The organism is Candidatus Binataceae bacterium, assembly GCA_035294265.1.
Lineage (GTDB): Bacteria > Desulfobacterota > Binatia > Binatales > Binataceae > DATGLK01.
Genome location: DATGLK010000008.1, coordinates 1 through 45,283, shown reverse-complemented (window position 1 = coordinate 45,283; position 45,283 = coordinate 1). Strand labels below are relative to the sequence as shown.

44 protein-coding genes are annotated in these 45,283 nt (G+C 62.1%); 29 read left to right on the top strand and 15 right to left on the bottom strand.

Annotated elements, in window-relative coordinates:
• The 5 genes from VKV28_01025 to VKV28_01005 form a co-directional block, all read left to right on the top strand.
• On the top strand, positions 1–2,308 hold a 2,308-nt coding region (locus VKV28_01025; protein HLH75362.1), incomplete at its 5' end, for an excinuclease ABC subunit UvrA.
• Positions 2,309–2,422: 114 nt separating this feature from the next.
• A complete protein-coding gene (locus VKV28_01020; protein ID HLH75361.1) occupies positions 2,423–2,983 on the top strand; it encodes a hypothetical protein in 561 nt (186 codons plus the stop codon).
• A gap of 27 nt (positions 2,984–3,010) precedes the next feature.
• Entirely contained in the window at positions 3,011–3,943 is a 933-nt protein-coding gene (locus VKV28_01015) for an RluA family pseudouridine synthase (GenBank protein HLH75360.1), read from the top strand.
• 313 nt (positions 3,944–4,256) lie between these two features.
• Complete coding sequence (locus VKV28_01010; protein ID HLH75359.1) at positions 4,257–5,657, top strand: TolC family protein; 1,401 nt, start codon at positions 4,257–4,259, stop codon at positions 5,655–5,657.
• A 2-nt stretch (positions 5,658–5,659) separates the two neighbouring features.
• Entirely contained in the window at positions 5,660–6,217 is a 558-nt protein-coding gene (locus VKV28_01005) for a TolC family protein (protein ID HLH75358.1), read from the top strand.
• Between the two features lie 168 nt (positions 6,218–6,385).
• Here VKV28_01005 and VKV28_01000 read toward each other — a convergent pair whose 3' ends face one another.
• Entirely contained in the window at positions 6,386–6,913 is a 528-nt protein-coding gene (locus tag VKV28_01000; GenBank protein ID HLH75357.1) for a MaoC/PaaZ C-terminal domain-containing protein, read from the bottom strand.
• Positions 6,914–6,939: 26 nt separating this feature from the next.
• Entirely contained in the window at positions 6,940–8,295 is a 1,356-nt protein-coding gene (gene pcaB, locus VKV28_00995) for a 3-carboxy-cis,cis-muconate cycloisomerase (protein HLH75356.1), read from the bottom strand.
• Positions 8,296–8,872: 577 nt separating this feature from the next.
• On the opposite strand from pcaB, the gene VKV28_00990 reads away from it, so the two are divergent.
• A complete protein-coding gene (locus VKV28_00990) occupies positions 8,873–9,418 on the top strand; it encodes a carboxymuconolactone decarboxylase family protein (protein ID HLH75355.1) in 546 nt (181 codons plus the stop codon).
• On the opposite strand, the gene VKV28_00985 is transcribed toward VKV28_00990, so the two are convergent.
• The 3 genes from VKV28_00985 to VKV28_00975 form a co-directional block, all read right to left on the bottom strand.
• Positions 9,415–10,473: an LLM class flavin-dependent oxidoreductase gene (locus tag VKV28_00985; protein ID HLH75354.1), complete on the bottom strand. Its 1,059-nt coding sequence runs from the start codon at positions 10,471–10,473 to the stop codon at positions 9,415–9,417. The two genes, VKV28_00990 and VKV28_00985, sit on opposite strands and share 4 nt — an antisense overlap.
• Before the next feature lie 179 nt (positions 10,474–10,652).
• A complete protein-coding gene (locus VKV28_00980; GenBank protein HLH75353.1) occupies positions 10,653–12,788 on the bottom strand; it encodes a xanthine dehydrogenase family protein molybdopterin-binding subunit in 2,136 nt (711 codons plus the stop codon).
• Positions 12,789–12,791: 3 nt separating this feature from the next.
• Entirely contained in the window at positions 12,792–13,253 is a 462-nt protein-coding gene (locus VKV28_00975; protein HLH75352.1) for a (2Fe-2S)-binding protein, read from the bottom strand.
• Between the two features lie 194 nt (positions 13,254–13,447).
• Here VKV28_00975 and VKV28_00970 point away from each other — a divergent pair, with 194 nt between their 5' ends.
• Positions 13,448–14,425, top strand: coding sequence for a quinone oxidoreductase (locus tag VKV28_00970; GenBank protein ID HLH75351.1), 978 nt, complete (start codon positions 13,448–13,450; stop codon positions 14,423–14,425).
• Positions 14,426–14,500: 75 nt separating this feature from the next.
• Positions 14,501–15,670 (top strand): M23 family metallopeptidase, encoded by a 1,170-nt coding sequence (locus tag VKV28_00965; GenBank protein ID HLH75350.1) that lies wholly within the window; start codon positions 14,501–14,503, stop codon positions 15,668–15,670.
• Positions 15,671–15,676: 6 nt separating this feature from the next.
• Here the strand turns inward: VKV28_00965 and VKV28_00960 are convergent, their stop codons facing one another.
• Positions 15,677–16,888: a glycosyltransferase family 4 protein gene (locus VKV28_00960; protein ID HLH75349.1), complete on the bottom strand. Its 1,212-nt coding sequence runs from the start codon at positions 16,886–16,888 to the stop codon at positions 15,677–15,679.
• Positions 16,889–16,986: 98 nt separating this feature from the next.
• On the opposite strand from VKV28_00960, the gene VKV28_00955 reads away from it, so the two are divergent.
• The 3 genes from VKV28_00955 to VKV28_00945 all read left to right on the top strand — a co-directional run bounded on the left by VKV28_00955 (position 16,987) and on the right by VKV28_00945 (position 19,657).
• A complete protein-coding gene (locus VKV28_00955; GenBank protein HLH75348.1) occupies positions 16,987–17,679 on the top strand; it encodes a glutathione S-transferase N-terminal domain-containing protein in 693 nt (230 codons plus the stop codon).
• A 281-nt stretch (positions 17,680–17,960) separates the two neighbouring features.
• Positions 17,961–18,491, top strand: a complete 531-nt coding sequence (locus VKV28_00950; GenBank protein ID HLH75347.1) for a cupin domain-containing protein — start codon at positions 17,961–17,963, stop codon at positions 18,489–18,491.
• 8 nt (positions 18,492–18,499) lie between these two features.
• Positions 18,500–19,657, top strand: a complete 1,158-nt coding sequence (locus tag VKV28_00945) for a M24 family metallopeptidase (GenBank protein ID HLH75346.1) — start codon at positions 18,500–18,502, stop codon at positions 19,655–19,657.
• A gap of 107 nt (positions 19,658–19,764) precedes the next feature.
• Here VKV28_00945 and VKV28_00940 read toward each other — a convergent pair whose 3' ends face one another.
• The 3 genes from VKV28_00940 to VKV28_00930 all read right to left on the bottom strand — a co-directional run bounded on the left by VKV28_00940 (position 19,765) and on the right by VKV28_00930 (position 21,764).
• Positions 19,765–19,968, bottom strand: a complete 204-nt coding sequence (locus VKV28_00940) for a CDGSH iron-sulfur domain-containing protein (protein ID HLH75345.1) — start codon at positions 19,966–19,968, stop codon at positions 19,765–19,767.
• A gap of 89 nt (positions 19,969–20,057) precedes the next feature.
• Positions 20,058–20,990, bottom strand: a complete 933-nt coding sequence (locus VKV28_00935; protein ID HLH75344.1) for a DMT family transporter — start codon at positions 20,988–20,990, stop codon at positions 20,058–20,060.
• Complete coding sequence (locus VKV28_00930) at positions 20,991–21,764, bottom strand: undecaprenyl-diphosphate phosphatase (GenBank protein HLH75343.1); 774 nt, start codon at positions 21,762–21,764, stop codon at positions 20,991–20,993.
• Positions 21,765–21,925: 161 nt separating this feature from the next.
• Between VKV28_00930 and VKV28_00925 the strand changes: the two genes are divergently transcribed.
• On the top strand, positions 21,926–22,219 hold the full coding sequence (locus tag VKV28_00925; GenBank protein HLH75342.1) for a hypothetical protein: 294 nt from the start codon (positions 21,926–21,928) through the stop codon (positions 22,217–22,219).
• Between the two features lie 88 nt (positions 22,220–22,307).
• Here VKV28_00925 and VKV28_00920 read toward each other — a convergent pair whose 3' ends face one another.
• Positions 22,308–22,934: a hypothetical protein gene (locus VKV28_00920; GenBank protein HLH75341.1), complete on the bottom strand. Its 627-nt coding sequence runs from the start codon at positions 22,932–22,934 to the stop codon at positions 22,308–22,310.
• Positions 22,935–23,145: 211 nt separating this feature from the next.
• Between VKV28_00920 and VKV28_00915 the strand changes: the two genes are divergently transcribed.
• Genes VKV28_00915 through VKV28_00905 form a run of 3 tightly spaced genes read left to right on the top strand, consistent with a single transcriptional unit; the run spans position 23,146 to position 27,600 of the window.
• Complete coding sequence (locus VKV28_00915; GenBank protein HLH75340.1) at positions 23,146–24,501, top strand: hypothetical protein; 1,356 nt, start codon at positions 23,146–23,148, stop codon at positions 24,499–24,501.
• A 5-nt stretch (positions 24,502–24,506) separates the two neighbouring features.
• Positions 24,507–25,757 (top strand): serine hydroxymethyltransferase, encoded by a 1,251-nt coding sequence (gene glyA / locus VKV28_00910; GenBank protein HLH75339.1) that lies wholly within the window; start codon positions 24,507–24,509, stop codon positions 25,755–25,757.
• Between the two features lie 37 nt (positions 25,758–25,794).
• Complete coding sequence (locus VKV28_00905; GenBank protein ID HLH75338.1) at positions 25,795–27,600, top strand: glycosyltransferase family 39 protein; 1,806 nt, start codon at positions 25,795–25,797, stop codon at positions 27,598–27,600.
• A 162-nt stretch (positions 27,601–27,762) separates the two neighbouring features.
• Here VKV28_00905 and VKV28_00900 read toward each other — a convergent pair whose 3' ends face one another.
• Positions 27,763–28,605, bottom strand: a complete 843-nt coding sequence (locus VKV28_00900; GenBank protein ID HLH75337.1) for a fumarylacetoacetate hydrolase family protein — start codon at positions 28,603–28,605, stop codon at positions 27,763–27,765.
• A gap of 158 nt (positions 28,606–28,763) precedes the next feature.
• Here VKV28_00900 and VKV28_00895 point away from each other — a divergent pair, with 158 nt between their 5' ends.
• The 4 genes from VKV28_00895 to grdA are packed head-to-tail and all read left to right on the top strand — an operon-like array spanning position 28,764 to position 33,236.
• Entirely contained in the window at positions 28,764–30,062 is a 1,299-nt protein-coding gene (locus tag VKV28_00895) for a glycine/betaine/sarcosine/D-proline family reductase selenoprotein B (GenBank protein ID HLH75336.1), read from the top strand.
• On the top strand, positions 30,052–31,323 hold the full coding sequence (locus VKV28_00890; GenBank protein HLH75335.1) for a glycine/sarcosine/betaine reductase component B subunit: 1,272 nt from the start codon (positions 30,052–30,054) through the stop codon (positions 31,321–31,323). Before VKV28_00895 ends, VKV28_00890 begins: the two co-directional genes overlap by 11 nt.
• A gap of 18 nt (positions 31,324–31,341) precedes the next feature.
• Positions 31,342–32,781, top strand: a complete 1,440-nt coding sequence (gene grdC, locus VKV28_00885; GenBank protein ID HLH75334.1) for a glycine/sarcosine/betaine reductase complex component C subunit beta — start codon at positions 31,342–31,344, stop codon at positions 32,779–32,781.
• Positions 32,781–33,236, top strand: a complete 456-nt coding sequence (gene grdA, locus VKV28_00880; protein ID HLH75333.1) for a glycine/sarcosine/betaine reductase complex selenoprotein A — start codon at positions 32,781–32,783, stop codon at positions 33,234–33,236. The genes grdC and grdA overlap by 1 nt, the downstream gene beginning before the upstream one ends.
• Positions 33,237–33,364: 128 nt before the next feature.
• Here grdA and VKV28_00875 read toward each other — a convergent pair whose 3' ends face one another.
• Together VKV28_00875 and VKV28_00870 are read right to left on the bottom strand one after the other, a co-directional pair.
• Positions 33,365–33,796, bottom strand: coding sequence for a nuclear transport factor 2 family protein (locus tag VKV28_00875; GenBank protein ID HLH75332.1), 432 nt, complete (start codon positions 33,794–33,796; stop codon positions 33,365–33,367).
• 19 nt (positions 33,797–33,815) lie between these two features.
• Complete coding sequence (locus tag VKV28_00870) at positions 33,816–35,033, bottom strand: CoA transferase (GenBank protein HLH75331.1); 1,218 nt, start codon at positions 35,031–35,033, stop codon at positions 33,816–33,818.
• A 58-nt stretch (positions 35,034–35,091) separates the two neighbouring features.
• Here VKV28_00870 and VKV28_00865 point away from each other — a divergent pair, with 58 nt between their 5' ends.
• From VKV28_00865 to mscL, 7 genes are all read left to right on the top strand, one after another.
• Positions 35,092–35,859: a ComF family protein gene (locus VKV28_00865; protein HLH75330.1), complete on the top strand. Its 768-nt coding sequence runs from the start codon at positions 35,092–35,094 to the stop codon at positions 35,857–35,859.
• A complete protein-coding gene (locus tag VKV28_00860) occupies positions 35,856–36,425 on the top strand; it encodes a class I SAM-dependent methyltransferase (GenBank protein HLH75329.1) in 570 nt (189 codons plus the stop codon). Before VKV28_00865 ends, VKV28_00860 begins: the two co-directional genes overlap by 4 nt.
• Positions 36,422–37,456: a phosphoribosylformylglycinamidine cyclo-ligase gene (gene purM, locus VKV28_00855; protein ID HLH75328.1), complete on the top strand. Its 1,035-nt coding sequence runs from the start codon at positions 36,422–36,424 to the stop codon at positions 37,454–37,456. The genes VKV28_00860 and purM overlap by 4 nt, the downstream gene beginning before the upstream one ends.
• A 25-nt stretch (positions 37,457–37,481) precedes the next feature.
• The gene (purN, locus tag VKV28_00850; GenBank protein HLH75327.1) at positions 37,482–38,153 is read left to right on the top strand and encodes a phosphoribosylglycinamide formyltransferase; all 672 of its coding nucleotides are present in this window, start codon (positions 37,482–37,484) and stop codon (positions 38,151–38,153) included.
• A 256-nt stretch (positions 38,154–38,409) separates the two neighbouring features.
• A complete protein-coding gene (gene grxC, locus VKV28_00845) occupies positions 38,410–38,673 on the top strand; it encodes a glutaredoxin 3 (protein HLH75326.1) in 264 nt (87 codons plus the stop codon).
• Between the two features lie 34 nt (positions 38,674–38,707).
• Positions 38,708–38,977 carry a hypothetical protein gene (locus VKV28_00840; GenBank protein ID HLH75325.1) on the top strand — a complete coding sequence of 90 codons (270 nt, stop codon included), beginning with the start codon at positions 38,708–38,710 and terminating at the stop codon, positions 38,975–38,977.
• Between the two features lie 80 nt (positions 38,978–39,057).
• The gene (mscL, locus tag VKV28_00835) at positions 39,058–39,453 is read left to right on the top strand and encodes a large conductance mechanosensitive channel protein MscL (protein HLH75324.1); all 396 of its coding nucleotides are present in this window, start codon (positions 39,058–39,060) and stop codon (positions 39,451–39,453) included.
• 2 nt (positions 39,454–39,455) lie between these two features.
• On the opposite strand, the gene VKV28_00830 is transcribed toward mscL, so the two are convergent.
• Positions 39,456–40,121 carry a DUF1614 domain-containing protein gene (locus VKV28_00830; protein ID HLH75323.1) on the bottom strand — a complete coding sequence of 222 codons (666 nt, stop codon included), beginning with the start codon at positions 40,119–40,121 and terminating at the stop codon, positions 39,456–39,458.
• Positions 40,122–40,124: 3 nt separating this feature from the next.
• Positions 40,125–41,618 (bottom strand): glycerol kinase GlpK, encoded by a 1,494-nt coding sequence (glpK, locus tag VKV28_00825; GenBank protein ID HLH75322.1) that lies wholly within the window; start codon positions 41,616–41,618, stop codon positions 40,125–40,127.
• Between the two features lie 162 nt (positions 41,619–41,780).
• Here glpK and VKV28_00820 point away from each other — a divergent pair, with 162 nt between their 5' ends.
• From VKV28_00820 to VKV28_00810, 3 genes are read left to right on the top strand one after another with little or no spacing between them, the layout of a single operon-like run.
• Positions 41,781–43,145, top strand: coding sequence for a glutamate-cysteine ligase family protein (locus VKV28_00820; GenBank protein HLH75321.1), 1,365 nt, complete (start codon positions 41,781–41,783; stop codon positions 43,143–43,145).
• Positions 43,146–44,009, top strand: coding sequence for a type II secretion system protein GspC (gene gspC, locus VKV28_00815; protein HLH75320.1), 864 nt, complete (start codon positions 43,146–43,148; stop codon positions 44,007–44,009). It abuts the gene before it with no gap.
• Between the two features lie 11 nt (positions 44,010–44,020).
• Positions 44,021–45,052, top strand: a complete 1,032-nt coding sequence (locus VKV28_00810) for a GNAT family N-acetyltransferase (protein ID HLH75319.1) — start codon at positions 44,021–44,023, stop codon at positions 45,050–45,052.
• The last annotated feature ends 231 nt before the right edge of the window (positions 45,053–45,283 follow it).

Sequence of the window (45,283 nt, the reverse complement as noted above, 5' to 3'; positions counted from 1 at the left end):
GCGAGTGCGCGAGGCAATCGAGAAGGCACTCTATCTGGGCGAGCATCGAGCCAGCGCAGTGCGGATGAAACGAAGCGCGGAGGGGATGCAGGTGGAGGCGCGCACGGACTTCGATACCCGCTTCAATTGCTCAAGCTGCATGCGCCGCTTTCCCGAGCCCTCGCCGGCGATGCTCTCGCCCAACAGCCCGATCGGCGCTTGTCCGGCCTGTGAAGGCTTCGGGCGCACGATGGAGCTGGATCTGGATAAGGTGATTCCCAATCACAATCTCTCCTTACGCCAGGATCTGGTGGCGCCTTGGCGCACCCCGGCCTATCGCGAGATGCACGCTTGGATGGTGGAATGCGCGCGGCGCCGACACATCCGGCTGAACGCGCCCTACAGCGAATTTACCGCCGAGGAGCGCAATTGGTTACTGGAGGGGGAAGGCGGAGCACCAGACCAAGGGCCCGAAAAGAGCGCTCGCCCGTCACGCGCCCATCGCCATCGCCGGCCGCACGACCACCACCAACACCATCATCATGAATGGCATTCAGAGCACGATCGATGGCCGGGGATTCGTGGTTTCTTCCGCTGGCTCGAGCGGCGCCGCTATAAGACCCACGTTCGTGTCTTGTTGGCCAAGTATCGCCGTTTTGTAACCTGCGCCACCTGTGGCGGCGCCAAGCTCAAGCCCGAGGCCTTCAACCTGCGGCTTGGAGGTAAGAACATCGCTGAGGTCAGCCGGCTGCCCATCGGTGAGTTAGCGGCTTGGCTGGAGGGCTTGCAATTGACCGAGAGCGAGCGCGCTCGCGCCGCCAGCATCGTGCGTGAGTTGCGCAGCCGCGTCGGCTACCTGGTCGCGGTCGGGCTGAATTACCTAACTCTGGAGCGCGCGGCGCGCACGCTTTCGGGCGGCGAAGCTCAGCGCATCCACTTGGCGAGTGCCCTGGGCAGCCTGTTGACCGGAACCTTGTACGTGCTTGACGAACCCACGGTGGGGTTGCACGCACGCGATACACGCCGTCTGCTGCAGGTGCTGCGCCAGTTGCGCGATCTCGGCAATACGGTGGTGGTGGTCGAGCACGATCCCATCATTATCGCGGGCGCCGACCGGCTAGTCGAACTAGGGCCCGCAGGAGGGCGCGAAGGGGGTCATCTCGTCGCCAATCGTGTGCCGCCGCGGCGCGCCGCCAGCGCCAAGCTGGCGCGCGCGGCGCTGATGCGGGCGATCGCGCGCGAACGCCACCCAGCCGCCGATGATCCCGTCCTGCGCATCGTGGGCGCCCGCGAGCATAATCTGCGCGATCTCGACGTCACCATTCCCTTGCGCCGCCTGGTCTGTATCACTGGGGTTTCGGGCTCGGGCAAATCGACCCTGGTGGAAGAGGTCCTGTACAACAATTATTTGCAGCGCATGGGACAGCCCGTGGCCGGCGACGTCGGCGCTTGTCGCGCTCTGCAAGGGCTGCAGCACCTCGATCGCATCGTTCATTTGGGGCAGGAAGCTCTGCTGCGATCGTCGCGCTCCAATCCCGCGACCTACCTTGGGATTTACGACCATTTACGCAAGCTGCTGGCCGCGACCACCGAGGCTCGCCGACTGGGTATCCAAGCCCGCGACTTTTCTTTCAATGTGGTCGGCGGACGCTGCGAGCGATGCCAGGGCATGGGCACGGTTACCCTAGAGATGCATTTTATGGCCGACCTGGAGGTGACATGCGAGGCCTGCGAGGGGCGTCGCTTTCAATCCCACGTCCTAGGAATAAATTATCATGGGCTCAACATCAACCAGATTCTGGCCCTCACCGTGGATGAAGCGCGAGCATTTTTCGCTGGCCGGACCCCCATCGTAAGCCCGCTGGATACCGTGAGTGCAGTGGGACTGGGCTATTTGCAGCTCGGCCAGGCCACCTCCACCCTGTCGGGCGGCGAGGCGCAACGCTTGCGCCTCGCCTCTTTCCTGAACCAGGGCATTAATCCCCGCCAGGAGCGTAAGTCTCTATTTATTTTGGACGAGCCGACCACGGGTCTGAGCAGTAGCGACGTGCGCACCCTCCTGCGCGTCCTGATCCGCCTGGTGGACGAGGGCTACAGCCTGCTGGTTATCGAGCATAACCTGGAACTGATTGCGCACGCCGATCACGTGATCGACCTCGGCCCCGAGGGTGGTGCCGACGGTGGCCGGCTCGTCGCCGAGGGCACGCCGCTTGAAGTCGCCGCTTGCGAAGATTCTCATACCGGCCGTGAGCTGCGCCGGCTTTTCGGTTTGCCGCTCAACGCCCGTTCACCGTCACGCGCCACCGTACGCCAGGTCGCGGGCCTTTAAACTCGCTTGCCCTTTTGCCAGCCAGCACTTGAGTGCCCCACGCTCGATTCTCCCTGCGAGCTGAATTCACTTAAAGGGCGCGGCCAGTTAAACTGAGGATTTAGGTGGTCAACCATGGCCTCGATACCATCCAGCCGTTTAAAGCCCTTCTTCCTGGAACTGGTGGGACGCAGTTTCTCTCAGCTTCAGGTCGGCGACCGCGAGGTCGCCAATTACGTCTCCACGGTGCTGGCCGATTTCAGCCGGCGCGACAACTGGCTGCGTCTACGCGATGCGCAAGGCAGGCAGCTGGATAGCGCGGTCGAGATGTGGCTGCAGACCGTGGAGAGTGGCGAGCGCGACGCGCACCAGGAACGGGAGCTGCGCAAATACATCGGCGACTATAGCCTGTTCATGGCCGGAGTGTTCCGTGCCTTCGTGCAGCGTCAGGGCCGCTTGGATTCCTATTTGGCCCAGGGCAGCCGCTCCTATCACGCCGTCTATGAACTGGACGCCGCCGATTTGCGTCCCGGCTTTACGCTTTTCGAGGAACTCAGCCGCGGCTTCGAGCGCTACGCCGGCGCGCTGGATTACATGCAAAAATGCTTTTTTGCCCATCCCGCGGGAACCAACCCCTTTGCCGGCGTGCTGCGCCAAATCGAACGCTTGATCGGTCCCGGTCGACCGGACAATTGATCGACCGGGGAGCCGCGAGCACCGCTGTTGGACGACCATTTGCCACTGCGTCTGGACCTATATCTGGTCCGCTATGGTATTGCGTCATCGCGCCGCCAAGCCCGCGACCTTATCGCGCGCGGGCTGGTGCAGGTCAACGGCCGCTGTTTGCGCAAAGCCGCCCCCGTACAGCCCGGTGATCGCGTTGAAGCGGCGCCGTCTGCTCCCCCCACTATCACTCCCAACCCTGCCCTGTCGCTGGAAGTTCTCTATCAAGGTGCGGCCCTGTTGGTGATTAACAAACCCGCTTTGATGCCGTGCCATCCGCTGGATAGCCGCGAGTGCCAAACCGTGATGAATGGCGTGGTGGCGCGTTTCCCGGAAACCGCACTGGGGGCGCTCAAACCACTGGAGGGGCTACTGGTCCATCGGCTGGACAACGGCACCTCGGGCGCGCTGATGGTGGCACGCAGCCGCGCCAGCCTGGAGCTGGCGCGCAACGCGCTGCATCGAGGCGAGATTGATCGCCGGTACCTGGCATTGGTCGAGGGCAGCTTGGATGGCTCGATCGAATTAGACGCCGCCGTCGGCCACCATCGCCATAGTCGCGCTCGTATGGTGGCGCTTAAGGCTTCGCGCGGTGCGGGCGGACGCCCGGCCGTTACTCGGATCGTTGCGCTTCGTCAACTGGGCGACTACACGCTGGTCGAGGCTCGCCCCACCACTGGCAATCGTCACCAGATTCGGGTCCACCTAGCCGCGGCCGGTTGGCCGATCGCCGGCGATGTCCAATACGGCGCGCGCGCCGTGCCGACGCTAGCCGCCGGCCGCTTTTTTCTCCATTTGCACCAACTAGCCTTTCCCGCGGCTATCAGCGAAGGACCGAACGCGTCAGGAGGGAGCCGGCGGTACATCGTGGCGCCGCTGCCCAGCGATCTGGTCTTCACTTCTGCCTTAGCCTCCGGCAATCCTTTAGCCTAATTTTTTAGTCTGGACGCCAAGGGCTTGAACCAATTTCAATGCCCGCGCTTGCGTGAGAGCGGCAAGCGGTTTAAAAAAGGCTTCGCCGTGTAAGAAGACGAGGGTTGCCACCTGGGGCGTGCACCGAAGGCGACGAGATGCCTCGCCTCATCGGACTGTGGCTCAGACGGCGAGGAACGAATTGGGGACGTGGCAGCGGTCGGACTGCCTCCAAGTCAGTAAGGTGGATCTCCTCGATACCGTCGGCGGCGGTTTTGCATAACGAATTGTCTAAAGAGGTTCAGGCCGGCTCATGAATCACCAAAGCTGTAAGATGAACAAAGCGATCGCCCAGCGCCGGCCGCAGCTTTTCAGCGGTGGCAACCACCGTCGCGGCTTGGCTGCGCGCCTAGGGCTGCTGGCTGGGGGCTCGATACTTGCCGCGTTCACCTTAGCTTATCCCGCTGCGGCGCAATACCTGCCCGGCACTCCCGGCCACCTCAATTACACCACCAATCCGCTGGAACCCGGCCCAGTCAGTCAGTCGGTGCAAATCCAGGCACCGCCGATGGAGCCGCAGAATCCCCCCAACGTGATGGTGACGCCCGATCTACAAAGCGAGCTACAACACACGCCCTGGCCTCAAAACATCATGAGCCATCAATGGACCCTCAGCGGCGCGCTGCCGGGTGAGAGCGTCTTCAGCCATCGCTACCTTCAGACCACTGATCCCAATACCCGCAAGCTCACGCTCAAGGAAGCGATTTATCTGGCCCTGCGCAACAACCCCAGCGTCATCTCGGCCAGCATGGACCCAGTGCTGTCGCTGCAGGCGGTTCGTCAGAGCTGGGCCGTGTTCGACCCCAATCTGACCAGTCAGGCCGATACCAATAAAAACGTCGTTCCAGTAACCAACCCCTTCACTGCCGGCGGTCTGCCCAGCTTGGAGACCAAGAACTACGACTGGGACTTCGGCATCAGCAAGGTCTCGGCGCTGACCAACGGAACCATGGGGATCACATTTGACAACAACTACAACAACACCAATTCGCTGCTAACCTCGATCAACAATTATTACACCCCACTGTTGGAAATGTCGGTCAATCAACCGCTCCTGCGCAACTTCGGCAACCAGTTCGCTACTATCAACGTGCGCATAGCTCAAACCAATCAGCGCCAAGCGCAATACACCTACGAGCAACAGCTCAATGACTTCGTGCTGCGGGTGGGCACAGACTATTGGAATCTGGCGCGCGCCGAGATGAATTTGGAAGTCGCCAAGCAGGCGCTAGCGGTGGACGAGGATCTGGTGCGCCAAAACGCGATCAGCGTCAACGTTGGGGTAATGGCGCCGCTGCAACTCAAGGAAGCCCAGTCTCAAGCCGCCACCGATCAGGCCACCGTTTACACCGCTCAAGGCGCGCTGGAAACCGCGCGCGCCGTCTTGCGTCAGGACGTAATGTACAATCCCACGCAGTCCTTCATGCCCGCGCAGTTGGAGGTTGCCGACCGGCCCCATCCCGATGAGATTCCTACTAACGAGGAACGCTCCCTGGAGCTGGCGATGATGTGGCGGCCCGAGCTGGCTGCCCTACGCCAGGAGATCGAAAGCCTGCTGCTTCAGGTCAAGTACGCCGAGAATCAAACTCTTCCTCAGTTCAACGTCGGCGCCGAGTTTGGGATTACAGCCAGCGGCGGCGACGTGATCTGCGGCCCCTCGGTGTCGCCGGTTTGAATGTGGTGGGTGGAGTTCCTTGCATCCAGGCTGGCGGCAGCAAAGGTGTCGCCCTGCCTTATAAAGGTGGCTACGACACCGCGCTTAACCGTCTGTTCCGCTTTACCTGGTATAATTATGCGGTGACCTTCGCCTTCGAGCGCCCGCTGAGCAACGACGCTGCCAAGGCCGCGCTGGCTCAGGCCAAGACCACCTACGAGCAAGGGCGGATGAACTACCGCAACGAAGTTTCGCAAATAGTCGTCGACGTGCAGCAGTCGCTGGCGGGACAAACCGCCAATTACAAGGCGGCGCAAGCCGCCCACGTCGCCACCGCGACCGCGGCCGCCGCCCTTCACGACGAGCGCGAAACCTTCCGGGTCGGGATGGCCACCACCCACGACCTGCTGCAATACATTGAAAGCCTGGTCGCGGCCGAAGGCGCCGAAGTGCAAGCTCAGGTCAATTTCGAGATCTCCAAGCTCCAGGTACAACACGCTCAAGGCACTTTATTGCGCATGTTCAATATCAATTTCTTAGCCAATAATCCTGACATCAGACCCTGGTACGCGCAGTTCTAGCCCTAATGCCGGCATCATGTGCCGCTTTTCATAGGCCCTTATGACGCCGGCGCATTGTTTTGTCTTGGATGGCTCGACTCCAGGGTCCCCTTTAAATCTTCGTGTATGGTGGCCAACGTTGAGCGCTGGCCACGCCTGAGGTGGTTTGCCCGTTAAGTTGCGGGGGGCTCAGTAGTTGGCCGCTTCCTCGGGTGAATGGCCACGTTTGTAGACCAACACCGTGCGCTCGAATTCCATCACTTGCGTGCCGTCCTGGTTGAGGCCGCGGGTATGTACGGTGACGATCCCCTGCGTGGGCCGGCTTTTCGATTCGCGTTTGGCCACCACCGTGGACTCCGCGTACAGCGTGTCGCCGGCGAATACCGGCGCCGTGTTCCGCACCTTGTCCCAGCCCAGGTTGGCCACCACCTTAGCGCTGACGCTGTGCACGCTCATCCCGGTTAGCACCGAAAGCGTCACCGTGCTGTCCACCAACAGCTTCTTCCATTCGGTTTTCGCCGCGTATGCAGCATCGAAGTGCAGTTGCTGGGAGTTCATCGTAAGAAGACAACCCCAGATATTGTCGGTTTCGGTGATGGTACGGCCGGGGCGATGTTCGAACACATCGCCGACCTCGAAATCTTCGTAATACAAACCGTAGGTCTCGCGATAGCGCTTGTCGCCGACTTGCTTGTACATGGAAGGCACGGTTTTCATTGCTGCGCTCCTTGCCCCACTGGGCGTTAACCGCGCGCCTCGTAGGCCGCCAGCACGCGATCGACCATCTCGCCGGCTTGGCCTAGGTAATTCATCGGTTCCGTCAGCGCGGCTAGCGCCTCGGGGCTAAGCCGGCTGCTGATTTCGGAATTCTCGCCAAGCAGCTCCCGCAGCGGACGGTTCTGTTCCAGCGCCAGGCGGCAAAGATCATACACCAAGTCGTGGGCGCGCTCGCGTCCCAGATGGGGCGCCAGGCCCATCATCACGGCCTCCGAAACGATCAGCCCATTGGTCAGCTCTAGGTTGGCCCGCATCCGCGCCACATCGACCTGCAGCCCTTCGACGATGGTGCGGGCATGGGTCAGCGCACCGGCGCTCAAGGCGAAAATCTCGGGTAGCGCGATCCATTCGATTTCCCACGGCCCGGTCGCTCGCTCGTGGTCTTCCACCATCGCTTCGAGCATCGCGGCGACTTGCTGACGCACCATCGCGGTGCACGCGACAATATAGTTGCAGGAAATCGGGTTGCGCTTCTGCGGCATCGTGCTGCTCGATCCGCGCCCCTGGGTGAAGGGTTCAAACACTTCGCCCACTTCGGTCTGCATCAAGAGCTTGATGTCGGTGGCCAGTTTGCCCAAGGTTCCGGTCAACAGCCCCAGAGCGCAGGCGACTTCCGCCAACCGGTCGCGGGTGGTGTGCCAAGCAATCTCCGGCTGCCCCAATCCCAACTCCTCCATCAGCGCCGCTTGCACCCGCAAACCGTCGTGGCCCAGCGAAGCCAGGGTCCCGGCGGCGCCGCCGAATTCACCCACTAATGCGCGCGGCCGCAGCTCGGCGAGTTGCTGGCGATGGCGCATGATGGCGGCCAGCAGGGTCGCCGCCTTGAAACCAAAGGTGATCGGCACCGCTTGCTGCAAATTGCTGCGCCCCGCCATAGGCGTGTCCCGATAGCGCCGCGCCAGCCCCGCCAGCGCTCGCGCGATCGCCGCCAGCTCCTCCTCGATCAGCCCCAGTGCCTCACGCACTTGCAGCACCGTGGCGGTATCGGTGATGTCCTGGGTGGTTGCGCCCCAATGGGAATATTCGCCCAGCCCCTCGGCGCAGCGCGCCACCAGTTGCTTGACCACCGGTAGGACGGGATAGCCGATGCGTTCGGTGTCACGCTTGAGCAGCGCAAAATCGTAAAGCTCCGCCCGCCCCTGGCGCGCGATTTCCTGCGCCGCCCGCGATGGGATAATTCCCAGCTTGGCCTGCACCTTGGCCAGCGCCACCTCGATATCCAGATATTTCTGAATCCGGTTTCGGTCCGAAAATACATGGCGCATGGCCGGGGTACTGAAAATGTCACGAAAGATTTCAGAATCAACGGCGCTTGTGGCCATCGGCACGATTCCTCCCGTTGGCCGCAAGCTTAGCTCCCACCTACCGCCAAGTTAAGCCTGAATTTCCATTTTCTCAGTGAAATAGCAATTTGCTAAAATGTTGCAAAAGCCTTGAAGGTGGAGAAAAAGGTCGAGTTCCACTTTGGGAAACACTTCGCGCTTTGGCTTCATCCTTCCAAACTTCCAGCCGGGCAGTAGTGCGCTTCTCCAACAAGCGCGGGACAGCCGAATTGCTGAATTATGCAATCGTAAAGCGGTTGGGATTGACCAGGAAATAGGGTGAAGGCCGATTTGTCGCGCCGTGCTGCGGCGTGAAGATGCTGAACCAAACCAACGGTTTGCGGCTGGCAGGTTCAGAACACAAGAAACTGATCCAGGTTAAGCCGCTCTGAACGGATCGGACGGTAAAGGGCAGTGTTCCTTTCGAGCTGGCACCTATGTTCGTTCCCTTGCTTAGCAACCAGCGGCTGGAGCCGCGGTCCAATAAGCGCCGCGATGCAGGGCCCACTTGCACTTACCTCGCCGCTTGGCAATAAGCTGAAGCGTCTAGTAGGTCAGCTAGGGAGGTAATCTACCGATGAGTCGGCTACCCGAACTCCAGCCGCACGCCCTGAGCCCAGAGCAAACGCGCATTTACGAGGCCATCGGCGCTACCCGACGCGGGCGAGTTAGCGGCCCGTTTGGTATCTGGTTGCGAATTCCCCAACTGGCCGGGGCGGCTAGCCAACTTGGCAATCTGCTGCGCGGCAACGGTCAGCTCGAACGGCGCCTGGTCGAGCTAATCGTGCTGATCGTCGCACGGAGATGGTCGGCCAATTACGCCTGGAGCGTTCATCAGGAATACGCTCTGGAGGCCGGCCTTGAACCCGAAGTGGTGGAAGCTATCCGCACCCATCGCCTGCCGACTCTGCGCCAGGAGGACGAGCAAATCGTTTATGAAGTGGTCACAGAACTGCTGAACATGCGCCGCCTCAGCAGCCCGAGCTACGACCGCGCCCTGGCCGCGCTGGGAGAACCTCGGCTGATCGAACTGATCGCCACCGTGGGCTTCTATACCATGGTTGGAATGACGCTATCAGTTTTCGAGGTCGATGCCCGCGACGGTAGCCGGCCGCTGGACTAGCAAGCTTGCGCCGACGGTTGCAACAGTCCGGCCGCTTGCGCCGCCTGCAGCTCGGGCATCACGCGGATGACGAACAGTTCCAGCGACTTCCGTGCCTCGCTCAGCGTGAGGTCGCCGAAAGCGAACTGCCCCAGCAGATAGTTGCATCCGGCTTGCGCCAGATGCTCGATCAAAAATTGGCTTACTGTAGCCGGTGAACCCGCCACCCCCTGGCCGGTCTCGCGCAATTGGTCGAACTCCGGCGGACGAATATGTACGTGTTGCCAAGTGGGATCGGGAAATTCGCGCATCAGATAATAGAAGCTGTGGTACCAACGGCGATAGGCTCTCCGCGCCAGCGTCATCGCCGCCTCATCGCTTGACCCCACCACGATAAAACGACCCAGCCCCAGGCGTGGCAGTGGCTGCGCATCGCCATAGCTGGCCCGCCACACCTCGCGGTAGCGATCGGTATAGGTGCGGGTTTTCCCAGGTCCGTCCAGGCTCACGATCTGCATCCCCTTGCGCGCGGCGAAGGCCGCGCTCTCGGGTGAATGGCTGCCATACCACAGCGGCGGAATGGGCCGCTGCAGCGGCTTCATCACCAGCGGCACATCGTCGAAGTGGTAATACTTGCCGTGAAACGTGAGCCGCTCGCTGGTAAGGCCGCCGAGCACCAATTCCAAAGCCTCCTCGTACACCTCACCGCGCAGCGCCGGATCGGCGCCATAGCTTCGGCTTTCGATCGGCGAGGCCCCACGCCCAAATCCTAATTCCATCCGCCCAGCGCTCAGATGGTCGAGCATCGCAATCTCCTCGATCAGGCGCAGGGGGTGATACAGCGGGAGGACGTAAACCAGCGGTCCGAAGCGAAGCCGGCGGGTGCGCTGCGCCATCGCGGCGAAGAAAACATTGGGCGAAGGCGCCATCCCGATTGGGCTGCCGTGATGCTCTGCCACATGGTAGGAATAGAAGCCTGCCTGTTCGTACAATTGAACCAGTTCCAGGCGCGCCCGGTAAAACTCCTGCAAGGAGACCGTGCCGCGGTCCAAGTGATCGAAAACCCCAACCTCCATTTCTGTCCTCTCCGCGCTTTCTCGGCTCTCCCGGCAGGCTAGGGGTAAGTCGTCGCAGTCTGCTCCGCCCTCTCTGATCTCAGAGAGGGGGAAAGAAACGATACCTCAAGTTCGCCCAATGGGTTAGGAGGCTCGCATCGAGCGCCAGGGTGGGTGCGGCGCAGGCTCCTCGCCCCCCATCATGCCAAATCCTTCGCCCGAATCGGCAGGTTACGCACTCGCTTGCCGCTCAAGGCAAAAATCGCGTTGGCCACGGCAGGAGCGATCGGCGGTACCGCGACCTCGCCGATTCCGCCCATCGGCGGACCGCCCGCGACCGGATAGACCTCGACCTTGGGCATCTGCGGCAAGCGCAGCACCGGATAGTCGTCGAAGTTGTGCTGCACCACGCCGCCGTGCCGGATCGTGATTTCCCCCATCAAGGCCGCGCTCAGACCATACACGATCGCGCTTTGCACCTGCGCCTCGATCGTGTTGGGGTTGACGATCGTCCCGCAGTCCACCGCCGCCACCACCCGCCGGACCCGGACCTCGCCCTTGCCTTCGATCGACACCTCGGCGACCTCGGCCACGTAGCTGCCAAAGGCGTTATGCAGCGCGATCCCGCGCGCGACCCCCGCCGGCAACGGCTTGCCCCAACCCGCCTTGTCCGCCACCAGCATCAACACATTGCGATAGCGGCGCGCCTGTTCGACCATCTTGAGCCGGAATTCGTAGGGATCCTTGCCGGCCGCCGCCGCCAACTCATCGACGAAGCTTTCGACCACAAAGGCGGTATAGGAATGACCCACCGAGCGCCAAAAATGAACAGGAATACCCGGTGCCACCAGCGCATATTCAATCTGCTGGTTGGGAATCGCATAGGGCAGATCGACCGCCCCCTCCACCGCATACTTGTCGAGATCGCGCGGCGGCCGATGTCCCTGCAAATCGAGCATTAACGAGGGGGCCGCAATTCGATGCTGCCAGGCAACGATGTTGCCGTTACGATCAAGACCACCCTGCAGCCGGCTGTAATTGACCGGCCGGTAGCCATCGTGCCGCATGTCGTCTTCGCGGGTCCAAATAACCTTGGCCGGCCGTCCCAGCGCCTTGGACACTTCCACCGCCTCGACCACGTAATCGACCATGCCGCGGCGGCCGAACCCGCCGCCTAGGAAAGTCGTGGTGACATTGACCTTGTCCGCGGGCAGCCCGGTGATTCGCATCGCCTCGTGCAAGGCTGGAGTTTGTCCTTGGGTGGGGGCGTATACGTCGCAGCGATCGGGCCGCACGTCGGCGGTGCAATTCATCGGCTCCATCGTGGCATGGGCCAGGTAGGGCAACTGATAGACCGCTTCGACCGTCTTGGCCGCGCTCGCCTGCGCGCGCTGCGCATCACCGATCTTTTGTGCCACCACTGCGGGCTTGTCGGCGGCCGCGCTCAACATCCGCGTGATCTCGCCGCTGTCCAAATCGCCCAGCGGACCCTGCTCCCATTCCACCCGGAGCGCGTCGCGCCCCTGCTTGGCGGCCCAAAAATGCTCGGCGACCACAGCCACGCCGGTGCTGATTTGGATCACCTCGCGTACGCCGGCTACCGCCTTGGCGGGCGCGGGATCAAAGCTCTTTACCTTGCCGCCGAATACCGGGCTGCGCGCCACCACCGCCTGCAACATGCCTGGCAGTTTCACGTCGATTCCAAAGACCGCCCGGCCATTGACCTTCAGCGGGGTATCGACGCGCGGAATTGGCCGCCCGATCAGGGTGAACGCCTCGGGGCGTTTAAGCGTCACGTTGGTCGGCACCGGCTGAGCTGCCGCTCGCGCCGCTAGCGCGCCGTAGCTCAGGCGTTGCTCGCGCGGCCCCAAAATGTAGCCGTTGTGAGCGCGGCAATCACTGGTATTTACCTTCCAACGCTCAGCCGCCGCCGCGATCAGCATGGTTCGCGCCACTGCTCCTGCCTGGCGCAGCTCGATCCACGAGCCGCGCACGCTGTTGCTGCCGCCGGTCAGGTTGATGTGCATCAGCGGATTAGCGTATGCCGGCAGCGCCGGAGCCTGTTCCACCCGCACGCGCTTCCAATCTGCGTCCATCTCGTCGGCCAGCAACATCGGCAAAGAGGTCAGTACACCTTGGCCCATTTCCGAGCGTCCGACGATCAGCGTAATCGAGCCGTCGCGGCGCAAACGGATGAAAGCGTTGGGCGCGAAGGAGGCCGTCCCCTCGCCCGCCTCCGTGGCAAGGGGCAGGTAAAAGGCCACCAGCAGGCCGCCGCTCGCGGCGGCCCCGGCGCGAAAAAACTCCCGGCGCGATAAGTTGTTGGCAACCGCCATGGCTTAGGCCCTCCCCAGCGTTGCCGCCGCGCGATGGATCGCGGCGCGGATGCGTTGATAGGTACCGCAGCGGCACAGGTTACCTGCCATCGCGGCGTCGATTTGCTCGTCGCTGGGATGGGGCGTTTGCGCCAGCAGCGCCGTTGCCGACATGATCTGACCGGACTGGCAGTAGCCACATTGCGGCACCTCTTCGGCGATCCAAGCCTGCTGCACCGCGTGCCCGGCTGCGCTGTCCAAACCTTCGATCGTCGTAATGGGCTTGCCAGCAACCAGCATGACCGGGGTCACGCAGGAGCGAATCGGACTGCCTTCAACATGCACCGTGCAGCATCCGCACAGCGCCGCGCCGCAGCCGAACTTAGTCCCGGTCATCCCCAGATGATCCCGGATCACCCAGAGCAGAGGCGTGGCCGGATCGACGTCGAGCCGATGCCGTTTGCCATTGATCGTCAGCGTTAACATCACGACGCTCTCCCCGTTGAGCTGGCTCCTGCAATACCAATCCAGACGTTGGTAGCCATGCGCAAAGTTTAGCGCGAATCTACCCTTCGCAGGTAATCGAAAAAGCATTATTTTTCGGGAGTATCGTTTTGCACACGCGGATTGTTACCAACCGCGTCCCTGGGTTAAGCTCTGCGCCAGGAAGGAGTCTCCTCATGAAGTGCAAGGCAATTGTGGTCAAGCGCACCGGCGGTCCAGAGGTTCTCGAACTGACCGAGCAGGAGGTGCCCCAGCCCGGCCCCGGTCAAGCGCTGGTGCGCCAGCGCGCCGTGGGGTTGAACTTTATCGATATTTACTTCCGTACCGGGGTTTATCCTGTGAAACCTCCCTATACGCCCGGCAATGAAGGGGCCGGAGTGGTCGAGGCGGTGGGACCTGGCGTAAGCGAAGTTAAAGCCGGCGACCGCGTCGCCTACTGCCTGGGACCGATCGGCTCCTACGCCGAGGCTCGCGTGTTGCCCGCCGCGCTGTTGGTCAAACTGCCTGATAGCATCGACTTCGACACCGCCGCCGCGTGCATGCTTAAGGGGCTGACCGCGCACTTCCTGATCCATCTCACCTACGCAGTCAAACCTGGCGACACGATTTTGCTGCACGCCGCGGCCGGTGGAGTGGGCCTGTTGCTCAGCCAATGGGCCAAACATCTGGGCGCCACCGTAATCGGCACCGTGGGCAGCGAGGAGAAAGCGGCTGTGGCGCGTGCTCACGGTTGCGATCACGTCATCAACTACGAGCGCGAAGACTTTGTCGCCCGGGTCAAGGAGATTACCAAGGGCGCGATGCTGCCGGTAGTGTACGACTCGGTGGGTCAGGCGACGTTTTTGAAATCGATGGACTGCCTACGTCAGTTGGGCATGATGGTCAGCTTCGGCCAATCCTCGGGTAAAGCCGACCCTATCAGCGTCAACCTCCTGGCCGACAAGGGCTGGATCTTTCTGACCCGCCCCAGCCTGGTGCCGCATGTCAACACCCGCCAAAAGCTGGAGGCTAATGCTAGCGCGCTCTTCGACGTGATCGCTCGCGGTATCGTCAAGGTAGAGATAAATCAGCGCTTTCCGCTGGCCCAGGCCGCGCAAGCTCATCGCGCCCTGGCCGATCGTGCTACAGTCGGCTCGACCGTACTGATTCCCTGAGCGATTGTCAGATCGATGCAGCCGCAGTCCCCTAGCGAGAGCCCGCCTTGTTGGCCAACCCGCCGCTCATGGGGGATGTATTTCAGCCTTGCGCTGTTGGCGGCGGCAACGATCGTCGCGGCGGCTCAGACTGCCTGCGGCCAGGAATTTTCCGATCGACCGGTGACTGCACCCGGCGGTCCCGGCGGCATGGTGACCCTCCAGACGATTGCGCCGCCACGCCCATTGGTGGCTGAAGGCGCCACCTACTTGGCTTACGAGTTGCAGCTGACCAATTATCAGTCGCTGCCGATCGAGTTGGTCTCGATGAGGGTCGAGAGTGGCAAGACGCGTTTTGATTTCGATGCCACCGCTGTCAAAACGATGATCGACCTGCCGCAACGCGATGCGCCGCAAGGGCAAGAACTGATTATCGCGCCATTGGCGACTCGCATCGTTCTGGTCTGGCTACGTTTTTCCTCGACAGGTGCGCTACCTGGGGATTTGATCGACCGCTTCACGTATCGCTTCGTCGGTTCCGCGCCAGCTCCACCCATGACCGTGGTAAGTACGGCACAGCCTATTGACCGAACAACCCCGTCGACAATCGCCCCGCCGCTGCGCGGAGTGCGCTGGGTGGCAGCAAACGGCCCCTCCAACACCTCCAGCCATCGCCGAGCGATGTTCGCCTTCAACGGCAAGCTCTATTTCCCCGAGCGCTTCGCGATCGATTACATTCAGGTTGACGACGAAGGGCGTAGCTACAGTGGCGACCCCAAGCGAAACGCCAGCTACCACTGCTATGGCGCGCCGATTCTGGCGGTCGCGGCCGGCAAGGTAATCGCGACCACCGATGGTATTCCTGACAACATTCCCGGCTCCCTGGCGGTTACTCCTACCTTGAATAATCTGGGCGGCAACATCGTTCTGATTGACCTGGGGCATGGCCGCTATGCCTTTTACGCCCATCTCATCCCCGGCAGCCTGAAAGTGCATCGCGGCCAACAGGTGCATGCCGGGGAGGTTTTGGGACGCGTAGGGAATTCAGGTAATTCGTCGGAGCCGCATTTGCATTTCCACCTGGTCGATGGCCCCAGCGGACTAGGTGCCCAAGGCATTCCCTATGCTATCGACCGTTTTATGCTGCGACCGGCACGTTTGATCGAGACCAACGACCAATGGCACATCCGCAAGGAGAACGGCCGGACGCAGATGGTGCGCGATTCGCTGATGCTGGATGGCGCCGTGGTGGATTTCCCTGACTAAGAGCAGTTAATGGTTGAGGGCTATTTCGCCGAACAGCTCCACGAGCTCAGTGAGGTGACGCCCTAGAGTGAAGCGCTGTGCCTGCGCGCGGGCCCCAGCCCGCAATCGGACGTAGTGCTCGGGGTCACGCAGGCAGCGCGCGATCGCCTCGGCCAGGTTGTCGGCGTTAAGCCCAGGCGCGGGCGCCAGCGCGCCGTTGACTCCATCGCGCAGCCATTCGGGAATTCCACCCACCGCAAACGCCGCCGCGGGCAGCCCATGCAAGCCCGCTTCGGGGCCGATCAAGCCGAAGGGCTCCGGCCACAGACTGGGCACGCACAGCAAGTGGCTGTGCTCAAACCACTGGGCCAGCTCACTGGTGCCGGCCCAGCCCGCAAAATGGATTCGCACCCGCGGCTGCGCCGCTTCCACCCGTTTGGCCTGTGCCTGCCAGCGCGCGCGCTCGGGGCCCTCCCCCACCATAGTCAGAAGCAACGAGCGGCCCAGCCGCTGGACCACTTGCGGCAAGGCCGATAGTAGCATCGTGCCACCTTTGAGCGCCGTCATCCGCCCGGCGAACAGCAAGCGCAGCTCGCCCTGCGCGCAGTCCTTGTCCAGCGCAGCCAGCTCCCCGCCGTCGCGAACCGGCAGATAGATACCTCGCACCTGTGCGGGGTCGAGCCCTTGGCGAATATATTCCTCGCGCATGTAGTGCGAAGCGACGAGCACGATGCGATAGCTGGCAAGCCGCTGTGCGCGCCCGCGCTGCATGGCGAAGTCGCGCGTCATCCGCAGCGGATTCAAGCCGCCGCATCGAAAAGGGTAATAATGGGCCAGGCAGGACCAACCTAGGCGACGCTGACATGGGGCGAAACCCGCGCGGGCCCAGCGCTTGTAGCCACTGATGCAAGCGCCCCAGTAGGCGTGCGCGAAGAAGACCGCCGGCGCTAGGCGCAACAGGGAGGCCTCCAGCCCCGGTTCCAAAGACCAATTGACGAAAAGCAAATCCGGCCGCCAGGCGCGCAAAAGATTGAGCGCGGCCCGATGCCCAAGCTGCTTGACCAACCAGCGCGCGGCATGCGCCGGCAAGTGGATTTCTCCCGCCTCGTCGCCGCCCTCGTCCTCGGCCAGAAATGCCAGCTGATGGCCTTGCTCGGCCAATGCCGGCAGGATCAGATCGAGATAGGATTCAACCCCTCCGGTTTTGCTCAATGCACGATGGATTATCGCAATCCGCATTTGGAGCAAGCGAGATCGATTTTCACCACGGCCTGATTAGAATAGGCTCGAAGCGGAGTTGACGGAGCACCGCAGCGCGCGGCTGCAAGGAGTGAGCGATGATCGACCTTTACTATTGGCCTACTCCCAACGGTCATAAGATCACGATCTTTTTGGAAGAAACCGGGCTCCCTTATGAGATCCACCCGGTCAATATCAGCAAGGGAGAGCAATTCGAGCCGGCCTTCCTGCGCATCAGCCCCAACAACAAGATGCCGGCGATCATTGATCGCGAGGGGCCTCAGGGCAAGCCGCTGGCGCTATTTGAATCGGGCGCCATCCTGATTTACCTGGCCGAAAAGAGCGGCCAACTGATGCCTGCCGATCCCGTCGGGCGCTACCAGGTCATCCAGTGGCTGATGTTTCAGATGGGCGGAGTAGGACCGATGCTGGGTCAGAACCACCATTTTCGCCGCTATGCTCCCGAAAAGATTCCTTACGCTATCGAGCGCTACACCAATGAAGCACGCCGGATCTACGGGGTTCTTGACAAGCGGCTAGGCGAAGTACCTTACCTGGCCGGCGATTACTCGATCGCGGATATCGCCACTTTTCCCTGGCTGCGCGGTTACGAGAGCCAGGGACAGAAGCTGGAAGACTTTCCCAATCTCAAGCGCTGGTTCCAAGCCATTGACCAGCGTCCGGCCGTGATCCGTGGCTTGGCGGTGATGGCGAATCAGCCGCGCCCGCAAATCGACAATCCCGAGACCTGGAGCATCATGTTTGGCGCCAAGCAATTTGAACGGCGCTGAACGTAGCGTCTCCTAAGCCACAGATGTTGGCCCCCCAGTGAGCTTAGGCCCGCTGTCACTGTGGAAGGTCCAACATCTCGGCCGGCATAACCGGCCTTGCGTTTCGTTGACGCCGAGATGGCACCTTGCACTCACTGGTGTGGTGACCGTCATGCCGTTTTCTCCAGCAAAAGCTGGAGGGTTGAAATGGCGCCGAACTTGGAAGCGCGCTATGTAAAGGGCGGGGTCACGATGGTCTGGTTGGCCATGCCCTTGAAACTTCATTGAGGAGGATGCTCACGATGGCAACGCCGATACGCCGGATCGTAACCGGCCATAATGCGGCTGGCCGCTCGATAATTCTCTCAGACGGGCCCGCCCCCGACGTGATCGTCTCAGAGGCTTCGCCGCAAACCGCCTCTACCTTGCTGTGGCTTACCGATCGCGCGCCTGCTTCCAACCGCGGCAACGATGATGCCGCCCCGGCGGGCCTGCGCGTCCCCACCCCGCCGCAACATCGTGGCGGCACTGTGTTCCGGATCAGCGAATTCCCGCCCGACAGCGCGATCGACACCAGCAAGGTGGACATGCGCAAAGCCGGCGTCCATGTGACCGAAGATCGCCTGCGCAAGCATTATCGTTTTCATCAAACCGATACCGTTGACTACGCCATCTGCCTGGAGGGGGAAATCTGGGCAATGATGGACGAGGGCGAGGTCCTGATGCGTCCCGGCGATGTGCTGATCCAGCGCGGCACCTACCATTCGTGGGCCAATCGCAGCGATCGGGTTTGCCGGATGGCTTTTATCCTGATTGACGCCGAACCCCTCTAGTGAACCCCATGGAATCGAGCGCGCCCCTGCTCTTTCCGCGCTTCTCGCCAGCCGAGTTCGAGCGCCGCCATCGCGCGGTGCGCGACGCAATGGCGCGCGAGGGCATCGAAGCGTTGCTGATATATGGAACCCCGGGCGGAGCCGAGATCCCATACCTGGTGAATTACTTGCCCGCCTCTCCCTGCTGGTTGCTTTTTCCACGCACGGGCGAGCCCACCGTGCTAGTTCATTTTTTCAACCACATCCCTTGCACCCGTGCCCAGGCAAACATAGAAGACGTCCGCTGGTATGGTCCGACCCCGATTCCCACCCTTGCCGCTCTACTGGAGGAGCGCGGCCTGGCGCAGGCGCGGATCGGGATGGTTAGCCTCAACACCATCCCATACAACCAAGTGATTGAATTAAGCCGGCGGTTGCCCAAACTGGCCCACCTCGAATTCGGCCGCCAGATGAACGCGATCCGCTGGGTCAGAAGCGAAGAGGAAATAACCTTTCTGCGCCGCAGCGGCTATCTGACCGACCTGGCCTGCGAAGCGTTGGAGCACGGACTGCACCCTGGACTGACTGAGCACGAAATCCGTGCGCTGATCGTTGGCGCGTTCAACGGGCAGGAGAGCGACCCCGGTATCCATTTTCTGGCAACTACCAGCATGACGCAGCCCGATCGCTTTGTGCCTTGGCAACGGCCTAGTGCGCGAACGGTGGCCAGCGGTGACGTGCTGATCACCGAGCTGACCGTGAGCTACTGGAGCTACGGCACTCAGATCCATCGCCCCTTCGCGATCGGTGCGCCGCCTGCACCGGTCTATCGCGAGCTATTTGATGTCGCCTGGGAGTGTTACGAAAACATTCGGCGAATCTGCCGCCCTGGCACTACCAGCGAGGAAATCGTGGAGGCCTCGGCAATTATCGAACGGCGGGGCTTTACCACCTATGACAGCCTGTTCCATGGCGAGCGCGGCAAATTCCCCGAACTGGGCAGCGCCTCGGCAGTCCATCCGCGCGAGCCGTGGACGCTTAAGGAAAACATGGTGCACGTGATTCAGCCCAATCCCATTACTCGCGATCAGCGTGCCGGCTTACAATTGGGTGCGGCCGTGCTGGTGCGCCCCGACGGCGGCGAACCGCTGCACAATTATCCGTTCAAGTTCCCGGTCTGCGGCTAGTCTAGGAGCCGGTCGATGCTTCCCCAACTGGGAAGTAGGATTGTGGCTGGCCCGGCTGCGAGCGCGCCCAAAGTCCGAGATCGACCCCGGGCGCGCTCAATTGTCACTTAGTAGGAATTGGGAATCTTGACCCGCCCGCTCTCGTCGTAAACATAAACCTCGCCGGGGTTTTCGTCACGAGTGCCGCGATGGGTGCCGTCGCAAAACGGCTTGTTCTTGGACAGCCCGCAGGCGCAGATCGCCACCGGCAGTTGGGTTCCCTCCGGAACGATAAACGGGGACTGCTTTTCATGCTTGACCAGCCGAGCCATAAGAGTCTCCTTTCGCTCATACGCAGCGGCAAAACTAGCGCAAACCTAGGACGACCACTCCACCTGCGTCAATAAGCCGGTCCGGGCGCTTACAAGCCGGGCGGAACCGGCAGCTCCAGGTTTTGGGCCGTGGCGCGGTCAGGGTTGCCACCCAGAATAAGCGCCACTACTCCGGCCACCGCCAACACCAAGCCTACTAACTCCTGTTCCTTGGCACGCTCGCCCAAAAACAGAATCGCGAAACTGACCGATAAGATAGGCACCCCGGGCACACAGAGCGCGGTGGTCCAGGAAAGCGACAGGCGGCTGATCGCGCCATACCAGGCGAGCGCCCCCAGCGCGTAGGGAATGACGGCGGTGGCAACCACCGGCAAGATTAAATCAGGCTGTCCAAGTTGGCGCCAATCCGGCGCCCCGGCCACTGCCAGCAGAAATCCAAACACCAGCGCGCCATAGCCATAACGAGCCGCAGTCATCTGGGCGGGTGTCAATGGCGGCATCAATTTGAGGGCAACCACGTGGGAGCATTGCCACATCAGCGGCACCCCCAGCAACGCCAGCGCGCCGCGATTGAACGTCAGCGCCCCAGCGCCGAAGACGACGGCGATCGCGCCCAGGATTATCAGGGTCGCCACCGCCTGAATGGGCGTCGGCACCTCTCCGAGCAGCACACCCGCCAATACCAGCGAGTAGATCGGCTCAACCTGCAGGAGCAGCACGCCGCTGATAGCGCTTACCCGGCGCAGACCGAAAATCAGTGCCAAACTGGTGCCCACGGCGCCCAGCAGCGAGAAAATGACCAGCCTGAAGCGATAAGGACGGGCGGTCAGGAGCGCCAGTGACCCCTGGCGGCAGACCAACGGCAGCATGCTGAGCGCAGCTACCGCGTTGGTGCAGGCGCAAAAGAGCAGCGGCTCTATCCGCTGGGCGCTGTAGCGGGTCAGGACCGGCAGGCAAGCGGCGCTCACGGTGGAGACCAAGGCCAGACCCGTCCCGGAAAGAAAGTCTCGCCGCGAGCGCATTTACCCGCGAGTCAGGAAAGCCGCCACGATAAAAGCCGCGGCCAAAAGCCGATAAAGGGCAAATGCTCCGTAGCTACGGTTGCGAACGTAATTAATCAGCACGACAATCGCAAGCAGGCCGAAAACGGCCGCGGCGGCAAAGCCCCCCACCAAATCGTGAATCGAGCCGGCATGGATGAGATCGTGCAACTTGAGCATCCCAGCACCGGCAATAACCGGGGCGGACATCAAAAAGGAGAAATTAGCGGCATCGGCGCGCTCGATTCCCAAGATTCGCGCCATCGTGATGGTGGCTCCCGAGCGGGATACCCCGGGCACGATCGCGACCGCCTGCGCCGCGCCAATCGCAATTGCGTCGCCCACGGTCAGCTTGCGCAGATCACGCACCTGGGAGGCGCGCACGTCGACAATCCACAGAACCACCCCTAGCGCAGCCATCGCGCCGGCAATCAGCAGGGGCGAGCGCAGGGAGGTTTCGGCCTGTTTCTCGAACGCAAAGCCGATAATGGCGGCGGGCACCGAGGCTGCGACCAGCAAGCCCAGCAGGCGGCGCCCCTTGGGATCGCCGCTGGCCAACGAGGCGGCGATCATCCACCAGTCGCGCCAATAGTAAACTAGCAGAGCCAACAAGGTGCCAAGATGAAGGGCCACGTCGAAGGCCAAGCCAGGATCATCCCAATGCAGCAGCCAGGGAATCACGATAAGATGAGCAGAGCTGGAAACCGGCAGAAATTCGGTCAAGCCTTGGATAAGTCCCAGAACAATTGCATGCATGCGCTGATTATCTCCGTTCTTGCGCCACGTATTGGACCGCGCACAATCTGTTAAAAGCCGACATTAGCCCGCCCTATCCTGCCACCGCGAGCTTGCTTATCGACTGCCGGCCGCCAATACTTGAAGCGAAAATAGCCATCGAACGAGAGTAGGCGAAGTTTATGGCCATCAAGCAAAAGGGCCGAGTGATCCCGCTATGGGAGGGGGCAGCGGTCAAACCGCCCGCACCACCCTCCCCTGCCCTGGGTGAGGGGCCGCGCCGTTTTCCGGTGGTCAGCACCCTACCGCGTCTGCCGGTAGTGATTCCCGACGAGATTTTGGATTATTACGGGTGGCTGTTTTGCCAGGGCGGCTTCATTAATTTGCATATGACTTTCGAGCAATTTCTGGCCGTGATCGCCGCGGTCAGTCCGGTCGGCCTGGGCCCGGAATTCCTACCCGGCGGCGCCGACTGAGCTTGGCGCGGCAAGGGCTTACCCCCGCCTCCTGCGATCACCGCTCCGCGCCGCCACTCGACATCGAGCCCTCCAGTTTGGCACTCTTTTAATTGTCTTGGCTTTGACCGCTGGGGGGAGCGCCGACTGTTCTCGGCTGATTCTTGAGCAGCCGGTTGGGCACCCAGATGGTCTGAAACGGGGCAGCATCGTTGGCCGACTTGAGCCCGTTGGCGCTCGCAATCGCCTGCCAATTTGCCGCGTTGCCGGTTACCCGTTGAGCCAGTTTTTTGAGATCCTCGTGCGGTAAAAGAGCGAAGTTGACGCCTCCCTCCGAAGGCTCGGTGGAGGGTGGCGGCAGGGTCGCCGCGAGCCTATCGATTTTGTTAAAGAGATCAAATCGACGGCTGGCCTGGTAGCTCTGGACCTGGCTTTCGGGCACATACTCTGTACGCACATTTACGATGATTCGGCTCTTTTTGGGCCCTAATGGGGTGACCGTTACCTCGTAGCGGTAACGCGGTTTCTCCCCCGCCATCGAGCCGAAGAAAGTGGCCGGATTATCGGCTGGCTTCCACAGCGTAATCAGGGTGTCCTCGGCCTGCTGAGGATCGAATAGAATACCGTCGCCACGCAACACGTCTTCGGTCAACTGGAAAGCTTGGTCGGCAGGAAAATTGACTTCGTGCACTTCGCCCACCGTGATCTCGCTCCAAGCAGGCCTGGGAGCGGGCACCAGGCTGTAGCCTGTAGCGACAACAAGGACTAAAAATAAAAACGTACGCGGACGTTTCATGGGCACCGTGAAAAGCTAAACTTCCTTTACGAAACCATGCGCAGCCCCGCAGTGCAAGAAAGCCCGCGGTCAATTGAGCGCAGGCCCGGCGTAGCCTATTCTGAACCGCGCGCCGCGGCGCGTCGGCGCTGGCTGAGAGAGTGTTGGAATAATGGCAGACGATTCCCTCAAACAGCATGTAGTGGCGGTAGTGGGCGGAGCCACGGCCGGCTCCGAAGTCGCTCGTATCCTGGCCGAGCGCGGGGCAGTGGTGTTCGTGATCGAGCAGAACCCACGACCTTACGGAAAAATCGAGGACGGCTTGCCACGCTGGCATCGCAAGCAGCGGCTGGAAGAATATCGCGCCATCGATAGTCGTCTGAGCCATCCTAATATCGAGTTCGTGCCACGGACTAGCCTGGGCCGCGATGTCCATTTCGAGGACTTGGTCCACAACTGGGAACTAAGCGCACTGGTCCTGGCCCATGGCGCCTGGCGCGATCGCCCCTTCCCCGTAGAGGGCGCGGATCGCTTCGTGGGCCGCGGCCTGGTTTATCAAAACAGTCTCATCTATTGGTTCAATCATTACCCCGAAGCGGGGTATGACGGACCACGCTACGATGTGCCGGGCGGCGTGCTGGTGGTCGGCGGCGGCTTAGCCTCGATCGACGTGGTCAAGGTGCTTCAAATACATGTCGTACTGACCGCCTTGGCCCAACGCGGCCTTGAAGCGCAAATGGAAGAGCTGGAGCGCGAGGGGCTGGAACCGGTGCTCAAGCATCACGGCCTGACCTGGGACGATCTCAAAATCGCGCCGTGCCGGCTCTATTATCGCCGGCGGGTGCTGGATATGCCGCTTTCGGACATCCCCTCTGAAGCTAACCCCAAGCGGGCCGAAATGCTGCGCCAGGCGCGGGCCAAAATTTTGGAAAAGGCCCAGCGGAAGTATCTTTTCGAGTTTCAAGAGTCCAGCGTGCCCACCGCCATCATCGAGAACGACGGGCGCTTGGCCGGCCTGGTTATCAGCCGGACCGAACACAGCGACGGACGGGTTCGGCTGGTACCCGGCAGCGCCCAGGAAATTCCCGCCACGATGGTGGTCAGCTCGATCGGCAGTATCCCGGCCGAGCTGGCGGGTTTGCCCTGCGAGGGCGAGGTCTACAGCTATGTTGATCGCGCGCGCGGGCTGCTGATGGCGGAGCCGACCCTGGTGTTCGCTGCCGGCAACGTACTTTCCGGCAAGGGCAATATCAAAGATTCTCTGGAAAGCGGCAGCGAAATCGGCCAGCGCCTGGCCGAACAATACCTGGGTCTTGCGGGGGACAAGTTCAAGCCCGGCGAGGCGGAGCGGCGCCAGGCTGAAGTCCAGGCTCAAGCGGTAGCCGAGATGGTCGCCGCTAAGCCAGCCTTGCCTGCCGCTACCGTGGCGCGCCTGCGTGAGCGCTTCCGGCAGCGGCAACGGGCGGTGGGCTATGATGGTGACTATCGCCAATGGATTGCGCGCGTCACTCCCCCCGATCTGCAATAGAGGCTATGGAACATCTGCGACAAATCGACCCCGACATCTATCGGCTGATTCAACAGGAAGAGCGCTATCAGCTCGAGAGTGTGCGCTTAATCCCCTCGGAAAACTACGTTTCGACGGCGGTGTTGGAAGCTACAGGCTCGGTGCTGACCAATAAATATTCCGAAGGCTACCCGGGCAAGCGCTACTACGAAGGCCAGCGCTATATCGACGAACTTGAAACGCTCGTCATAGAGCGCGCAAAAGCCCTGTTCGGGGCCGAGCACGCCAACGTCCAGCCCTACTCAGGCTCGCCCGCCAACCTGGCAGTCTATTTTGGCCTGCTTCAGCCCGGCGACACCATAATGGGGCTGGCGCTGCCGCATGGCGGCCATCTGACCCACGGCTGGAACGTCAGCATAACCGGCCGCTTCTGGCGCTCGGTGCAGTATCAGGTGGATCGGGAAACCCACCGCATAGACTACGACGCGGTGGCTGAAATGGCTCGGCGCGAGCGGCCGCGCATCATCGTCGCGGGCGCCACCGCCTACCCACGCCAGTTCGATTTCGCGCGCTTCGGCCAGATAGCGCGCGAGGTTGGAGCCTATTTCCTGGCCGATATCTCCCATATCGCGGGTTTGATCGTGGCCGGCGTCCACCCCAGTCCTTTGCCCGACGCCGACGTGGTTACCACCACCGCGCACAAGACTTTGCGCGGACCCCGCGGAGCGATGATCCTGTGCCGTCAGGCGCTGGCGGCACAGATCGATCGCGCGGTCTTTCCCGGCCTGCAGGGTGGTCCGCACAATCACACTACCGCCGCCATCGGAGTGGCGCTCAAGGAAGCCGCGACCCCCGCCTTTCGCGCCTACGGCGCCCAAATCGTGCGCAATGCCAAGGTGCTAGCGGATGAACTGTTGGCGCGCGGCTTCAGTCTGGTTTCGGGTGGTACCGACAACCACCTGATCCTGATTGATTTGACCAACAAGAAATTGCACGGCAAGCCCGGCGCCAAGGCGTTGGATCGGGCCGGCTTGATCTGCAATTACAACACCGTTCCCTATGATCCGCGCAAACCCTTTAGCCCCAGCGGTATCCGACTGGGTACGCCGGCGGTTACCTCACGCGGGATGGGTGAGGCGGAAATGCGCCAGATCGCGGCCTTTATCGATCGCGCCATTGGCGCCGCCGACAACGAAACTGAAATCGCACGCGTGGCCGAAGAGGTTCGGGAGCTGTGCCGCCGGTTTCCCGCCCCCGGAATTTTGCTAGGTGATTAAGCGCTTTTTCACGCTTGGCGCTCTCAAGTGGTGAGTTTTGCAAGATCCCTTGACCGATCCGACTGCACTGTCGCCTTCGACCTTCGACCCTGGCGCTCAGCCGCCGCCCGCACAGGGTGAGCTCGCGCCCGCTGGCGAACGCCAACTGTCCATCTGGACTTCCTATTTGGCCGCGCCGTCGTTGGCTTATCCGCTTCTGCTGGCCACCTGCGCCAGCTTGTTTTTTGTCAACCTGGGCGGCTTTCCGATCTACACCAAAGGCGAAGCGCGCGAAGCGGTTACCGTGCTGGACATGATCAAGGGGCATTCGCTGGCGACACTGCTCTTGCCGATGCGGGCCGGGTTGGAGATTCCCTCCAAGCCCCTGCTGATGCATTGGCTCATCGCACTGTGCGCCTGCGTGGTTGGCCTCAATGAATGGGCTGTGCGCTTGCCGTCGGCGCTGCTGGCCACGATGGCGGTATTATGCTGTTACGGTTATGTCCGCCGCCTGTTCGACGACTTGAGCGGCCTATTCGCTGCCCTGGTTCTCGCCACCAGCCTGCAATTTCTTCAGCAGGCGGTCGGCGGCCGCGTCGATATGACGCTGACTTTCTTCATGGAGCTGGCTTTCTTCGAATTCCTTGCCATGGCCGAGGGGCTAACCACCCGCCGCCTGCTGCTGTATGGGGCGCTGGCCCTGGCGGTTTTGGCCAAGGGTCCGGTGGGCTTGCTACTACCCGCGCTTACCGCGGCCGGCTATATCGCGCTGGAGCAACGATCGGATTTGCTGGGTCGGATGCGCTTACCCGCCGGAGCCACGATGGTCGCGGTGATAGCCGGTGGCTGGTATCTGGCCGCGATGGTTATTGGTGGACGCGCCTTTTTCGACAAGCAGGTACTGGCCGAAAATATCTTCACTTTTTTGTACCATCGCGGCGTCAGTGGCGGTCACGGCCATCCCTTTTATTATCTTGATCTCGCCCTGCTGGCCGGCTTTTTGCCCTGGACATTTTTGGTGCCAATAATGGTCACCACATTGGCCGCTCCGGATTATTACCGCAATCCGCGTGTAAGATATTTGATTCTATGGTTTGTGCTGGTGCTGTTATTTTATAGCTTCGCCTATAGCAAGCGCGGAGTTTATCTACTGTCGCTCTACCCAGCTTTGGCCGCCGCGATGGGTCTGGCGCTTGCCCAAGCCTCCCGTAGCAAACCGTCACGCTGGCTGCCGGCACTCACCCGCGCTACCGCTTGGTTCAGTTTGGGCGCCGCCGCCGTAGCCTCGCTTGGCGTGTCACTTTTGCTGGCACGCCCGCAAGCGATGGCGGCGATACTGTCCTGGAGTGGGATCAAAGTTGCCGTTTTCACCTCGCATCTGGCCCTCGGTGTCAGGCAGGATTGGGGGGCGGCCGGTGCGCTGATCGCAGCTCTGTTCGCGGTGGGCTATCTATTAATGCGCGGTCGTCCCGATCACGTTCGCGTATTGAGGTTAGTCGGCGGCTTGACTGCGACCATGGCCGCGCTAAGCATGATTACCGCTTTGTTCGTGGCCCCGGCGATCGCTGATACCCTCTCGCTCAAGGCTTTTTCTCTGGCCGCCACTCGCATCATAGGCGATCAGTCTGCCGCCTATCTCTACTACCTGGATTACGGCGTGGCGTTTTACAGCGGCCGGACGATGCCGCTGCTGGAGTCGCCCACGGCCAGCCATCCCAGTTATTTAATCGCCGGCGCCGTGGTCTATGAGGCCGACAAAAACAGCACGCTGAGTGACTACCATCCCGTGCTGGCCAGCAATCCCACCGACTTCGACGGCAGCGGGGTTACGCTGTTGCTGCACCGCACCAGCTCCGACCGCTAACAGGGTGCGGAAAAAATTTCGGCACCTGTGTCCGCTTACGAAAGGCGGGTCCCCATCCCCATGACCGGCCTCAGAGGCGCGACTGGGTCTGAAGTCGGTGGGTGGGGGCGTTGTCCAGGATCCACAGCTTCTCGGGCGTAACGGCTTTTGCGACGCGCGACACTAGCGCGGCTTGAAATCCGAGCCCAGGGCCACCCGCCGCACCGCATCGGAGTCGGTGGGCTGGTGGCCTATCTTGTGCGGCGGTGCCGGAATCTCGTTGACCCGATTGCTCAGCCGCCCCACCCCGCTGACCTCAACTTCGACCAGGTCGCCCACTGCCATCGGCCGCGAGTTGGCGGGCGTGCCGCTGTAAAGCACGTCACCGGGCATCAGCGTGATATGGCGGCTCAAGTCGGCGAGCATGTAATCGATCCCAAACAGCATCCCTTCAACCGTGTCCTCCTGCACCACCCGTCCGTTGAGATAGGTGCGCAGCCGGGAGCGGCGAATATCGATCCCGCTGACGATTCCAGGACCGATCGGAGACATACCGTCCATCCCCTTGACCCGCAGCATCGAGTTACTGTCGGTCTCGCGAAAGTCGTGCACGCCGACGTCGTTGCCGGGAGCAAAGCCGGCGATATAGTCCCAGGCTTCGGCTGGTGCCACATTGCGCATCGGCTTGCCGACGATCACCGCGATTTCGCCTTCATAGTTGATGAGCTTGCAATCGGCCGGCTTGTTGAGTAGACCGCGATGGACGTTAAGGGCGCTGATCGGTTTGTGAAAATAAGTCGCCGCCGGTTTGCCGTTGCCGTGCAGCTCGCGAAAGCGGGCGGCGAAATTGACGTGCACGCAAATCACCTTGGTCGGCGTGCAGGGAGGAAGGTAAATCGCCTCCGCCTCGGCGATTTCCCGCCCGTCGGGGAGTCGCAAGTGATCTCCCTCGGGCCGCACCCAGCGCGCCTGCCCCTCGTGCAAAATCCGGCGCCATTCCTGCCGCGGACCGTCCAGAACGCTCATAACCATCTCCTCGGGCGAGCTGCCGCTTGGGCCGGAAAACCTCGCCATGCGCTTTTTTTGCGATTTAACCATTGCGCCAGCCCGCCGGCCAGTTCTGCCCGCTGACAAAATGGACTAAATATAGAGACTATCATCGACAGGTGGCACCGGAGGCGACGATGGAACCTATCCGAGTCGTACACTATCTAAATCAGTTCTTCGGCCAGCTCGGCGGCGAAGAGGCCGCCGGTGCCAAGCCACGAATCCAAGCTGGCCCGGTCGGTCCGGGCCGCCAATTGCAGGCTCGCCTGGGTGAGCGGCTGACAATCGTGGCCACCGCGATTTGCGGGGACAACACCTTCGCCGACCATCCCGAGAGCACGGCGCGCGAGCTGAGCGCGCTTATCTTACCCTACCGGCCTCACATGGTGATCGCTGGCCCAGCCTTCAATTCCGGTCGCTACGGCTTTAGCTGCGGCCAGCTTTGCGCCGCAATGGGTGCGGTCGGAATTCCTGCGTTAACCGGTATGTACGAGGAAAATCCCGCGGTCGAACAGTTCCGCTCTCAGACCCTGATCGTGCGCACCGGTGCCACCGCTCGCCATACCGCGCAGGCCCTCGATGCGATAGCCGAGTTGGCGCAACGCGTGGCCCGCGGCGAGAATATCGCGTATCCGGCTCAAGTCGGCTGCTTCCCGGCCGGGATGCGGCGCGGAACCATCCGCGCGCAAGAGGCCGCCACGCGGGCCGTGGATATGCTGCTGCGCAAGCTTGCCGGCCAGCCCTTTGTAAGCGAAATCAGCCGGCCCACTTTCAGCCCCGTCGCACGCGCCGCGATGCGCCGGCCCTTGTCGCAATCAACCATCGCGCTGGTCACCGACGGCGGTCTGGTGGCACGCGGAAATCCCGAACGGATGCCTAACGGTTACACCGACCGGTTTACCGCGGTTTCCATCGCAGGCCTGAGCCGCCTCACGCCCGAAGCGGTGGAAGTCAACCACGGCGGCTACGATACGCAGTTCGTCAACGCCGACGTCAACCGGCTGGTGCCGTTGGACGCCGCGCGCGAACTGGAACAGGAAGGCGTCTTCGCCCACCTGTACGAAACCGTCTATGCAACCGCCGGCTTGGGGATGGCTCTGAGCAACGCCCGCGAGATCGGTCGCCAGATCGGCCAACGGCTGGCCGAAGCCAAGGTTGACGGCGCCATTCTCACCTCCACTTGAGGTACCAGCACACGCTGCGGCGCAGCGCTGGCCAAAGAGATCGAACGGGTGGGCGTGCCGGTGGTGCAGATCTGCTCGATGCGCCAAGTGGCAGAGATGGTCGGTTCGCCGCGAATCGTCACCGGCAAGAGCGTGCTTCATCCCACCGGCGACCCAACCCTGGACGAAAGCGGCGAGCGCGCCCTGCGCCGGCGCACCTTGGAGAGCGCGCTTGAGATGCTGGCCGCCGGTGAGCATTCCGATGCGGCTTGAGTGGCGTCTGACTCACGTCGCACGCGCCGAGTTCGGGCCCACCGCGATTAGCGGTGGATGCCTGCGGGTGGCGCACCAGGAGCTGTGCGCGCTGCTGGCCCAGGACCGGCGCCTGCAGGCAATCGACCTAGAGATTGTCAATCCCGGCGAGCAATGTCGTATCACGGACATCTTTGATGTCTTCGAGCCCCGCTTCAAACCGGCCGGGCCTAATTTCCCCGGCCTGCTGGAGCCGCTGCGACGGGCCGGCGACGGCGTGAGCGCGGTCGCACGCGGCGCGGCCGTCATGGTACTTAACAGCTTGGCGGATAATTACCGCAAGACCGTGGAGATGAGCGGGGAGGCGGCTGCCCTCACCCCCTATTCGCGCACCGCCAATATCTGCATTCGTTCGCGGCCAGCTCCCGGGGTGAGTCGCGACAGCTATTATCGCGCGCTCAAGGAGTTGGGCGCGCGCGCGGCGGTGTATCTGGGCCGGGCGGCCGAGCGCGCCGGGGCCGACGAGGTGGAGTTCTTCACCCTGGAAGATAGTTCTGCGCGCAGCCGGGCCTTACCCCGAGTCGCGTACATTTTTGCAATTGCCTCGCAGCAACGTCCGACCACCAGCGATCCGATTCTTTACGGCGACAATGTCCGCCAGCTCATCCCCACCGCGCTCCATCCCAACGAGATAATCGACGGCGCGGTGCTGGCGCCGTACTGGAACTTCGGTAGCGAAAGCTACACGGTACAGAACCATCGCACCGTGCTGGAACTGTATCGTCGTCACCGCCGCGAACTGAACTTTACCGGGGTCATCGTGATGGTCGCTGCCGAAGTGGAGGAAGCCCGTACGCGCAATGCGATCATCGCTTCGGGTCTGGCGCGCCATGCGCTGCGCGCCGACGGTGTCATCATTACTAAATACGGCGGCGGGATTCCCGAATCGGTTGCGATGGAGACCTACGAAGCCTGCCAGGAATTGGGAGTCAAGGGCACAATCGTGATCTGGGCCCATGGCGGCGACGGCCGCATTGAAGGCTCGCTAACGGTCATCTCGCCTCACGCTGACGCTTTGGTAAGTTGCGGTATCAACGAGGAACGTCTGGAGTTGCCGCCGATAGCGCGCGTGGTCGCCGCCGCGCCCGCCGCTCAGGCGCTGATTGCGCAACCCGACGGCAGCTTGAAGCCGGCCGCGGGAGCGCTGCAGTTACGTATCTTGGCGCTGGCAGGAGCGGCCGACCAGCTCGGCGGCGGCCGGCGCTCCAGCGAGGAATATTAAAACGGCGGTGCATATTCGATGATTCGTCCCGCGCTACTGGGCGCAAGCACCGTGCTGGCCCATACTCCCAGCCTAATCGCGTTGGGATCCAAGCCCAGCCGCGAGATTGCGCGCGATGGGAGTCTTTATTCCAGCCTGCTCGACCACGTGCGCGATTTTCCTCGTGTCGTCGGCTATGCCCCTAATCAAGCCTTTATCGGCGCGATTCATCCGAGAGAAATGGGGCCGCGGCCCTATTTTGATCAGCTCATTCAAGGCGCCTCGCGCTATGCGCGCGACGGCGAGATCATGCCCGAGCAGGAGTTTTTCGGCCTGATGGCGCTGGCCGATCGCTTCCAGCTGGTGCGCCTGGCGCCAAGCTTGGCAATCTCGGCGACCGCGGCCCTGCGCGACCATCCGCTGGCCGCCACCTGGGAATTGGATCGCCTGGCGCTGGCCGCGGGTAACGTGGAGGAAGCACTGGCCAATGGCGCCACCCCGATTTATCGCGCAGGCAGTTTGGCGGCAACCATCTCGCCCGGTCACCCACAGGATTCGAATTTGAATGGAGCGATTCTGGCCGAGAATCTGGCCTGCAAGGCCAGTGGTGCGCTGGCTCTAAGCCATCTGTTGGCACATCACGACTTCGCTCCCGCCAGTATCGATTACGTCCTGGGATGCGCCGAGGAAGCGGTGGGCGATCGCTATCAGCGCGGCGGCGGCAATATGGGCAAGGCGATCGCCGAGATGGCGGGCTGCGTGCAAGCCTCGGGCGCCGACGTCAAGAACTTCTGCGCCGCCCCGCTACCCGCCCTCGTAGTCGCGGCCAGCCTGGTCGCGGCCGGCGTCTTCGGCCACGTCGCTGTGGTCGGAGGCGGCTCGTTGGCCAAGCTGGGAATGAAATTCCAGGGCCATTTGCAGCATGCGATGCCGGTGCTGGAAGATACTTTGGGCGCGGTCGCGGTGCTGATCGGGCCCGACGATGGCCGCTCACCGCTGCTGCGGCTGGACTGCGTGGGGCATCATCCGGTTGCCTCGGGCGCGGCCACCGAAGCGATCCTGGACTCTCTGCTGGTCGCTCCGTTGAGCCGTTTGGAGTTGCGCCTCACTGACATTGACCAGTTCGTCACCGAGCTGCACAACCCTGAAATCACCGAACCCCAGGGTAGCGGCAACGTGCCCGAGCGCAATTACCGGATGATTGCCGCGCTGGCGATCCGGCGCGGGTTATTGGCACGCACTGCCCTGGAGTCCTTTATTGCCACACGTGGCCTACCCGGTTTTGCTCCCACCCAGGGGCATATTGCCTCGGCTTTCTGCTACCTGGGTCACGCGCGCCGAGCCCTGATGGCGTCGCAAGGCGCGCGCCGGATAATGTTGATGGCCAAGGGCTCGCTGTTTTTGGGCCTGATGACCGAGCAGTCGGACGGAATGTCGCTTCTGCTCGAACGCAATCCACGACTGGAGGAAAAAGGATAATGAATTTTGCCGGCACCAAAGTTATCGTAATCGGCGAGCGCGACGGCGTGGCCAGCCCGGCGATTGCCGCCTGCGTGCAGGCCGCCGGCGCCGAGGTGGTCCTGGTCGTCACCGAATGCTTCGTTTGAACCTCGGCAGGCGCAATGGACCCGCGCACCCAACAGGCGATTATCGACGCCGCTGCCAAGTACGGCCGCGACCAGTTGATCGTGCTGCTGGGCACGCCCAGCCCGGAGGCCGCCGCGATCGCGGCCGCCACCGTGGTCACGGGCGATCCGACTTTCGCGGGACCATTGGCCGAGACCCAGTTGGGTCTCTCCGTCTATCACATCCTGGAAGATGAGGTTCGCGCCGCGCTCGATCCCAAAGTGTACGATGAGCAGGTCGGGCTGATGGCCGAAGTGCTGGAGGTCAGCGCCTTGACGGCGGCACTGGAGGAAGCCCGCGCCCAGTGAAGCCGGGTGTCGGCAATGTAAAGCTGGAAAGTGTTGCCGGACTTGCGTGCTTCAACTTAAACAGCGTCAGCTCGCACTGGTTCTTGCTCTGCTCGCGCAGCGATGGCGCCCTGGCGGCAACCGCGCTTTCAGCTCTTGGTCAGCTCGCTCTTGGCGGTCATTCCGGTATCGACGAAGACGCGCCGTCGCGCCATCAGCCAGCGCCCATTTTCCTTGCGCAGGACGTCGCGGTAACCACCCACGGCCGCTAGCTCGGTGCGTCCGTGCCAAGTCTTGTAGTAGAGGAAATAGCAACTGCCGGTGCCGTTTTCTCCTTCCAGTTCGGCGGCGACATTGGTGATGAAATGGCGCGGCTTCATCCCGCCTAGAGACTTGAGATACTGTTCGGCGAATTCGCGTAGGCCGGCGCGTCCCTGTCGGCGCCCCAGAACGGGATGCTCCACGCAAGCATCCTCGGTGAAGCAGTCCAGCCAGTCGTCGATCTGGCCTTCGTCGATACTGTTGGCGTAGCGCATGTATAGCTGACGAACCTGTTCCCAGTCATCAAGTGGTTGGGCCATCGTCATCCCGCCTTCGCGATCAAATTGCTCCCGCTCGGCGCAGTTCTTCGACCTCGTCCCAGCTGTAGCCGAGGGTTTCGGTCAGAATCTGCTCGGTGTGTTCCCCCAACTCCGGTGCTCGACCGCGGGCATCGCCCGCAGTCGAACCAAATTTCACCGGCAGTCCCACCAGTTTCATCAAACCATGCATCGGATGTTCGTACTCGACCACGTACTGATTAGCAAGGACCTGGGGGTCGTCCATCAGATCCTCGATTCGATTGATCGCGCTGTAGATAAGCTCGCCCTGCGCACGAAATAGCTCGAGCCATTGGGCCAGCGGGCGGCTGGCAAAGATCTGATCCAGCACGGCGATCGCCGCCGCGCGATGTTCTGTGCGCGCGGTATGGTTGGCGAAGCGCGGATCGCTGACCAAATCGGGACGTCCAACCAGCTCGCACAGGGTAGCCCAGTAACGGTCCCCCTGTATCATCCCCAAAGCGATCCATTTGTCGTCCTGGCATTTGTAATGGTTCCACAGCGGATTGGCGGCCGCCTCGCGGGTGGGCGTGCCCATCGCTCGCCCCTGGATACCGGCTGCCGACACGGTCAGCCCTTGCAGAGCAACCATGGCGCCCAGATGCGAGGTGTCCAGGCGCTGACCAACGCCGGTGCGCTCCCGCGCGAGCAAGGCCACCATGGTGCCGTAGGCCAGCATAATCGCTCCCATCTGATCGGCGATTCCGCCCACGATATAGCACGGCATCGCCGCCGGCGGCGCACTGGCCAAGTACATAAAACCCGAGCGCGCCTGCCCCAGGTAATCCAAAGCCCGTTCCTGGCTATCGGGGCCATCGGGGCCGTAACCCGAGGCGCTGGCGTAAATCAAACGCGGATTGAGTTTGCATAACTTGTCATATCCCAGCTCCAACCTTTCGGCCACGCCCTGGCGAAAATTCTGCACGAAGACGTCGCTGCGCTCGACCAGGCGATGGACGATTTGACGACCGACAGCGGTCTTGAGGTCAACCGCCAAGCTTTTCTTATGGCGATTGCAGGCTTCAAAGTAAAAATTGGGACCGGCCGGATCGACCTGGAGACCCCCGATCGAAGACATCCCACGGCCTGGATCGCCGCTGCCGGTCTGTTCGACTTTGATCACCTCTGCGCCCAGATCGGCCATCATCGTGGTGGCGGTCGGACCGAGCTGCCAGATCGTCCAATCCACCACTCTGATTCCCTCCAATGGTTTGTCCATCGCCTTGTCCCTTCATCCCGAGTTGAAATTGCCTGCGCCAGCTTCTAACAATGCCATCATGGCGGTGACGGGTGCTTCGGCCTCCCCTTCCCGGCCCAGAGCCTGGGCGGCGTGGGGGCTTAATTTTCTCTTTCCTTTGCGCTGCGCCGGATGCAACCGGCTGGCGCCCTCGGGAAGCCAAGCTCGCATTTGCCTGACGTGCGCGCAAACCGTCCGCCCTCCGGGCGAACCGCTGTGCTTGACCTGCGGTCTGCCCCTGGCTGGCGCCAGCCAGGGGCAGCGATGCGCTCGCTGCGTACGTAACCCGCCCTACTTCAATCAGGCCCGCGCTCTGGCCTGTTACGATGCTTCCGCCGAGCCTGAGGGCAATATCCTGGCATCCATTTTGCGCCGTCACAAATACGGCCCCAATCAAGCGCTGGGGGCGGTGCTGCACGAGCTGCTCCAGCGCGACTGGCCGTTGGCCCCGCGCTACGACTTGGTCGTGCCCGTCCCCTTGCATCCGACCCGCCTGCGCTGGCGCGGCTTCAACCAAGCGGCGCTGTTCGCAGCCGCGGTGGCGCGCCATCGCGATTATACGCTGGGAGCCAGTGTCCTGGCCCGAGTGATAGCAACTCCGCCGCAAACCGCTCAAGATTTCGCCAGTCGCCAGCGCAATATCCACAACGCCTTCGCCCTCCGCTATCCTGGCGCGGTGGCCGGCAAACGCATCCTGATGGTGGACGACGTGCTAACCACCGGTGCCACGGTTAACGAATGCGCCCGCGTGCTGCGCCGGGGCGGGGCGGCGGAGGTCGATGTGCTGACTGTTGCACGCGCGCTATGAGCTTGAATGAGCGCGCCGACTGGGATCTGCGCCATCGCGAGTGGCGGGGCGCCGGACCCGAAAGCTTTGTGCTGGAGCTGCTACCCCTGTTGCCCCGCGGCTTAGCCCTGGACGTGGCCTGCGGAGCGGGCCGGCACAGCATTTTCCTGGGCCGATGCGGCTACCGGGTCCACGCCGTGGATTTTTCGCTCGCAGCTATCGAGCACCTGGCACGCAGCGCGCGGCAGGAGCGCTTGGAAAAGGTGCAGTGCCTGGTCGCCGACTTGGAGCATTATCCTCTGCCCGCCGACTATTATGACCTCATCGTGAATATTAATTACCTCGACCGCCAATTGATACCGCGGCTCAAGCGCGCGCTCAAACCCGGGGGCGCACTGCTGTTCGAAACTTTTCTGATCGACCAAGCTCAGGTCGGCCATCCCAGCAATCCCCGCTTTCTTCTCGGCCATTACGAATTGCGCGAACTGATGGCGGGCCTGGAACTGACCCGCTATCGGGAGTGCCTAACCGTCAGCCCCGAGGGGGTCAAGTCCTGGCGCGCGGGCGCACTGGGGCGGCGGCAATGAGCGCGGCGGGTCTGACCTATCGCGGCGCGGGGGTTGATATCGACCTCAAGCAACGGCTAGTGCCGCTATTTCGAGGTTTAGCGAAAATCGCGCCGGGGTCTGGAGTCAGGGGCGGGATTGGCGGTTTCGGCGCCTTGCTGGAGCTACCCCATCCCGAAAGCAGGCCCGTGCTGGTGGCGGGCACCGACGGGGTCGGAACCAAGTTGAAAATCGCGGTCCTGATGGATCGGCACGACACGGTAGGAATCGATTGCGTGGCGATGTGTGTCAACGACATTTTGTGCGCCGGCGGCCGTCCCTGGTTTTTTCTCGATTACATCGGAATCGGCAAGCTGCGCGCCGGGGTTGCGCTGGACCTGGTCAAAGGTATTGCGCGCGGTTGCGCGCAGGCGGGCGCTGCGCTGGTAGGCGGCGAAACCGCTCAACTTCCCGGCCTCTACCCGCCCGGCGAGTATGACCTGGTCGGTTTTGCGGTGGGTGTAGCCGAGCGCACTCGTATCCCAGATCCCAAGCACTTGCGCGCGGGCGACGTTCTGGTTGGACTACAAGCCAGCGGTTTGCATTCCAACGGCTATTCGCTGGCCCGCCAGGCGCTGCTGGAGCGAGGCAAGCTGAAACTGAACCGGCGGGTCGCGGAGCTGGGCTGCACGCTGGGTGATGAATTGCTGCGGCCCACCCGCATCTATGCCAAGGAGGTCCTGGCGCTGTTCGCCGATTTCAAGCTCAAGGCAATTGCCAATATCACCGGCGGCGGCGTCCCCGAAAATTTGCCGCGGATTCTGCCGGGCAACCTGCGCGCCCAGGTACGACGTGGCGCTTGGCCCGTCCCGCCCATCTTCGAGCTGATCCAGCGCTGCGGTGCGATCGGCGCGGCGGAGATGGAGCGCACGTTCAACCTCGGGCTGGGCATGATCGCAATCTTTGACCCCGCCGAGGTCGATGCGGCGCTCACCTATTTGCGCCGGCGCCGGCTAGCCGCCTATGTTATCGGAGAGCTGAGCCGGGGGCGGCGCGGCGTGAGCTACGTTTGAACGCGCCCCCGCGCCACCGCTTCAGATGGCCACACAATTGCCGCCAGTACGCCTTGGGGTTCTTATTTCGGGCACAGGCTCCAACCTGCAAGCCATCATCGACGCCATCGCGCAGGGTCGCCTGCAAGCTGAAATCCGTCTGGTGATTTCCAATCGCCCCTTGGCACCCGGGCTACGGCGAGCCCAGGAAGCGGGACTGCGCACGCTGGTGATCGATCATCGCGGTTTCGCCTCCCGCCAGGAGTTCGATCGGCGGCTGCGCGAGGCGTTGGAAGAAGCCGCGGTTGAGTTGGTAATTTTAGCCGGTTTCATGCGCTTACTCTCGCCCGTGATGCTGGAGGGCTTTCCCGACCGCATCATGAATATCCACCCTGCCCTGCTCCCGGCCTTCCCCGGCCTCAACGTGCAGCGAGCGGCGATCGAACACGGAGCAAGATTTTCGGGTTGCACGGTGTTTTTTGTCCGGGAGGGAATCGACGACGGCCCAATCATCGTTCAGGCGGTGGTCCCAGTTTATCCCGATGACAGCGAGGCGGACCTGGCCCGTCGCATCCAGCTCCAGGAGCACCGCATCTACCCGCAGGCGATCGCGCTCTATCAGCAAAGGCGGCTGCACATCAGCGGCCGGCGAGTGCTCATCAAGGATTGGGACACGAGCAACGCCAGCGCCGCGCTGATTAATCCCGAGCCGGACTAATTGACTGTTCGCCGGCGATATTTAGAGCCAGGCCACCTGGCCAGGCTTGGCCGAGCGAGTCTACTATCTGTGGACAAACCGGCTCTTGCCCACAACCTTGCGACTCAGCGCAATTCATAGCGCCAGCGTTATCAACAGCTTCACCACTGTCCCGGCGTTTGAGGTTACATACTGCCTACCTTTGCTGTTGGGCGGCATGCCCCTATAATTATAAACGGCGGTGGATTAGCGCTTTCATCAAAGGAGGTACCCCGAGTTGGCTCGAGTAGAGGTATACACCCAGAAAATCTGCCCGTACTGCGTTCGGGCCAAGGCTCTGCTGAGCCGTAAGGGGATCAAGTACGAAGAGATCGACGTCACCGACGATGTCGAGCTACGTACCCGTATGGTAGAACGGGCAGGTGGCCGACGAACCGTGCCGGAAATCTTCATCAACGGCGAGATCGTAGGCGGTTACGACGAACTAAAAGCTCTGGATGACCGCGGCGAGCTCGATCGCCTGCTGGCGCAGGCCGGCTGAGCCTTAAACAACGGCCAAGCTCTAGGATAAGTCGATGGCCGAGGGGATATTCGATCCGGACCGCTTTCCCGACAACTTTTATAGTGGTCAGGTTGTGCGGTTGAGCCGAGCCGACTACTCGGGAACGGTGCGCTCCGATAGCGGACGCGAATACCGGTTCAAATTTCCCTTTGTCAGCGTGATCGGGGCCCGAATTGGCGGCATTGCCCCGGGTTTCGAGCAGCTCAGCGTAGGCGCGCGCGTGGCCTTCGATGTAGGCTGGAATTCCAAAGGGTTGGTGGTCACCACGCTCAAGCGCTTGTAGTCCGCGCTGTCCACGGGGAGCCTGATTTGGTTTCTCCTCCGGGCCGGCCCCTGCTAATGACCTTGCAGGAGGACTGGCCGATGCTGGACGGATTCAAAAAATTTCTATTACGCGGCAACGTCGTGGATATGGCGGTGGGAGTGGTAGTAGGGGTGGCCTTCAACGGCGTGGTCACCGCCTTGGTAAAGGATCTGATAACCCCGCTGATCGCGGCGGCCGGCAGAAAGCCCAATTTCAGTGCAGTCAATTTTCACCTTCACGGCGCAACCTTCATGCTTGGCGATTTTCTCAACGCGCTACTTTCGTTCCTGATGATCGCGGCGGTGGTTTATTACCTGGTCGTGATGCCGGTCAACGCCCTGGTCGCGCGCTTTACTCCAGCGTCGGTAGTCAACACCAAGGCGTGTCCGCAATGCGCCAAGGAGATCCCCTTGGCGGCCCATCGATGCCCCTACTGCACCTCCACTTTGGGCTGAATTTAGGCCAGCAGCACTGCCACAATTCCGGCCACAAAGACGCCGTCGAAGGTGCCTGCTCCGCCGATCGAGACCATCGGCGCATGCATTTGCGAGATGCGGGCGAGATTGGCCAAATCGGCACCAATCAGGCATCCCATGGTGCCGGCAACGTAGGCGATCGACGCCCGCCGGCGTTTATCCACCAACCAAGCGGCCATGGCGGCGACGATCCCGGGCAGCAGCGTGGGCACCGCGATCCCGACGCCGGGCACAATTTGGGCCACGCGATGAACGATCACGGCCACCAGCGCGGTGGCCAGCGTGGCGCGCAGCAGCCCGCCCAGGCGCAAGAGCAGATAGAGCGACAAGAGGGTAGGAATCAGCGCGCCGCCCAAGTTAATCGCAATCACCGTGTGGCCCACGCTAATCACGGGCGGGGAAACATAGGGCACTCCAAACACATAGATGGTCTGTCCGGCGACCATCTGCCGAGTGCTTACCGAGGCAACCGGGATGTTAATCAGGCTGCCAGCGATAGTGAGCAGGAGCAAAGATGTAATCGCACGGTGGGAGATGCCCAGGCGTGCGTAGGCATACTCAATCACCCCGATTTCGATAAAGGCCACCAGCACTATAAGCAACAGCGCCAGCAGCCCCAGCATCGGCGAGCTTACCGGAGGATACATCGGCTACTTTGTCGGCGGCGGTTGAGTTAGGATCCGACCCACCGCGGCGTGCCAGCCCCGCACGCGTCGGGTACGCTCGCGGCTGCTGATGCGCGGAAGAAAACGGCGCACCTTCGCCTCTGTTAGGGGCGGCGGTGCGGGCCACAGCCCGCAGGCCATGCCGGCCAGTTTGGCGGCGCCCGCGGCAGTCGCCTCCAGCAAGCTCGCGCGTTGCACCGGGCGGCCCAGCAGGTCGGCCTGGAATTGAAGCAGGTAATCGTTGGCCGCCGCGCCCCCGTCAGCTTGCAGCCGGACGATTCGCTTGCCGCAATCGCGCTCCATCGCGCTCAGCACGTCAGCGACCTGGTAGGCGATGCTTTCCACCCCAGCACGCACGATGTCCGCCGCGGTGGTGCCACGGGTCAAGCCCACGATGGCACCGCGCGCTTCGCTATCCCACCAGGGCGCGCCCAAACCAACGAAGGCGGGCACGAAATAGGTCTGGTCAGCGTTGGGGCTGGCACTGGCGATTAAACGTTCGGTATCTGCTGCCCGTTTGATCAACTTCAGGCCATCGCGCAGCCATTGCACGACCGCTCCAGCGACAAAGATGGAGCCCTCCAGCGCCGCCGCCGGCTCGCCCTGCGGACCCAGGGCCAGCGTGGTCAGCAGGCGGTTGCGAGAGGTAACCAACCGCGTCCCGGTATGCATCAGCATGAACGCGCCGGTGCCATAAGTCACTTTAGTATCGCCCGCGCTCACGGCGTCCAGGCCAAACAGCGCCGCCTGTTGATCTCCGATCGCGCTTGCGATCGGCAGCGCGCGTACCCCGATCATCCCGGCCGCGGTTTCCGCCAACGGCCCGCGCGAGGGCACCACTTTGGGCAACATCTCGGGCGGTACCCCAAACAGATCCAGCATCACGGGATCCCACTGACGGGTACGCAAATTAAGCAACAAGGTGCGCGAAGCGTTGGTATAATCGGAGACATGGACCTGGCCGCCCGATAGGCGGTAAATGAGCCAACTTTCGATGGTGCCAAAGCACAGCTTGCCGCGTGCCGCCCGCCGCCGCAGCAAGGGAGAGCTGTCAAGCAGCCATTTGAGCTTGCTGGCCGAGAAGTAGGGATCCAGCAATAGCCCGGTGCGCCGGCGAATTACATCTTGGTGGGCTCTCATCTCTCGGCAGATCTCCGCACTGCGCCGGCACTGCCAGACGATGGCCGGCGCCACCGGCTGGCCGCTGGTCTTATCCCACACCAGCAGAGTCTCGCGCTGGTTGGCCAGGCCGATGGCGGCAATGTCGCTTGCCCGCGCGCGCGCTTGGCGCAGGGCACGAGCGGCCAGCGCGCGCACCGAAGCAAAGATCTCTTCACCGTCGTGCTCGACCCATCCCGGCCGCGGATAGTACTGACGGATTTCACCGTAGGCGCGCGTTACCAGCTTGCCGTTATCATCCAGGAGCAGCACGGTGGTGCCGGTAGTACCCTGATCGATAGCCATCACCAAAGAAGCCATAGACACTCTTCCCGCCAGCGCTTGGTGCGTTGCTTGGCACCTTAAGTCACTAACTCGCCCAGAAACAACCGCGAGCGCGGGGCTGGCTTGCCTCTGGCGCGCTCGATGGCCATGATAGCCGCAACTGGCACGGGGGAGCGGGGCCACCCCCTGAAGGGGCTGATGAGCGAAGAAATCCGCAGCATCGCGGACTTGATCCGCTATTTTTCCGAGGGCGCCAAGGCACGTGAGGATTGGCGGATCGGGACGGAATACGAAAAGGTCGCGGTCTTCGCCGACAGTGGCTACGCGATCCCCTTTTCCGGCCCGCGCGGCGCCGAGGAAATTCTGCGCCGGCTGGCCGATCGCTACGGTTACCAGCCCGAGGAAGAAGAAGGCCGCATCCTGGCGCTCAAGGCGCCAAACTCATCGATCACCTTGGAGCCTGGCGGCCAGATCGAGCTTTCGGGCGAGCAATGCGTCGACATCCACTGCGCCTATGCGGAATTCAGCCAGCATGTGGCACAACTGCGCGAAGTGGCCAGCGGCCTGGACGTCGCACTGCTGGGTCTGGGGATGCAGCCGCGCAGTCGTTTGGATCAGATCGAGCTGCTGCCCAAGACTCGCTATCGCATAATGTATCCGTACATGGCTCGGCGCGGCGGTCTTGGGCAGCGAATGATGAAGCAGACTGCCGGGGTCCAGGCCAACCTCGATTACAGCGACGAAGCGGACGCGATGCGCAAGCTGCGGGTGGCAATGGGGATCGTGCCGTTGCTCTATGCGATCTTTGCCAACTCGCCCCTGAGCGACGGCGGGCTTAACGGCTATCTCAGCTTTCGCGGACGGGTCTGGCTGGATACCGATCCCGACCGCTGCGGGATCCCACCCTTCGTTTTCAACGAGCAGGCGGGCTTCGAGGACTATGCCCAGTATGCCTTGGACGTGCCGATGTATTTCATCATCCGCGACCATCGCTACCTGGATCTGACGCGCCCGCCGGGGCTGAGCTTTCGCCAGTTCCTGGATCGCGGATTCGAGGGTGCTCGGGCCACCATGGAAGATTGGGCCAACCATCTGACCACGATCTTTACCGAGGCCCGACTCAAGCGCTATCTGGAATTGCGTACGCCGGACAGCCAACCGCCGGCCCTGATGTTGGCCTTCCCCGCCCTGTGCAAGGGACTGCTCTATGATCTCGATTGCACCCTGGCGGCCTGGGATCTGGTCAAGCGTTGGAGTCCGGAGCAGCGCTGGGCGCTCACTACACTGGCTCACAAGGCAGGGCTGGAAACCCGGCTGGCAGGTATCCGTTTGCGCGATCTGGCTTTGGAGTTGTTAGAAATTGCCATGTCCGGCTTGAGCCGCCAGGGCGCATTGAATGCGCGCGGCGACAATGAGAGCATATACCTGCTGCGCACGCTGGACTTGGTGCGCGGCGGCCACAATCCGGCCTCGCTGGTGGTGGGGCGCTGGAAAGGACCGTGGAATTACGATTTTGGACGGCTGGTCGCGGGCACATCGTACGACAATGAGGAGTGGGCTTAAGTGCGGTTTGCCATCTCTGAGAAATCGGTAGTCGCGCTCAACTTTGCGTTGATTGCAGGTTGTTCCTACTTCGCCGCGCATGGCGTCAACCAGCTTGTCGCAGCCCATTTCAATTTGCCGCCGGCGGCCAGTAGCGCCCTTGAAGAGCCATTACCAGCCAGCGCCCTGACCCGCGCCGTCTACGAACTGGTGGTCCAGCGCGATATCTTCAACGCCTACAAACCGCCGCCCGCGCCCGTCGCGCCCGTGGTCATGGACCTGCATCTGACTCTGACCGGCACCTCGCTTTTGAGCAAATCGAAACCCTTTGCGATTATCGAAGATCAAGCTACACGCGAGCAGAACCTGTACCGCTTGGGCGAGACCATTCCCAACGCCGGACCGTTGGTGAAAGTCGAAAAGGCGCGGGTCCTGATCAATCACGACGGTAAGCTGGTGGCGCTCGAGATACCCAGCAACGGGATGCCTCAGGCGCAACCGATGCAGGGCCTTCGGCGCGGCTTTCCCGGCCGTTTGTTGCGAAGCGACGTCCATCCGGCGGGCAAAAATAACTATGTGATCGACCGCAGCGCCGTGCAGCGTAACCTTCAGAACCTAGGCCAGCTTTTTACTCAGATGCGGGCTGTCCCCAACTTGGCCGGCGGTCAGACCGACGGCTTTCGCCTATCCGAGATTCAGAGCGGTTCACTGTTCCAACAGATGGGGCTGCAGGACGGCGACGTGGTCACCTCAATCAATGGCCAGCCTTTGAACGATCCGACCCAAGCCATCGCCTTGTTCAACACGCTACGCAACGCGAGCAACATTTCGATGGAAGTCGAGCGCGGGGGACAGCCGGTGACCCTCACTTACAACATTCAATAATTCGATAATCGATGCTATTGCGTAGCGCGCGGCCCAGCGAACGAGATCAGGTCCTCGATTTACTGGCCGAGTGGTACCATGATCGCGACTTTTTTGCGCGCTATAATCATCACGATCCCGCCTTTAGAGACGACTTCTGCCTGGTGGCCGAAGAGGGACACCGCATCGCCGCTACCCTGCAGATTTTCGATCGCCAGATCAATCTGGCTGGCGAGCCAGTGAGGCTGGGCGGGATCGGTTCGGTCTACACCAGCCCCTCCCACCGCCGGCAGGGCTTAGCTTCGGCTTTGCTCGAGCTGGCCGCGCGGCGGATGGTCGACGAGGGCTTCGAACTGTCGCTGCTCTTCACCGATCGCACCGACTACTATCAGCGCTTTGGGTGGGAAGCAGCCGAACGGCAGTTCACCCCCTTGTTCAATCTCGCCTCGATCCCAGGCTCCTCAGCGCCGGACGACCTGGCGCTGTTCGCTCCGGGGCGAGATCTCGCCGGGGTGATGGAAGTTTACCAGGAATACAGCGGTCGCTGCGATTTGACCGTGTGCCGCGATTCGCGCTACTGGCTGGGGAACCTACAGTATGCTGGCAATCCCGACGAATACTTCGTGGTTCGCGGCACCGCTACGCACGTCCGCGCTTACGCGCGCGCGATGCGTTTTTTCGATTATCCAATGGTGATGGAATACGGCTGCCGGCCCGGCGACCAGGCCTCGCTGCTACCGCTATTCAAGCATCTGGGTGAAGTCGCCAACGGCTCCGCGCGGGGCCTAGGCTCCGGCGCCTGCTCTGCCTTGGCACCCGCTAATCCCAGTCAGCCCACTGGACTGCTGGTCACCCATTCGGCTCACGATAGCAAGCTAGAACAAGGGCTGGTCCAGGCTGGCGTCAGCTTGATGCATCACAGTGACCGTCTGTACATGTGGCGCGTCCTACTGCCCGAGCGCATTGGCGCGCGCCTGGGCGTGCGGCCTGAAGAGGCCCAACGGCGCCTAATTGAACTGGCCAGCTCGCCACAGTCCCTGTACTGGACGGCGGATCGTTTCTAGCCCGTTTCGCTGCATCCCCCCGAGTACGAGGACAAATTTCGAAAGCATGGCCAATTGTACCTATCTATTGCAGTAGCAGGCCGATTACGTCGATAATTTAGTGCAGTTTTGTCGGCGGCACCGGCACGCGGGCAGGCGTGCCCGGGATGTGGAGGTGGCGGAGATGGAAAGCGGCATTGGGCGCGCCGCGCCTTGGTGTATCCCCTACGCATTAACCCTAGCTTTTGTGCT

Excerpts from the sequence above, each read along its gene's own strand:
- VKV28_01020 (HLH75361.1), top strand. The coding sequence starts at position 2,423 with ATGGCCTCGATACCATCCAGCCGTTTAAAGCCCTTCTTCCTGGAACTG.
- VKV28_01010 (HLH75359.1), top strand. The coding sequence starts at position 4,257 with ATGAACAAAGCGATCGCCCAGCGCCGGCCGCAGCTTTTCAGCGGTGGC.
- VKV28_01000 (HLH75357.1), bottom strand. The coding sequence starts at position 6,913 with ATGAAAACCGTGCCTTCCATGTACAAGCAAGTCGGCGACAAGCGCTAT.
- pcaB (HLH75356.1), bottom strand. The coding sequence starts at position 8,295 with ATGGCCACAAGCGCCGTTGATTCTGAAATCTTTCGTGACATTTTCAGT.
- VKV28_00990 (HLH75355.1), top strand. The coding sequence starts at position 8,873 with ATGAGTCGGCTACCCGAACTCCAGCCGCACGCCCTGAGCCCAGAGCAA.
- VKV28_00985 (HLH75354.1), bottom strand. The coding sequence starts at position 10,473 with ATGGAGGTTGGGGTTTTCGATCACTTGGACCGCGGCACGGTCTCCTTG.
- VKV28_00980 (HLH75353.1), bottom strand. The coding sequence starts at position 12,788 with ATGGCGGTTGCCAACAACTTATCGCGCCGGGAGTTTTTTCGCGCCGGG.
- VKV28_00975 (HLH75352.1), bottom strand. The coding sequence starts at position 13,253 with ATGTTAACGCTGACGATCAATGGCAAACGGCATCGGCTCGACGTCGAT.
- VKV28_00970 (HLH75351.1), top strand. The coding sequence starts at position 13,448 with ATGAAGTGCAAGGCAATTGTGGTCAAGCGCACCGGCGGTCCAGAGGTT.
- VKV28_00965 (HLH75350.1), top strand. The coding sequence starts at position 14,501 with ATGTATTTCAGCCTTGCGCTGTTGGCGGCGGCAACGATCGTCGCGGCG.
- VKV28_00960 (HLH75349.1), bottom strand. The coding sequence starts at position 16,888 with ATGCGGATTGCGATAATCCATCGTGCATTGAGCAAAACCGGAGGGGTT.
- VKV28_00955 (HLH75348.1), top strand. The coding sequence starts at position 16,987 with ATGATCGACCTTTACTATTGGCCTACTCCCAACGGTCATAAGATCACG.
- VKV28_00950 (HLH75347.1), top strand. The coding sequence starts at position 17,961 with ATGGCAACGCCGATACGCCGGATCGTAACCGGCCATAATGCGGCTGGC.
- VKV28_00945 (HLH75346.1), top strand. The coding sequence starts at position 18,500 with ATGGAATCGAGCGCGCCCCTGCTCTTTCCGCGCTTCTCGCCAGCCGAG.
- VKV28_00940 (HLH75345.1), bottom strand. The coding sequence starts at position 19,968 with ATGGCTCGGCTGGTCAAGCATGAAAAGCAGTCCCCGTTTATCGTTCCG.
- VKV28_00935 (HLH75344.1), bottom strand. The coding sequence starts at position 20,990 with ATGCGCTCGCGGCGAGACTTTCTTTCCGGGACGGGTCTGGCCTTGGTC.
- VKV28_00930 (HLH75343.1), bottom strand. The coding sequence starts at position 21,764 with ATGCATGCAATTGTTCTGGGACTTATCCAAGGCTTGACCGAATTTCTG.
- VKV28_00925 (HLH75342.1), top strand. The coding sequence starts at position 21,926 with ATGGCCATCAAGCAAAAGGGCCGAGTGATCCCGCTATGGGAGGGGGCA.
- VKV28_00915 (HLH75340.1), top strand. The coding sequence starts at position 23,146 with ATGGCAGACGATTCCCTCAAACAGCATGTAGTGGCGGTAGTGGGCGGA.
- glyA (HLH75339.1), top strand. The coding sequence starts at position 24,507 with ATGGAACATCTGCGACAAATCGACCCCGACATCTATCGGCTGATTCAA.
- VKV28_00900 (HLH75337.1), bottom strand. The coding sequence starts at position 28,605 with ATGAGCGTTCTGGACGGTCCGCGGCAGGAATGGCGCCGGATTTTGCAC.
- VKV28_00890 (HLH75335.1), top strand. The coding sequence starts at position 30,052 with ATGCGGCTTGAGTGGCGTCTGACTCACGTCGCACGCGCCGAGTTCGGG.
- grdC (HLH75334.1), top strand. The coding sequence starts at position 31,342 with ATGATTCGTCCCGCGCTACTGGGCGCAAGCACCGTGCTGGCCCATACT.
- VKV28_00875 (HLH75332.1), bottom strand. The coding sequence starts at position 33,796 with ATGGCCCAACCACTTGATGACTGGGAACAGGTTCGTCAGCTATACATG.
- VKV28_00870 (HLH75331.1), bottom strand. The coding sequence starts at position 35,033 with ATGGACAAACCATTGGAGGGAATCAGAGTGGTGGATTGGACGATCTGG.
- VKV28_00865 (HLH75330.1), top strand. The coding sequence starts at position 35,092 with ATGGCGGTGACGGGTGCTTCGGCCTCCCCTTCCCGGCCCAGAGCCTGG.
- VKV28_00860 (HLH75329.1), top strand. The coding sequence starts at position 35,856 with ATGAGCTTGAATGAGCGCGCCGACTGGGATCTGCGCCATCGCGAGTGG.
- purM (HLH75328.1), top strand. The coding sequence starts at position 36,422 with ATGAGCGCGGCGGGTCTGACCTATCGCGGCGCGGGGGTTGATATCGAC.
- purN (HLH75327.1), top strand. The coding sequence starts at position 37,482 with ATGGCCACACAATTGCCGCCAGTACGCCTTGGGGTTCTTATTTCGGGC.
- VKV28_00840 (HLH75325.1), top strand. The coding sequence starts at position 38,708 with ATGGCCGAGGGGATATTCGATCCGGACCGCTTTCCCGACAACTTTTAT.
- mscL (HLH75324.1), top strand. The coding sequence starts at position 39,058 with ATGCTGGACGGATTCAAAAAATTTCTATTACGCGGCAACGTCGTGGAT.
- VKV28_00830 (HLH75323.1), bottom strand. The coding sequence starts at position 40,121 with ATGTATCCTCCGGTAAGCTCGCCGATGCTGGGGCTGCTGGCGCTGTTG.
- glpK (HLH75322.1), bottom strand. The coding sequence starts at position 41,618 with ATGGCTTCTTTGGTGATGGCTATCGATCAGGGTACTACCGGCACCACC.
- VKV28_00820 (HLH75321.1), top strand. The coding sequence starts at position 41,781 with ATGAGCGAAGAAATCCGCAGCATCGCGGACTTGATCCGCTATTTTTCC.
- VKV28_00810 (HLH75319.1), top strand. The coding sequence starts at position 44,021 with ATGCTATTGCGTAGCGCGCGGCCCAGCGAACGAGATCAGGTCCTCGAT.